The 53,469-nt window shown below is 70.5% G+C and carries 40 protein-coding genes; 23 read left to right on the top strand and 17 right to left on the bottom strand.

What is annotated here, in order from left to right:
- Positions 1–16: 16 nt before the first annotated feature.
- A complete protein-coding gene (locus tag KBI44_11125; GenBank protein MBP9145027.1) occupies positions 17–229 on the bottom strand; it encodes a dodecin domain-containing protein in 213 nt (70 codons plus the stop codon).
- Positions 230–455: 226 nt separating this feature from the next.
- On the opposite strand from KBI44_11125, the gene modA reads away from it, so the two are divergent.
- The 6 genes from modA to KBI44_11095 all read left to right on the top strand — a co-directional run bounded on the left by modA (position 456) and on the right by KBI44_11095 (position 10,243).
- Positions 456–1,247 (top strand): molybdate ABC transporter substrate-binding protein, encoded by a 792-nt coding sequence (gene modA, locus KBI44_11120; GenBank protein MBP9145026.1) that lies wholly within the window; start codon positions 456–458, stop codon positions 1,245–1,247.
- Positions 1,244–1,912 carry a molybdate ABC transporter permease subunit gene (gene modB / locus KBI44_11115; protein ID MBP9145025.1) on the top strand — a complete coding sequence of 223 codons (669 nt, stop codon included), beginning with the start codon at positions 1,244–1,246 and terminating at the stop codon, positions 1,910–1,912. The genes modA and modB overlap by 4 nt, the downstream gene beginning before the upstream one ends.
- Complete coding sequence (modC, locus tag KBI44_11110) at positions 1,909–3,048, top strand: molybdenum ABC transporter ATP-binding protein (protein ID MBP9145024.1); 1,140 nt, start codon at positions 1,909–1,911, stop codon at positions 3,046–3,048. The genes modB and modC overlap by 4 nt, the downstream gene beginning before the upstream one ends.
- Before the next feature lie 345 nt (positions 3,049–3,393).
- The gene (locus KBI44_11105; GenBank protein MBP9145023.1) at positions 3,394–7,323 is read left to right on the top strand and encodes a VCBS repeat-containing protein; all 3,930 of its coding nucleotides are present in this window, start codon (positions 3,394–3,396) and stop codon (positions 7,321–7,323) included.
- Positions 7,324–7,368: 45 nt separating this feature from the next.
- Complete coding sequence (locus KBI44_11100; protein MBP9145022.1) at positions 7,369–7,998, top strand: hypothetical protein; 630 nt, start codon at positions 7,369–7,371, stop codon at positions 7,996–7,998.
- An 88-nt stretch (positions 7,999–8,086) separates the two neighbouring features.
- A complete protein-coding gene (locus KBI44_11095) occupies positions 8,087–10,243 on the top strand; it encodes an amidohydrolase family protein (GenBank protein MBP9145021.1) in 2,157 nt (718 codons plus the stop codon).
- Between the two features lie 40 nt (positions 10,244–10,283).
- Here the strand turns inward: KBI44_11095 and KBI44_11090 are convergent, their stop codons facing one another.
- On the bottom strand, positions 10,284–10,736 hold the full coding sequence (locus KBI44_11090) for a YaiI/YqxD family protein (protein MBP9145020.1): 453 nt from the start codon (positions 10,734–10,736) through the stop codon (positions 10,284–10,286).
- A 46-nt stretch (positions 10,737–10,782) separates the two neighbouring features.
- Positions 10,783–11,907 carry an AmmeMemoRadiSam system radical SAM enzyme gene (gene amrS / locus KBI44_11085; GenBank protein ID MBP9145019.1) on the bottom strand — a complete coding sequence of 375 codons (1,125 nt, stop codon included), beginning with the start codon at positions 11,905–11,907 and terminating at the stop codon, positions 10,783–10,785.
- Positions 11,908–12,029: 122 nt separating this feature from the next.
- On the opposite strand from amrS, the gene KBI44_11080 reads away from it, so the two are divergent.
- The 4 genes from KBI44_11080 (at position 12,030) to KBI44_11065 (ending at position 15,974) form a co-directional block, all read left to right on the top strand.
- Entirely contained in the window at positions 12,030–12,674 is a 645-nt protein-coding gene (locus KBI44_11080; protein MBP9145018.1) for a hypothetical protein, read from the top strand.
- Between the two features lie 63 nt (positions 12,675–12,737).
- The gene (gene amrB, locus KBI44_11075) at positions 12,738–13,532 is read left to right on the top strand and encodes an AmmeMemoRadiSam system protein B (GenBank protein ID MBP9145017.1); all 795 of its coding nucleotides are present in this window, start codon (positions 12,738–12,740) and stop codon (positions 13,530–13,532) included.
- Positions 13,525–14,157 (top strand): AmmeMemoRadiSam system protein A, encoded by a 633-nt coding sequence (gene amrA / locus KBI44_11070; GenBank protein ID MBP9145016.1) that lies wholly within the window; start codon positions 13,525–13,527, stop codon positions 14,155–14,157. Before amrB ends, amrA begins: the two co-directional genes overlap by 8 nt.
- Positions 14,154–15,974, top strand: coding sequence for an AMP-binding protein (locus KBI44_11065; GenBank protein ID MBP9145015.1), 1,821 nt, complete (start codon positions 14,154–14,156; stop codon positions 15,972–15,974). The genes amrA and KBI44_11065 overlap by 4 nt, the downstream gene beginning before the upstream one ends.
- Positions 15,975–16,049: 75 nt before the next feature.
- On the opposite strand, the gene KBI44_11060 is transcribed toward KBI44_11065, so the two are convergent.
- The 4 genes from KBI44_11060 to KBI44_11045 all read right to left on the bottom strand — a co-directional run bounded on the left by KBI44_11060 (position 16,050) and on the right by KBI44_11045 (position 22,373).
- On the bottom strand, positions 16,050–18,587 hold the full coding sequence (locus tag KBI44_11060; GenBank protein ID MBP9145014.1) for a serine/threonine protein kinase: 2,538 nt from the start codon (positions 18,585–18,587) through the stop codon (positions 16,050–16,052).
- Positions 18,584–19,183 carry an RNA polymerase subunit sigma-70 gene (locus tag KBI44_11055; GenBank protein MBP9145013.1) on the bottom strand — a complete coding sequence of 200 codons (600 nt, stop codon included), beginning with the start codon at positions 19,181–19,183 and terminating at the stop codon, positions 18,584–18,586. The genes KBI44_11060 and KBI44_11055 overlap by 4 nt, the downstream gene beginning before the upstream one ends.
- An 80-nt stretch (positions 19,184–19,263) precedes the next feature.
- Positions 19,264–20,541, bottom strand: a complete 1,278-nt coding sequence (locus KBI44_11050) for a hypothetical protein (protein ID MBP9145012.1) — start codon at positions 20,539–20,541, stop codon at positions 19,264–19,266.
- Positions 20,538–22,373 carry a hypothetical protein gene (locus KBI44_11045; GenBank protein MBP9145011.1) on the bottom strand — a complete coding sequence of 612 codons (1,836 nt, stop codon included), beginning with the start codon at positions 22,371–22,373 and terminating at the stop codon, positions 20,538–20,540. The genes KBI44_11050 and KBI44_11045 overlap by 4 nt, the downstream gene beginning before the upstream one ends.
- Before the next feature lie 180 nt (positions 22,374–22,553).
- Here KBI44_11045 and KBI44_11040 point away from each other — a divergent pair, with 180 nt between their 5' ends.
- A complete protein-coding gene (locus KBI44_11040; protein MBP9145010.1) occupies positions 22,554–23,306 on the top strand; it encodes a VTT domain-containing protein in 753 nt (250 codons plus the stop codon).
- Between the two features lie 36 nt (positions 23,307–23,342).
- On the opposite strand, the gene KBI44_11035 is transcribed toward KBI44_11040, so the two are convergent.
- Entirely contained in the window at positions 23,343–24,263 is a 921-nt protein-coding gene (locus KBI44_11035) for a hypothetical protein (GenBank protein ID MBP9145009.1), read from the bottom strand.
- A gap of 364 nt (positions 24,264–24,627) precedes the next feature.
- Here KBI44_11035 and KBI44_11030 point away from each other — a divergent pair, with 364 nt between their 5' ends.
- Complete coding sequence (locus KBI44_11030) at positions 24,628–25,518, top strand: helix-turn-helix transcriptional regulator (GenBank protein ID MBP9145008.1); 891 nt, start codon at positions 24,628–24,630, stop codon at positions 25,516–25,518.
- Between the two features lie 22 nt (positions 25,519–25,540).
- Here the strand turns inward: KBI44_11030 and KBI44_11025 are convergent, their stop codons facing one another.
- Positions 25,541–25,915, bottom strand: coding sequence for a cupin domain-containing protein (locus tag KBI44_11025; GenBank protein ID MBP9145007.1), 375 nt, complete (start codon positions 25,913–25,915; stop codon positions 25,541–25,543).
- A 16-nt stretch (positions 25,916–25,931) separates the two neighbouring features.
- On the opposite strand from KBI44_11025, the gene KBI44_11020 reads away from it, so the two are divergent.
- Positions 25,932–26,411: a MarR family transcriptional regulator gene (locus KBI44_11020; protein MBP9145006.1), complete on the top strand. Its 480-nt coding sequence runs from the start codon at positions 25,932–25,934 to the stop codon at positions 26,409–26,411.
- 12 nt (positions 26,412–26,423) lie between these two features.
- Here KBI44_11020 and KBI44_11015 read toward each other — a convergent pair whose 3' ends face one another.
- Together KBI44_11015 and KBI44_11010 are read right to left on the bottom strand one after the other, a co-directional pair.
- Positions 26,424–29,246 (bottom strand): serine/threonine protein kinase, encoded by a 2,823-nt coding sequence (locus KBI44_11015; protein ID MBP9145005.1) that lies wholly within the window; start codon positions 29,244–29,246, stop codon positions 26,424–26,426.
- Between the two features lie 128 nt (positions 29,247–29,374).
- Positions 29,375–29,956: a sigma-70 family RNA polymerase sigma factor gene (locus KBI44_11010; protein MBP9145004.1), complete on the bottom strand. Its 582-nt coding sequence runs from the start codon at positions 29,954–29,956 to the stop codon at positions 29,375–29,377.
- Positions 29,957–30,072: 116 nt separating this feature from the next.
- On the opposite strand from KBI44_11010, the gene KBI44_11005 reads away from it, so the two are divergent.
- From KBI44_11005 to KBI44_10980, 6 genes are all read left to right on the top strand, one after another.
- Complete coding sequence (locus tag KBI44_11005; protein MBP9145003.1) at positions 30,073–31,728, top strand: FG-GAP repeat protein; 1,656 nt, start codon at positions 30,073–30,075, stop codon at positions 31,726–31,728.
- A gap of 89 nt (positions 31,729–31,817) precedes the next feature.
- Entirely contained in the window at positions 31,818–33,443 is a 1,626-nt protein-coding gene (locus tag KBI44_11000) for an FG-GAP repeat protein (GenBank protein MBP9145002.1), read from the top strand.
- A 14-nt stretch (positions 33,444–33,457) separates the two neighbouring features.
- Positions 33,458–35,098, top strand: a complete 1,641-nt coding sequence (locus tag KBI44_10995) for an FG-GAP repeat protein (protein ID MBP9145001.1) — start codon at positions 33,458–33,460, stop codon at positions 35,096–35,098.
- A 68-nt stretch (positions 35,099–35,166) separates the two neighbouring features.
- Positions 35,167–36,804: an FG-GAP repeat protein gene (locus tag KBI44_10990; protein MBP9145000.1), complete on the top strand. Its 1,638-nt coding sequence runs from the start codon at positions 35,167–35,169 to the stop codon at positions 36,802–36,804.
- Positions 36,801–37,799, top strand: coding sequence for an alpha/beta hydrolase (locus tag KBI44_10985; GenBank protein MBP9144999.1), 999 nt, complete (start codon positions 36,801–36,803; stop codon positions 37,797–37,799). The genes KBI44_10990 and KBI44_10985 overlap by 4 nt, the downstream gene beginning before the upstream one ends.
- Before the next feature lie 131 nt (positions 37,800–37,930).
- Entirely contained in the window at positions 37,931–39,406 is a 1,476-nt protein-coding gene (locus KBI44_10980; GenBank protein ID MBP9144998.1) for a M20/M25/M40 family metallo-hydrolase, read from the top strand.
- Between the two features lie 66 nt (positions 39,407–39,472).
- On the opposite strand, the gene KBI44_10975 is transcribed toward KBI44_10980, so the two are convergent.
- Together KBI44_10975 and KBI44_10970 are read right to left on the bottom strand one after the other, a co-directional pair.
- A complete protein-coding gene (locus KBI44_10975) occupies positions 39,473–41,152 on the bottom strand; it encodes a hypothetical protein (GenBank protein ID MBP9144997.1) in 1,680 nt (559 codons plus the stop codon).
- 56 nt (positions 41,153–41,208) lie between these two features.
- The gene (locus KBI44_10970) at positions 41,209–42,900 is read right to left on the bottom strand and encodes a hypothetical protein (GenBank protein ID MBP9144996.1); all 1,692 of its coding nucleotides are present in this window, start codon (positions 42,898–42,900) and stop codon (positions 41,209–41,211) included.
- 280 nt (positions 42,901–43,180) lie between these two features.
- On the opposite strand from KBI44_10970, the gene KBI44_10965 reads away from it, so the two are divergent.
- Both KBI44_10965 and KBI44_10960 read left to right on the top strand, forming a co-directional pair.
- Positions 43,181–44,116 (top strand): hypothetical protein, encoded by a 936-nt coding sequence (locus KBI44_10965; GenBank protein MBP9144995.1) that lies wholly within the window; start codon positions 43,181–43,183, stop codon positions 44,114–44,116.
- A gap of 28 nt (positions 44,117–44,144) precedes the next feature.
- Complete coding sequence (locus KBI44_10960; GenBank protein MBP9144994.1) at positions 44,145–45,254, top strand: NAD(P)-dependent alcohol dehydrogenase; 1,110 nt, start codon at positions 44,145–44,147, stop codon at positions 45,252–45,254.
- Positions 45,255–45,309: 55 nt separating this feature from the next.
- Here KBI44_10960 and KBI44_10955 read toward each other — a convergent pair whose 3' ends face one another.
- Entirely contained in the window at positions 45,310–46,857 is a 1,548-nt protein-coding gene (locus KBI44_10955) for a transglycosylase SLT domain-containing protein (protein MBP9144993.1), read from the bottom strand.
- Between the two features lie 115 nt (positions 46,858–46,972).
- Positions 46,973–48,913 carry a PAS domain S-box protein gene (locus tag KBI44_10950; protein ID MBP9144992.1) on the bottom strand — a complete coding sequence of 647 codons (1,941 nt, stop codon included), beginning with the start codon at positions 48,911–48,913 and terminating at the stop codon, positions 46,973–46,975.
- 388 nt (positions 48,914–49,301) lie between these two features.
- Between KBI44_10950 and KBI44_10945 the strand changes: the two genes are divergently transcribed.
- Positions 49,302–50,834 carry an amidohydrolase family protein gene (locus KBI44_10945; GenBank protein MBP9144991.1) on the top strand — a complete coding sequence of 511 codons (1,533 nt, stop codon included), beginning with the start codon at positions 49,302–49,304 and terminating at the stop codon, positions 50,832–50,834.
- Between the two features lie 75 nt (positions 50,835–50,909).
- Here KBI44_10945 and KBI44_10940 read toward each other — a convergent pair whose 3' ends face one another.
- Together KBI44_10940 and KBI44_10935 are read right to left on the bottom strand one after the other, a co-directional pair.
- Positions 50,910–51,701, bottom strand: coding sequence for a response regulator transcription factor (locus KBI44_10940; GenBank protein MBP9144990.1), 792 nt, complete (start codon positions 51,699–51,701; stop codon positions 50,910–50,912).
- Complete coding sequence (locus KBI44_10935) at positions 51,701–52,759, bottom strand: histidine kinase (GenBank protein ID MBP9144989.1); 1,059 nt, start codon at positions 52,757–52,759, stop codon at positions 51,701–51,703. The genes KBI44_10940 and KBI44_10935 overlap by 1 nt, the downstream gene beginning before the upstream one ends.
- Positions 52,760–53,021: 262 nt before the next feature.
- Between KBI44_10935 and KBI44_10930 the strand changes: the two genes are divergently transcribed.
- Complete coding sequence (locus KBI44_10930) at positions 53,022–53,432, top strand: hypothetical protein (protein MBP9144988.1); 411 nt, start codon at positions 53,022–53,024, stop codon at positions 53,430–53,432.
- The last annotated feature ends 37 nt before the right edge of the window (positions 53,433–53,469 follow it).

Below are 53,469 nucleotides of genomic sequence, written 5' to 3'. Positions count from 1 at the left end.
CGGCGCGCCAGAACGCCTACTTCTTCTTGGCCTTGAGCAGGAAGGTCACCATCATGATGACGCGGTACTCGACGATCTTGCCCTTCTCGACCTTCACCTTCTGCTCCTTGATCCAGGCGCCCTGAACCTCGTCGAGCGAGGCGTCGGCGCGCGCGATGCCGGTGGCGACGGCGTCTTCGAAGCTCTTGCTGGAGGCGGCGCTGATTTCGATGATCTTGGCTACGGACATGATTGCGGCTCCTTTCGGGGTCGACCTGCGAGTGGCTGGCCTGCGTTGCGGGACCGAAGAAGGAACGGCGCCCTCCTTCTCCAAGTCCATGGTGGCGCACCTTGAGCCCTCCCGCAAGAGCGGAAACTACTCTCCTGGGACGGGCGGGTACGGCGAGGTGTCGGATACGATGGCTCGCCGCGCGGTCGAAGGGTTTGCCCAGGACCGCCGAGGAGTACGCGCGCCCATGCACCTGGCCCGGTCGATTTGCCTGCTCTTCTCTTTTCTGGCGGTCGCTTCGCCGGCGCAGGCATCGGTGACCGCCGGCCCCGGGGCGCCGGTCGAGCTCCGCTTCTACGCGGCGGCAAGTCTGCGCGACGTCCTTCGAGAGCTCACCCCGGCGCTCGAACGGGCGACAGGTACCACGCTGGTCTGGAACCTCGGCGCTTCGAGCGACCTGGCGCGACAGATCGTCGCGGCGGGGAAGGCCGATCTCTTCTTTTCGGCGGATGAGGGTTGGATGGACCACCTCGCTGCCGAAGGCCTCGTCGACGCGGCGTCCCGCCGCTCACCGCTCAGCAACCGCTTGGTCGTGATCGTGCCGGCGGATAGCCCGCTGCGCCTGACGAGTGCCCGGGATCTCGCTTCGCCTGCGGTCCGGCGGCTCTCGCTCGCCCATCCCGAGGCCGTACCGGCAGGAAAGTACGCCCGCGCGTGGCTCGAACAAAGCGGTGTCTGGAGCGCCGTCGCGAAGCGCGTCGTGCCGGCGCTCGACGTCCGGGCGGCGCTCGCGGCGGTCGAATCGGGTGCCATCGAGGCCGGCATCGTCTATCGCACCGACGTCGTGCATGCACCTCGTGTTCGGGTCGCCCTCGAGGTGCCGGAAGGCGAAGGACCGTCGATCTCCTATGCCCTGGCGGCGCTCGCCGACCGGCCGCATCTCGAACGGGCGCGCGCGGTCGTCGCCTGGCTGTGCGGCCCGGAAGCGGTGGAAGTCTTCGCCCGCCACGGCTTCGGGCGCCGCGAGAGCGCCCGATGAACGACGGTGCGCTCGTCGCGCTCGGGCTCTCCGCCCAGGTGGCGCTCTGCGCGACGCTCGCGATCCTGCCGCCGGGGATCGCGCTCGGCTGGCTGCTGGCGCGCCGCGAGGTGCCGGGGCGGGCGCTCCTCGAGACGCTGACCGCGCTGCCGCTGGTCCTGCCGCCGACCGCGATCGGCTATCTGCTGCTTCGCCTCCTGGCGCGCGACGGTCCCCTGGGGGAGCACACCCTCGGCTTCGATCCCGACCTGCTCTTCACCTGGAAGGGGGCCGTCCTCGCTTCCGCGATCATGGCGTTGCCGCTCGTCGTGCGTACGGCACGCCTCGCCTTCGAGGAGGTCGATCCGCGCCTCGAGTCGATGGCGCGCACTCTCGGTCTCGGCCCGCTGCGGGCCTTCGCGGAGGTGACGCTGCCGCTCGCCCGTCGCGGTCTCGCCGCCGCCGCGGTGCTCGGCTTCACCCGCGCCCTCGGTGAGTTCGGCGCCACGGTGATCGTCGCCGGCAACATCCCCGGCGAGACCCAGACCCTGGCGCTCGCGATCTTCAGCGACATGCAGGTCGGACGGGACTCCGAGGCGATGACGCTCGTCGCCATCACCGTCGTCCTCGCCTTCGCGGCGCTCTGGACGGTGGAGGTTCTCTTGCACAGACGGCGGCCCCGTTGACCGCGCAGATGCCCCCCGGGCTTCGCCTGGACCTCGAGGTTCCCTGCGGCAGCTTCGACCTCGCGATCGCCTGGGAGACGGAGCAGAGCGCGCTCGGGCTCTTCGGCGCCTCCGGGGCCGGCAAGAGCTCGGTGCTCGAGGCGCTCGCCGGCATCCGCCGCGGAGCGCGCGGGCGGATCGAGGTCTGCGGACGGACCTGGCTCGACAGCGGCCGTGGCGTGGCGCTCGCGCCCGAGGCGCGTGGCGTCGGCTACGTGCCCCAGGAGGCGGCGCTCTTCCCGCATCGCGACGTCCTCGGGAATCTCCGCTTCGGTGAGCGCCGGGCGCGCCACGCGCCGCGGCCAACGCAGCGGCTGTCCGCGGAGCATGTCCTCGAGCTGCTCGAGCTCGGAGACCTCGCGCACCGGCCGGTAGCGCTGCTCTCGGGCGGTGAACGCCAGCGCGTCGCGCTCGGTCGCGCGCTCTGCTCGGCCCCCGACCTCCTGCTCCTCGATGAGCCGCTCGCCAGTCTCGACCTGCCGCTGCGGCGGCGGATCCTGCCCTACCTGCTGCGCATCCGCGACGAGTTCGGGATCCCGACCGTCCACGTCTCCCACGACCCGTCCGAAATCACCCTGCTCAGTCGCGAAGTCTGCGTGCTCGACGCCGGAAGGGTGGTCGCCTGCGGTCCGCCGCGCGCCATCTTCGGCGCGCACCGGCTCGGGGCCGGATCGGACGGGAGAAGCGGCCAGGAGATGGGCAACGTCCTCGAAGGGCGGGTCGCGGCGGTCGCCGAGTCGCTCGCCATGGTCGAGATTGAACCCGGCCTGTGCATCGCGGTCGCCGACGAAGGGCACTTCGTGTCTGGTCAGCGCGTCGCCTTCGAGGTCCGGGCGAGCGACATCCTCCTCGCTCGGGGTCCGGCGACGGGGCTCTCGGCCCAGAATATTCTGGCCGCGACCGTGGGCGAGGTGCACCTTCCCGAAAGCGGGGACCTGCATGCGGCGGCCGTGGTGAACGCTTCGCTCGGCCGGCAGGCGCAGCCGATCGCCGTCGTCGTGAGCCGCCGCGCCTGCCGCGAGCTCGCGCTCGCGCCGGGTGTGCCCGTCCACCTCGTCTTCAAGGCCCAGGCCTGTCGCCTGCTGGCCGCCTACTGAACGACCCGTTTCCCGTCGCGAAAGGGCCGGCGCTTCGTCAGCCGCCCCCTCCTCCCGGGTGCCCGGCCGGTGACCGAACCGGGGTCGTCCTGCTCTCCGGGGTGGCTCGCGACGGCGGGAACAGGTGTACAAGTGGAGGTTCGAAAGCGGCGGCCGGCGTCCATCTGCCCACCTCCGGAAGGCGACTCGCCGGTCGGGTCGGCACCAACGCCGCGACATGGCCTGTTCCTTTCGACCCCTCTCGACTGTCTCTCCCATCGAGCCGGGTCCGGAACCACCCGGAAAGTTCCGGCTCCCCCTGGGCATGAAGGCCCGGAACGATCGCAGAAAGGCCAGGACTCGACCATGAACGACGCCCCCGTGACGCTTCGTACTGCCGCCGCCGGACCCTCCTTCGCTGCGCACCTGGGGGCGCTCCTCTTGGGTCTGGGTAGCCTGGTTCTGGCTCTCGGGACCCCGGCCCTGGCCCAGTGGAGCACGCAGAGTCCGCTGCCGACCCACCTCGAGGTCCACGGAGTCGCGGCTCCGGCCCCGGGGCGAGTCTTCCTCGCCACCGACGACGACTCGTTCGACGCCAGTGGCGCGCTCTTCGAGTCGAACGACGGCGGCGGCACCTGGATTCAGCGCGACGTGCCGGAAAGCCTCGGCGACGGCCTCAACGGGATCTTCTTCTTCGACGATCAGCGCGGATGGGCGTGGGGAAACAGCAACTACCGCACCACGGACGGGGGCACCACCTGGGAGCCTCTGCCACTTCTCGGCTCGGCCTATTTCATGGAGTTCTACTCCGCGAGCTTCGGCGTCACGACCGGGAACTTCGGCGCCTACGTCAGTCGCGACGGCGGGCTCACCTGGACGCCGTCGCCCGAAGAGATGATCGCCTTCGACTTCGCCGACGCCCTGACGGGGCTGGGAGTCTCCGGCACGGGTCTCTATCGCACCACCGACGGCGGTGACACGTTCGCGCTGGTGCAGGCCGGCGCGGCCGACGCCGTGGCGTTTCTCACGCCGACAGTGGCGGTGGCAATCGTCGACGGGACCCTCCTGCGCTCGGCGGACGGCGGCCTCACCTGGGCAGGGAGCAACGCAGCGGAGGGGCGAAACGCGCTGCTTGCCGTTGCCGCCGATGTCGCGCTGGCCTGGGGGCGCAGCGGCACGCATCCCGACTACGATGACCGGATCTTCCGCTCGGCCGACGGGGGAGAGACCTGGACCGACCTCGGCGAGGTGATCGACCCGGGTCCGTTCGCGGTCGGCGTCGCCTTCGCCCTGCCAGCAGCATCGATCGTGGTCGCATCCGATGGCGCGGGGAATCTCCATCGCTCGACGGACGCCGGCCTCACCTGGACGCAGACCTTCGCCACCCCCGGTCCGGCTCCGGGCTTCCTGGGCAGCGCCGTGCCGGTCTTCACCGACCCGCAGACGGGCTATTTCGGCTACGGCCCCGGCTTCGTCCTGCGCACCACCGATGGCGGTGCGAGCTGGCACCAGATCTCGAGCGGCTCGGGGACGGAGCTGCGCGACCTCGACCGCTTCGCCAACGGCGATCGGATCGCGGTCGGGCAGGCCGGGCAGGTGCTGACCAGCGCCGGCAGCTCCGCGGCCTGGTTGTTGCGCGCCACCTTGACCCCAGCGAGTCTCGAGGCGGTGCAAGTGATCGGGCCGCAGGAGGCCGTGGCGGTCGATGGCACCGGCCGGGTCTATCGCAGCACCGACGGTGGGGCGTCGTGGACCGCGAGCGCTTCCGCGCCCCCCGAGCTCGCAGCGGTCGATCTGCACTTCGCGACCGGTGTCGACGGCTGGGTCATCGGCCAGGGGTTCGCCAGCGCGGCCCTGTTTCACACCGTAGACGCCGGCGCTACCTGGGTGCCGGTGACCGATTTTCTGGGAACCTACGTCGCGGTGGACTTCGCCGGCCCGAGCGGCTGGGCCGCGTCGTACGACGGTACCTTCTACCGCACGACCGACAGTGGTTTGAGCTGGACGCAGGGGTCGCTGCCCGGTTTGGCCCCGCAGGTGAAGGACCTCGACTTCTGGGACTCGGCCATTGGCTACGCCGTCGGTGGAGGCGGTTATGCCGTGCGGAGCACGGACGGCGGCGCGAGCTGGCAGCTCCTGCCGACGCCTTCCGCCGACGACCAGCTCGTCGACATCGCGCTGGTCGGCCCGAGCGAGCTCTGGGTGGCGACGGCGGGAGGCCACGCACTCTATTCGGCCAACGGGGGAGCGAACTGGGCAGTCATGGACGCCGGCCCGGCCGGCTTCGGGGCCTTCGCGGCCATCGCCGCGAATCCGGCCGGGGATGCCTGGATCGCCGGCTGGCAGGGGGCAATCCGTCACTTCTCGGGACCGCCGCCGCCGCCGGTCAACCAGCCGCCGGCCGCCGCCTTCAACTTCTCGACCACCGGGCTGTCGGTCGCCTTCACCGATTCCTCCAGCGACAACGACGGCACCATCGCCTCCTGGCTGTGGAGCTTCGACGACGGCTCGACCTCGACCGAGCGGCACCCGACGCACCTGTTCGCCGCGGCCGGCACCTACATCGTCGCCCTCACGGTGACCGACGACGACGGCGACTCCGACGTCGCGGGCCACGCCGTCGTGGTTCAGCCCGGTCCGGGGGGCACCTTCGGTGATTTCACCGAGGTCACCCCGCTCGATCCGCTCTTCGTGACGCCGCAGGACGAGGACTTCTGGGTGGCCACGACCGCTCCGGCCGACTACGACGGCGACGGCGACCTCGACATCGCCGTCCTCGGGTACTACGTGGTCTACAACACGAGCGTCGAGGAGATGATGGTCCTGCTGCGCAACGATGGTCCGCCGGCGCCGGATGCGGCGACCGAATGGAACTTCTCGTACATCGATGTCCCTCTGGGCACCGTGACCGTGGGTGCTTCGGACCTCGCCTGGGGAGACGTCGATAGCGATGGCGACCAGGATCTCGCGCTCGGCAGCGAAGGCCAGACGGTGATCTACAGGAACGACGCCGGCACGCTCGTGCCGACCGACACGATCCTGCCGGGCTACTGGGAGGACAACGACCAGGCCGACTTCGACCTGAACTCGATCAGCTGGGCGGACTACGACAACGACGGCGATCTCGATCTCCTGCTGCCGTCGATCTGGAACGACGAGACCTTCACGTCACGCACCGCCCTGATGCGCAACGATGGCAGCAACGGCAGCGGCGGGTGGCTGTTCACCGAAGAGGCGACGGACTTCGGCCGCTCCAACCACATGCAGAGCAGCTGGGCGGACTTCGACGGCGATCAGGACCTCGACCTGCTCCTCGTCCATATCGCTCCGCTGACCGAAACCGGTTTCATCCACCGGTTCCGCAACGACGGCAACGGCGTCTTCGTCGGCGAGGAGATCCTCGGCACGCTCACCGTCGAGCACGGCGAGGCGCAGTGGGGCGACTACGACGACGACGGCGATCTCGACATCCTGGTCGCCGGCAACGTCAAGGAGATCGACGACAGCTACAACACGGTGTTGCGCCTCTATCGCAACGATGCCGAGAGTTTCGTGCCGGTCGAGCTCATGGACTGTGTCTTCTGCGAGGGCTGGTTCGACCTGACCGCGGCCTACTGGGCCGACTACGACTCCGACGGCGACGTCGACATCCTCCTCGCGGGGACGTACAACTCCGGCTCGCAGATCGAAGGGCGGGCGAAGGTCCTCGACAACGACGGCGGCGTCTTCTCGGACTCGGGCAACCAGCTGCCGGCCCCGCGCGCGATGGGATTCAGCGGTGGCTCGTTCAGCTGGCTCGACATCGACGGCGAAGGCGATCTCGACTACTTCATCGCCGGCTCCTACTTCGTTCCGGGGGGCAACGGACTCATCGAGACGCAGATGCATCTCTACCTGAACGATTCCGTGGCGGAGAACCTGGCACCCACGGCGCCGAGCCTCCTGGACTCGCAGGTCCTGGGGGACAACTCCGTCGACCTCTGGTGGAGCCCTGCCGAGGACGACCTCACTCCGGCGCAGGCGTTGACCTATGAGCTCCGGCTCTATCGTGACGGCGTTCCGGTCTCGACCGCGCGCCGCTCTCCAGAGCCCGGGAACCTGAGCGTCGCGAGCGAGTGGACCCTCTCGGGCCTCGCCGAGGGCAGCTACACCTGGACCCTCGAGGCCGTCGACAGCGCCTTCAATCCCGGGCCCGCTGCTTCCGCGGCCTTCGTCATCGGCACTCCGCCGGCACCGGTCTTCACCAGCGGTTTCGAGACCGGCGACGCAACGGGTTGGAGCGTGGTGTTGCCGTAGTTCGCCAGCGAGTGCGGCCGGGCCGGCGGTGAGAGAATCCGCGGCATGAGCGCACCCTCGTTCGCCGTCGCCCTGCCGGGTTGGGAGCTCTGCTGGATCCACCTCGAAGCCACCGGCGAGGGCGAGCCCGCGCTTGCCGCGCGGCGGGAGCGGGCCGCGACGCAGTTGCGCGCCGAGTGGACCCCGGCCGAGCTCGGTGAGGATCCGACGGTGACCGCGCTGCGGCGGCTGTTCAAGGCGGCCGGCACCGATCCGGCGCGCTACCGGCCCTCTTCGGAGGCGCTGGTGCGCCGCCTGCTCAAGGGCGAGGCGCTGCCGGGCATCCATCCCCTGGTCGACCTGAACAATCAGCTCTCGATCGAGCTCAAGGTGCCGTCGTGCATGATGCGCGATGGCTCGTTCGACTTTCCGGTCACGCTGCGCTCCGGCCTCCCGGGCGAGATCCTCGATTCGATGCGCGGCCCGCTCGACCTCGCCGGCAAGCCCCTCCTCGCCGACGCCGCGGGGCCGTTCGGCACGCCGATCACCGACGCGCATCGGGTGAAAGTGCTGCCCGAAACCACCTCCGGCTGGCTGGTCGCCTACCTGCCCGCGCAGCGCCTCGCGGGCGGCGACGTCATCACCCGACTCGACGAGATCCTCGCCGAAGCGCCGGTGGCCCGGCGCCTGCCCTAGTCCGGGAGCGGTCGCCCCGGTGGGTGCGATCGCACCGGGCCGGATCCGATTGTGCGAGACTGCGCCGCAAAGAACCCGGAGAACGCGTATGTCCGCAGACCTGCGAACGATGGCAGTCCGTCGGCACCGTTTCGTCCCGCGGCGCGCCGCCGCGCCCGCCTGGACGGCGCTCGCCCTCCTCGGCCATCTGCCCGCGCTCGCCACGGTATGTCCGGCGCCGCCGCCGCCCGCGCCCTCGGGCGTCTGCGCCGCGACCGCGGGCGACGCCGGGCTCCTCATGCGCGGTACCGTGCTCGCGCCCGGCGAAGTGCTCGAGAACGGCCATCTGCTGCTCGATGCGGCGGGCACGATCGTCTGCGCCGCCTGCGACTGCTCGGCATCGCCCGGCTACGCCACGGCGACCCGCATCGACTGCCTCGATGGCGTCATCTCCCCCGGCCTGGTGAACGGCGTCGATTTTCTGAACTATGCGCAGAACCTGCCCGCCGATTGGGGCGACGAGCGCTTCGAGCATCGCCACGACTGGCGGCTGGGTCAGAACGGACACTCCCAGATCGACGTCCTGGGAGCCGCCTCGGTCACCCAGCAGCGCTGGGGGGAGTTGCGCCACCTCATGGCCGGCACGACCGCGATGCGCGGTCAGGTCGGCCCGGCCGGACTCGTGCGCAACCTCGACACTGCGAATCTCGAGGGCCTTTCGAGCCCGTTCTGGGACGATGACGCCTTCCCCTTCAACGACACCGGCGGTACCCGCCTCGACGGCAGCTGCGCCTATGGAGCGCTGCCCGCGCCGGCGCCCGGCCAACCGTTCTGGATGGTCCTCGCCGAGGGCATCGACGCCACTGCGGCGAACGAGTTCGTCTGCGCCTCGGACAGCAGTGGAGTGGCCGGCGGCGTCGACGAGATCGACGGCGCGCTCATCGCGAGGGGCATCGGCATCACGGCGCCGGATGTCGCAGAGATGGCCGCGGCGGGTTCGACTCTCGTCTGGTCGCCGCGCAGCAATCTGGCGCTCTACGGCCGTACCGCGCCGGTGACCGACCTCGCCCGCCGCGGTGTACCGCTCGCCCTCGGCAGCGACTGGATCGTCACCGGATCGGCGACCCTGCTGCGCGAGCTGCGCTGCGCGGACGCCTACAACCGGCGCCACCTGGCGGGGCGGCTCTCCGACCGCGATCTGTTCGAGGCGGCGACGCTCAACGCCGCGGTGGCCGGCGCGATGGACGACGAGATCGGCCAGCTCGCCGTCGGCCGCAAGGGCGACGTCGTCGTCTTCGACCGCGCCGGGCGCGAGCCCTACCGCGCCGTGATCGAGGCCGGCTCGAGCCAGGTGGCCCTGGTGCTGCGCGCCGGCAAGGCTCTCCTCGGCGAGGAGGCGGTTCTCGCCGTATGGACGGGAGCGGCTTGCGCAGACGCCGCGATCCAGGTGTGCGGGCGTGACCTGCGGCTCTGCCTGACGAGCGAGATCAGCAGCGACTACGCCACCCTCCAGCTCGCGAACTCGGCCTCCTACCCGGCGTTCTTCTGTTCCGACGTGCTCGCCGGCGAACCGACCTGCCGGCCGGCGCGCCTCGCCGTGAGCGGCGGCTTCCCGGTGCACGATGGCCTGCCCAAGGACGCCGACTTCGACGGTGACGGCTACGCCAACGGCGCCGACAACTGCCCGGTGATCTTCAATCCGCCCAACGTCTCGCCGCTCGCCCAACCCGATGCCGACAGCGACGGCGCCGGCGACGCCTGCGACTTCTGCTCCACATCTGCCGCCGCCACCGGCTGCGGCGAGTCGGGGTCGTCGGACCTCGTCGCCACGCTTGCCCTGCCGGCCGAGATCCCCGAGCAGGCGCCTTTCGCGGCGACGCTCGCGGTCGCGAACGCCGGCGGAACACTGGCCGGGGCGCGCGCGGTGCTGCCGAGCCTGCGCGACCTCCAGGACGTCAGCTGGACCTGCGGCGGGACTGGCGGCGGAGTCTGCCCGGCGAGCGGCGCCGGGGGCCTCGATGCCGCGATCGCACTGCCGCCCGGGGCGGCGGTCACGTTTGCCATCGTCGCGACGCATCCGGGCCCGGTCAGCGCTCCGGGTGCCGGTTTCGTCGCCGTCGCCGCGGCGCTTCCGGCCGCCGGCTTCGGCGAAGCGACGTCGCTCGACAACTACGCCGCGACGTCGAGCCAGGTCGTGGAGGGGCCGCTCTTCAACGACGGCTTCGGCACCGGCGACACGAGCGCCTGGTCGAGCGCGGTGCCCTGAGCGGGGCGACGGCCGTCGGGATTCTGCGAACCGGGCTGCCCTAACGCCGGCGAGCTTCTCGGACGGCCTCGTCGAGGGCGTGCAGGAAGCGCGACCGATCCTGCGGCGCGAACGGCTTTGGACCGCCGGAGATCGTCCCCAGCTCGCGCAGCCCGGCCATCAACTCGCGGGTCGCGAGCGCCGAGCCGATGCCCTCTTCGGTGAACGCCCGGCCGTCGGGCCCGAGCACCTGCGCGCCGGCCGCGAGACAGCGGGCGGCGAGCCGGATGTCGGCGGAGACGACGATGTCGTCCGGGCCGGCGCGTTCGGCGATCCAGTCGTCGACATCGTCGAGCTGGCCGCTCGCCACGACCTTCAACTCGATCGCCGCGGCGAGAGGTACCTGCATCCGGCTGTTCGCCACGACGACGACCGGCACGCCCAGCCGCCGCGCGACGCGATAAACCTCCTCCTTCACCGGACAGGCATCGGCATCGACCAGGATTCGCGGCATGGTAGGGCGAGAGTATCGCTCTGCGGACCCCGTGGCCGGGAGACTTCTACGTCGCGAAGGTCGAGAGGCGCACCGGTTGCCGGCGCGCGCCCCAGGTTCCGGGGCGCGCTTCGAACCTGCCCGGGATCTTCGTGCCGCAGGCGGCGCAGGCGCCCGAGTCGAGAGGACTCGCGAGGTTCCAGGCAGTGATCTCGTAGCCGTCGCGGCCGATGACGCGCGCGCCGCAGCCCGGGCACCAGGTCGAGCCGCCGGTCGCGTCGCGGACGTTGCCGGTGTAGACGTAGTGCAGTCCGTTCGCCAGCGCGATCTGCCGCGCCCGGGTGAGTGTCGCGGGCGGCGTGGGCCGGTGGTCGAGCATCCGGTAGTCGGGATGGAAGGCGGTGAAGTGGAGCGGCACGTCGGGGCCGAGTGCCTCCACGATCCAGCGCGACATGGCGTCGAGCTCGCCGTCGGAGTCGTTCTCGCCCGGAATGAGGAGGGTGGTGATCTCGAACCAGACGGAGGTCTCGTGCGCGAGGTAGACGAGCGTCTCCTTCACCGGCTCGAGATGCCCGTGGCAGATCTTCCTGTAGAACTCCTCGGTGAAGGCCTTCAAGTCGACGTTCGCCGCGTCGAGGTGGGCGTAGAGCTCGCGGCGCGGTTCGGGGCAGATGTAGCCGGCGGTCACCGCCACGGCCGCGATCCCCACGGCGTGACAGGCGTCGGCGACATCGATGGCGTACTCGAGAAAGACCGTCGGATCGTTGTAGGTGAACGCCATCGCGCGGCAGCCGAGCTCCTTCGCGGCGCGCGCGATCGTCTCCGGTGTCGCGGCGTCGGCGAGGGTGTCGGTCTCGCGTGACTTCGAGATGTCCCAGTTCTGGCAGAAATCGCAGGCCAGATTGCAGCCCGCGGTGCCGAACGAGAGGATCGGCGTGCCGGGCAGATAGTGGGCGAGCGGCTTCTTCTCGATCGGGTCGACGCAGAATCCCGACGAACGCCCCCAGCTCGCGAGCACGATCTCGCCGTTCGCGGCGGCGCGCACGAAGCAGAGCCCGCGCTGGCCGTCGCGCAACTTGCAGAAGCGCGGACAGACGTCGCACTGCGCGCGTCCGTCGTCCAGCCGGTGCCAGTATCGCGTGGGATGGCTGAAGGGGTTGGGAAACGAAGCCGCGAGGGGAGCGTCGGCCATGCCTCGAGGATACTCCTCTCCCCGGCATCTTTCCCGTACCGGCACTGCGCGGCCGATCGCGCTGCCGGGCGGCTCGCGAGCGAGCCTGCGCAAGCGGGGCGGCATCCGATAGATTGTGCGGCGTGCGCTACGGCCCCCATCGCTCGGCCCCTCGGTTCGCGTTTCTTCCCCTGCTCGGCGTTCTCCCCGCTCTGATCCTCGCCTGCGGCGCCGGGTCGGACGGGGCCCCCTTCACCGGTCCGCGGGGCCCGGAGACGTTCGACGCCTGCGCCCTCTTTCCGCCTTCGGAGGCTGCGGACGAGCTGCCCGATCGCGAAATCGGCCAGTTGAGCGGGCCGCTCGACGCGAGCTCGGGAGCGGAGTTCGCGCGCTGCGCCTACGGTCACGGACCCGGCGCGATCCTCGACGCGGCGCTCGAAGTCCGCCGGTTCGCGAGCCCAGCGACGGTGCGACGCAAGCTCGAGGCCGCGCTGCCGATGCTGCGGCGACTGTCCACCGGCGACCTCTCCGCAGTCTCCGGCGTGGGCGACATCGCCTGGTGGGCGGGCGGTGAGCTGCGGATGCTCAAAGTCGGCTGGCGCGATCTCGAGCTGACCGTGACTCTCCAGCCGGGTGGCGGGCCCGGGACTCCCCGCGCCGCCGCGGAACGGATCGCGAGTCGAGCCCTCTATCGTCTCGCCGGGGAGCCCGTCCCGGGAGCTCTCCTCCCGGCTCCACGAACGGTGACTCTCGGCGCTGCCAGGGAGGCGACGGCAGGGGAGCCCTGATCGTCGCAACGGTGCCCGAGGCTCAGCCTCTCTCGCCGGCTTCGGGAGGAGTATCCTCCAGACATGAAGGTCCGTCCTGCGGCCGTGGCCGGCAGTTTCTATCCGGCCGATCCACGCCGCCTCGAAGCCGAGGTCCGTGGCCATCTTGCGGCAGCCGCTCCGCCGCTCGGGTGGCGCCCGAAGGCGCTCATCGCGCCGCACGCCGGCTACGTCTACTCCGGCCCGGTGGCGGGCAGCGCCTTTCATCAGCTCGCGTCGGGGCGCGGCGAGATCGACCGCGTCGTGCTGCTCGGACCGTCGCATTTCGTGCCGTTCGCCGGCCTGGCGCTGCCGGTGGCCGAAGCGTTCGAGACGCCGCTGGGCGACGTGCCGGTCGCGGCCGACGCCGCGGTCCATCTCGCCTCTCTGCCGCAGGTCGTCGTTTCCGACCTGCCGCACGAACGCGAGCATGCGCTCGAGGTCGAGCTGCCGTTTCTCCAGGTCGCGCTCGAGCGCTTCGAGCTCGTGCCGCTCGTCGTCGGCGACGCCACCCCGGAAGAGGTGGCTGCGGTCCTCGATCGGCTCTGGGGCGGCGAGGAGACGCTGATCGTCGTCTCGACGGATCTGTCGCACTTCCTCGACGCTGCGACCGCCGCCGCGCGCGACCGGGCGACGGCCGACGCCATCGTCGCGCTCGACGTGGACGGCATTGCGGCCGGTGACGCCTGCGGAAGGAATCCGCTGCGCGGTCTGCTGCTCGCCGCGCGACGCCGCGGACTCACCGTCTCCGAGCTCGACCTGCGCAGCTCGGGCGACACCGCCGGCGGCCTGGCCGGAAAAGACCGGGTGGTCGGCTACGGAGCGTTCGCCCTTGCCTGAGTGGGACCTTTCGCCCGAGTCGCGCACCGCCCTCGCGACGATCGCCCGGCAGTCGGTGGTGGCGGCGGCGAGCGGCTGTCGCTACACCCCGCCGCGGGAGTGGATGGTGGGGCCACTCGCCGAGCCCGGCGCGAGCTTCGTCACGCTGCGCGCCGCAGGCGAGCTACGCGGCTGCATCGGTTCGATCCGGGCGCGGCGGGGGCTCGGGCTCGACGTCGCCGAGAACGGCCGCGCGGCCGCCCTGCGCGACCCGCGCTTCGATCCCGTCGAAGCCCACGAGCTCGCAGAGCTTTCGGTCGAGTTGACGCTCCTCCATCCGCCCGAGCCGCTCGCGGTCGGCGGACGCGCCGAACTGCTGGCGGCGCTCGTGCCCGGAGTCGACGGACTGGTGCTCGAGGAGGACGGGCATGGCGCGACCTTCCTGCCGGCGGTGTGGCAGCAGCTCCCCGATCCCGAATCGTTCGTCGCCCAGCTCGAGCGCAAGGCCGGACTCCGGCCAGGGAGCTGGTCGCCGGCCCGGCGCCTCTTCCGCTACCGCGCCGAGTCGATCGCGGTGGGGCCTGCTCTGGGAGGCGGCGAGGCGGCAGCGCCGCTTCCGGGCCGGGGTCGTCGCGGCTCGAGATGACGACCGAGCGGCAGGATTTCCCTCGACTCGAGCCTCGCCGTTTCGCGGCGCGCACGCTGCCGGCGCTTCTCGTGGCGACAGCGAGCCGCCAGCCGGAGCGGCGTTTTCTGCGTTTTCTCGAGCCGCCGGCCGGCGACGGCGGTGCGCTCGGCGCGCCGTGCACGCTGTCGCGCGGCGCGTTCGCGGCCGGAGTGGGACGGGCGGCCCGGCTTCTGCGCTCGGTCGGTGTCGGGCCGGGCTTGCGCGTCCTCCTGCTGGCCGAGAACTCACCGGAGTGGCAGATGGTGGCGCTGGGCACGCAGTTGCTGCGCGCCGAGCCGGCGGCGGTCTTCTCGAGCCTGGGGGCGGAGACCGTGGCCGGGATCGCGCGCCGGGTCGCGCCGCGGGTGATCTTCGTCTCGACCGCAGCGCAGTGGGAGAAGCTTCAGCCGGCCGCGCCGGAGCTCATCGCCGCCGGGCTTGCGGCGGTCATTACCGGCGCCCGCCTCGCGCCGGACTCGGTGCCGGCCGGTCTCCCGGTCGTTGCGCTCGCCTCTGCCGTCGGCGACGAGGCGCCCGGCCTCGCGCCGGAGGAGATGGCGGCGCTCGCCGCGGCGGTCGGGGAGGAGGACCCGTTTCTGCTCCTCTTCACCAGCGGCACCACCGGGCGGTCGAAGGGCGTGCGTCTTGCGCAGCGCGCGATGGTGCACGCGCTCGACGCCGGTCAGGCCTCCGTGGCGACCACCGGGGACGATGTCGGTCTCCACTTCCTGCCCTTCGGGCATATCGCCGGGCACGCCCAGTTCACCCTCGCCCTGGCGCAGGGGCATGAGTTGATCATGGTGGCCCGGCGGGAAGAGCTCGAGCCCGGCCTCGCTCTCGCCCCGACCTACTTCTTCTCCGTGCCCCTGGTCTACGAGCGCATGCGCGACGGGGTCGAGGCGAAGATCGCCGCGCTCCCGCCCCCCTTGCGGTGGGCGGTGCGCCGGGCGCTCGCAGCCGCCGCGCGCCGGCGTCTCGACGGCTCGCGGCGGATCGGGGACGCTCTCGGCACGCGTCTCGCCGACCGGCTCGTCGGTCGCGCCCTGCGCGCCCGGCTGGGTGGCCGGGTACGCGGCCTGTTTGCCGGCGGCGCGCCGGCCCCGCCGGCGCTCTTCCGGTTCTTCGAGAGTCTCGGCATCCCCCTGGTCGAGCTCTACGGGATGAGCGAGACGGCGGGGATGATCTCCTCGAACCTGCTCGCCGGTCCGCGGCGGCAGGGTTGCGCCGGCCGGATCACAGCCGATCACGAGGTGCACTTCGGCGCCGACGGCGAGCTTGAGGTGCGTGGTCCGCTGTTGCTCTCCGGTTTCCTCGAGCCAGAGGACGGAGCGGAGGTCTGGACCGCGGATGGCTTCTTCCGCACCGGCGACCTCGGACGGGTCGACGAAGCGGGTTTCCTCTACATCGAGGGACGCTGCAAGAGCCTGATCATGCTCTCCACAGGCAAGAAGCTCTCGCCGGAGCCGATCGAGCTGGCGCTCGCCTCGACGGCGCCGTTCCATGGCGCCGTGCTGTTCGGAGAGGGCCGGCCGTTCGTGGCCGCGGCGGTCTTCGTGGATCGCGCCGAGCTCGCCCGGATCGCCGCGGCCGGCGAGGACGCGGCCACGGCGCTCCTGCCGCGGGCCCGCGCCGGGCTCGCCGCCTTCTCCGACTTCGAGAAGCCGAAGAAGCTCCTCGTTCTCCCCGGCACGCCGCAGGACTACCCGGAGCTGCTCACCCCGACCCTCAAGATCAAACGCGCCGCCCTGCTCGCCGCCCACGCTGCCGCGGTCGCCGCGCTCTTCGGGCAGCCCTAGACCTCAACCGATGCTGGCGCGTCCGTCCGGCGCGTGGCCGCCGACAGACGGGAAAGAAGCTCACGACGCCTCCGGCTAGGGTGGGCGCGGGGCGGTGGATCGGCTCGACTCGAGAGCCAGGAGTGCGGACCGGTTGCCGGCGAAGTCGGGGCTCGAGCGCGCGAGCTCGCGGCGCAGGGCGAGCGCTTCGTCGAACGCTCGCGCCGCCGCAGCGGGATTGCCGCGGCTCTGCTCGATCTCGGCCAGGGTCGCGAGGCTCGCCGCGAGCGAATCCTGCCAGCGTGCGTTGCCCGGATCGAGGCGGACGAGAGCCCGGCGGCGCTCGATCGCGAGGGCGATCTCGCCCACCGCTTCTTGAGGTCGCCCGAGCGCCTGCAGCGTCCTGCCGGTTTCGAACCGCGATTCGGCGGCGTCCTCGAGCGCCCGTGCGTCGTCCGGCTCCTCAGCGAGCAGCGCCTCGCGGAGCTCGGTCGCACCGCGGTGCTGGGCGAGCGCGGCCGGCGCGCGTCCGAGAGCGGCGAAGTCGACGCCCAGGCGCGAGAGATCCGTGCCCAGGTCGCGGCGAACTTCGGCGTCGGCGGGGGAGCGGCCGGCGAGCTCCTGGTCGATCGCCAGCGACGCTTTGTGGTGAGCGAGAGCGAGCGGCCACTCCTGGCGTTCGGCCGCAGCGTCGCCGAGCCTCTGCTCGACGACGCCGGACTGGCGGATCGCGAGCGTCGAGCCCGGGTCGGCAGCGCGAATCGCGACCACCTCGCCGCGCGCCTCGCGATACTCGCCCGCGGCGGCGGCGATGTCGCCGAGCTCCCAGAGGTCGTCGCCGATCGCGATCCGCGCCTGAACCCGCTCGAGCCGCTCTTCGGTGCCAGGCGGGTCGGCGGCGAGATAGAGCGCCAGCGCCTCCCGATGGTGCGCGAGCGCCGCGGCGCTCGCGCCGCGGGCTGCGAGCACGGTGCCCAGGCGGACGCTCAGTCGGGCGAAGGCGAGATCGGCGGCGCCCGGCGCCGCCGCCCGGCGCGCGCGCCGCCGCAGCTCGAGGGCCCGTTCGAGGCTGGCGAGCGCATCGCCGGTTCGTCCCTCGCTCGGCCAGCCGGGCATCCCCTGGATCTCCGCCGTGCGCTCGTAGGCAGTGGCCAGCTCGACCAGCAGCTCCGGCTCGTCGCCCGCTTCGCGCGCCAGGTCATCGAGGTACTCGAGCGCCGTAGCGACCAGGAGGCGCCGGGTCGCCATGCCGCCCGCGACATTCTCGAGCGTCGCGTGAACTTCGAAGAGGGCGGTGTTCGCCAGCCGGCGCACGTCGGCGAAGCGGCGCTCGGCGCGCGCGCGCTCCGCCTCCGCGATCTGCGCCTGGCGCCAGGTGGCGGCCACCCCGGCAGCGAGGGTGAGTGCGATCAGACCGGCGGCAGCGACCGCCGCGCGGTGCCGACGCGCGAACTTCGCGAGGCGATAGGCGCGCGCCCCTTCGCGGGCGACGACGGGGCGGTTCTCGAGAAAGCGGACGAGATCGTCGCCGAGCGCCATCGCGCCTGGATAGCGCCGATCGGGCTCGCGACGCAGTGCGCGAAGCACCACCTTGTCGAGATCGCCTGCCACCCGCCGCGCGAGTCGGCGGCGGGCGCGCGGCGACCCGTCCTCGAGCGGCGCGCGCCGCGGATCGGCCGCGGCGAGCCGCGCGCTCGGTGGCGTGCGCGTCTCGCGCTCGAGCTCGACGACGGAGAGCGCCGAGTCGGAAGCGGCGCTCCGGGTCGGCTCCCCGGTAACCAGCTCCCAGATCAGGAGACCGAGCGCATGGACGTCGGTCGCGGTGGTTACCGGCTCGCCGGCGAGCTGCTCGGGTGCGGCGTAGCGCCGGGTCAGCATCCTCGCGCCGGTCCGCGTCGCATCGTCGTCGTCGCTGCCGAGGAGCTTGGCAATCCCGAAATCGAGGAGCTTCGCCTGCCCGGCCGCGGTGACGAGGATGTTCGACGGCTTGAGGTCGCGATGGACCACCAGATTGCGGTGGGCGAAATCGACCGCCGTGACGACCTCGAGCACCAGTCGCAGGCGATCCTCGAGCGCGAGGCGGCGCTCGGCGCACCATTCGGTGATGGGTTGGCCGAGGACGAGCTCGAGGGCGAAGTAGGGGCGTCCGTCCGGCGCCAGACCACCATCGACCAGTTGCGCGATGCCGGGGTGATCGAGGCGCGCCAGGATCCGCCGCTCGGCGAGGAAACGCGCCACGATCTCGTCGCTGTCGAGCCCGCGCTTGAGGAGCTTCAGCGCGACCCGGCGCTCGAAAGCGCCGTCGGCGCGCTCGGCGAGGAAGACCTCGCCCATGCCGCCGCGACCGAGCGGCGAGAGAATCCGCCACGGGCCGATCCGCTCGCCGTGGCGATCGCTCGGCAACCCGGACTCGCGCTCCTCCTCGGCCAGCCAGGCGGCGGCGGCAGCGAGCGGGTCGCCAAGCGTGGCGTCGGGCAGGCGGTCGGCGGCGAGCAGGCGGCGGACGCGTGTCGCGAGCGCGGCATCCGCGAGCGCGGCGAGTCGCACGTTGCGCTCGCGCTCGTCGAGCTCGACCAGCAGGTCGAAGAGCTCCCGGGCGGCGCGCAACTGGTCGAGCTCGCTGTCGTCGATCACGCGCCGGGCCCGGCAGGCGGCCCCGGGCCGAGCTCCTCGAGGAGGAGAGCACGGGCGGCGCGGAAGCGCCGCTTGAGAGTGCGCTCGGGGGTGCCGGTCAACTCGCGGATCTCCTCGAGCGAGAGACCGGCGAAGAATCGGAGCTCGACGATCTGCTCGAGCTCCGGATCGATCCGGGCGAGGCGCGAGATCGCCTGGTCGAGGGCGAGGACCTCTTCGGGAGTCGCGGTCCGTGCCGACTCGAGGCCGGAGAGCGCCACGACGGGGGCGCCGCCGCCGCGCTTGTCGGCACCGCGGGCACGCGCCGCGTCGACCACGATCTGGCGCATGGCGCGCGCCGAGATCGACAGGAAGTGCTCGCGATCGCGCGCCGACCACTCGTGGTCGCGCGAGAGCTTGAGATACGCCTCGTGCACCAGGGCCGTGGTCGAGAGCGTCGGATTGCGCACATGGGCCGCGAGGAGTCGATGCGACATCCCGCGGAGCTTCTCGTAGAGCAGGGCGAACAGCGCATCGAGCGCCTCCTTGCTGCCGCCGTCGGCTTCGCGCAGGAGCCGCGTGACGGCCCCCCGGTCCCGTCCTTCGACCTCTTCCATGATCGCCGCGCATGTTACGGCCGAATGGGACCGCGGGGCGAACGGCGGCTGGGGGGGGGCGCGATCTCGGAGGGCGGCGATCAGGGAAGGGTCGCGGTCCAGTGCGTTGTGAGACCGCTCTCGAAGCCGTCGGCGAAGAGGCTCGGGCCGCAGAGGAGCTCGACGTCGTCGATCTGCGCGAAGCCGCCGTCTGAAGTCCCGGCAGTGGTCGTGTGGTGCCAGAAAGTGAGCTCGAGCGGCAAGTTGTTGGTGAAAAGCGAGAGGTCGAGGTCGACCGAGCTCCCGGGCCCGCCCGGAGCGCCGTGACTCGTCTGCCAGAGGAGCATCGAGAAGAACGGAATCTGTTCGTACCGGGCACCGAAGGCGAGGAAGTCGCCGGACGCGCCGGACTGGAAGTTGGCGCGCAGGCGCACTGTCACCGAACCCTGTCCGGCGAGCGCGAGCGGCAGGCGCAGCAACGCTTCGGCCTCCGCCGAGAGGTAGTGCACGTTCGTGACGCAGCCGGAGGCTCCCGCGCCCCCGGTGACGTTCATGCCGCAGTAGAACTGGTCGCCGTCGACCGCGGACTGAACCCAGACCTCGCCGCTGCCGGCGCCCAGATCGCTGCTCCAGTCGAGCGGCAGATCGGGTTGCGTCTGTCCGCTGCCGAAGCCCTGCGGACCCGTGTTGCAGCCGCCCGAAGCCAGCACCAGGTTGCGGAAGTCGGCCACGTCGACGGTCGAACAGGCCGGCAGGCAGCCGGCCTGGGCACCGTCGCGGTAGAGCAGCAGGAAGAGGGCGAAGCGCTCGCCCGCGCCGGCCCTGAGCGGCGACGTGCCGTCGAGCGGAATCGCCGCCTCCCAGGTCACCCCTTCGGGCCGCGCGGTGGAACTTGAGCTCACCCGGTCGTCCAACGCCTGCGCTGGACAGTACGTCCCCGCCGCATACTCCCGGAAGGTGATCGACGGGCTCGACGGCCCCGATGGCGCGTCGACGATCTGCAGCATCCCCTCGCCGTACTCCGCCGCCTGGTGGCACGCGAGACCGGCCCAGCTGCCGTCGTCGAGCACCGGCGCCGTTCCTCCTTCGTCGTCGAACAGGAGAACGAGCCCATCGTCCTCTCCGAGCTCGACGTCTCCGGCATCGAGCACCGCGAGGTAGAGCGTCCGGGAATCGTTGCCGATCCGCACCGAGACGCCGTTGCCGAGCTCGACGAGCCGCGCCTCGTTCCACTCCGCCGCCGCGATCTCGCCGTCGATCGCGGGCGCCCGGCTCATCCACTGCGAAACCAGCCGCCCGGTGCCGGCCGTGGCGGACGCGGGAAGCGCCGGAAGAGCCGCCAGCCCGAGAGCGAGGATTGCCGCACCCCGCGAGGTCACTGCGGACACTCCGGATTCGCCGGGCAGACCGCGGGCAGGGGAGGTTTCGGCAGGACCTGATTGCAGAACAACACGTCGTCGAAGGTGTTGCCGGTCATGAAGTCGACCTGGGCTCCGGTCCAGGCGCGAAAGACGCCGTGCGTGCTCGAGCGCGAGATCGTCGAGTGGGTCAGGAACGAGCTTCCGGGCGGACTGAAGATCTTGAGCGCGCCCGAAGTCTCCGGAAACGCCGCCGGCGGACAGCCGAACCCGGCATCGCCGCCGTTGTCCCCCGCGGCATCGATCTGCACGTGGTCGAGGACGTTGCCGGCTGCGAGCGCACCGAAGAAGGTGATCCCCTCCCAGCTCCCCGCGACCGGCGCGCCGCCGGCGCCAGTGAACAGGATCGGCGCTGCCGCAGTACCCGCTGCGACGAGGCGGCCGGTGGCGACCGGGCTGCCGCTCGTCCCGACGAACAGGCCGCCGATGTTCGACCCGGCGCTGTAGAAGCGGATCTCGACGCCGGGGTCGATGGTGAGCGTCGCAAGAGCCGGGTTGCCATCGACGACGATCAGACCGAAGGCGCCGGCCGGGCCACCGACCTGATAGGGAACTCCCCGCGCGTGAAAAGCGTCGTCGACCGCAACCGCGGAGTCGCCCTCGCCGATGACCTGGATCTGGTCGCTGGCGTTGCCGGTGTAGCTTCCGACCGGCAGCGACCCGACGGTGTTGAGCGACATGCGAACCGGGAACGGGGCGGTCGGGTCCGTCGCTCCCGCGCCCAGGACCACGAGGTCGCGCGACCCGTCGGCGAAGGCGGCGCGGCGGATGAGCCGGACGCCGTAGCTGGTCGAGCCGATGACCTTGACGTGGTCGACGAAGAGCGGTTGCGCGGCGGGAAGGGTATCGACGCCTTCGGCGACGATCGAGGCGCCGGCGGCGCCGCCCCCGGAGAGGTCGAGAAAGGAGAGCGTCGCCGTCCCCGGGCTCTTCACCCAGATCGAATCCCAGGGCGATGCGGCGACGTCACGCAGGAACCGGATGCGCTGCAGGGGGGTTCCGACAGCCGTCAGGGTCCCCTGGACCGTGAGGTCGAATCCCGGACGAACGCGCACCTCGGCGCACGGCGCGATGGTGAGCGTGACACCCGGCGGCACCAGGACGTTCGAGGTCAGGACGTGCGGACTGGCGTTGGCCGTCCAGGTCTCGTTCGAGAGGATCGAGCTGGCGTGCAGCGTCGGTCCGCCCGTGGGCGTCGGACAGGGGTTCGCCGTCGTGTCGCTCCATCCCGCGGAGTCGCCGCTTTCGAAGCCGTTCGAGAAGATCTCTTCGAAGAGCGCGAAGACCTGGGCTCGATCTCCTCGGCCGACGAAGCCGAGCGCCAGCGAGTCCGGCCGGAAGGCGAAGCGCGCGCCGCCGTCGGACGGCCCGAGGTCGCTGCTGACGAGGCGCGGCGCGCCGCCGGCGGCCGGAGTCCAGAAGAGCCGGCGCGGCCCGCCGTCCGCCAGCACGGTGAAGGCGAGCGCGCGCGCGTCGGGGCTGAGCGCGAACTCCCCGACGCGCTCGCCAGGTGCGAGTGACCCCGACAGACGGCGGGCGGTCCCGCCCGAGCGCGGGAGGCTCCAGAGTTCCTCCGGACCGCCGTGCTCGTCGGCGGCGAGGAAGAAGAGCACCTCGGCAGCGTCGCTCTTGGCCTGTGCATCCGGCGAAAGGGCGAGCGCCAGCCATGGCTCCCAGGGTGCCAATGGCTCCGGGGAGTCGGCAGTAGGGGCGGCGGCGCGCGCCGTCGCGGTCGGTCCCGGAACGAGGAAGAGGGCGAGTGCCGGCAGTGCAGCGAGCGAAGAGAAGCGCATGGTGGGACTCCTTGTGCCCACCGCTACGTATCGATCACCCCCCAGGGGCCACTTCGAGCGCGCTGAGGAAACCCTGGGTTGGTCCGCGAGCCGATCTCTTGGTACTTTCGCCCGGCGATGCGCCGATTCCCCCACCTCTCGCGCCGCCGGCCTCTCGGGTCCGGTGACGGGGCGCGCGCCTTGCCGGTAGCGCCAGTCCCTGCCGCTGTCGGGAACGCGCCGCGCGGCCGGCGGGGCTTGCGGCTCGTCGTGCTCATGGCGCTCGCCGCGGGGATCGGTTTCGGACTCGAGCGGGCGGGACTCCTCGACTGGCGCGCCGGCGTCGCTCTGGCTCAGGGGCATGTCGACAGCTGGTGGCTCGCCCCGCTGGTCGCCCTGGTGACCGCGGTGCTCTTCGCGGCCGGTCTGCCCGGCTCGGCGATGGTCTTCGTCGCCGGGATTCTCTTTGCGCCTTTGATCGCCGCCCCGACGTTCGTCGTCGGAGGCGTCGTCGGCGCGATGGGCGCCTACTCGTTGGCGCGTGCTGCTGGCCGGAGCGGCGAGCGTGAGGCAGGTGACGGCCGCCTGCTGCGGCTGCTCGCCCGGCGGAGCGACTTCGCGACGCTCCTCGCCGTGCGGGTGGCGCCGAGCTTCCCGCACACGGCGATCAACTTCGCCTCGGGGCTCCTGGGGATCCCGCGCGGCAGGTTCCTGGCCAGCACCGCGCTCGGTCTGGCGATCAAGGGGACCCTCTACGTCAACGTCATCCATCAGGCGGCCGGGGCGGCGACGATGGCGGAGGTGATCACCTGGCGTACCCTGGCGCCGCTCGCCGGTCTGGCCCTTCTCCTGCTCCTCGCACCCCCGCTGCTGCGCCGGCTTCGCGGCGGTCTGGAAACGCCGGAAACGCAGCCGCCGCCCGTGCCGGTCGCTGTCCCGGTCGAGCCGGCCTGAGGCGGGTTCCCCGCGCCTGCCTCCCGCGCCGGCCGCTCAGGCCCAGACGTAGCCGGCTTCGAGGCGGTAGGCGATCGTCACCATCGGGACGTCGCGAGGATCCTCGGGCCTCGCACCCGGGTCCATGAGGCCGCCGTTCGGCGAGCTTCCGATGGCGCCCCAGCTGGTGAGGACTTCGTGCCCGGCGACCTCCCGGAGCCGCGAGCCCTGGAGGCCGGGGCGAAAGGTCGTCGAAGAGCCCGAGATGACGCTGGTGTTCGCCTTCACCAGGGTCACCGCATCTTCTGCTATCGAACTGGCGAGCCGGAACTTGAACAGCCCGTCTTCGGGTGTATCGAGTACCGGACCTTCGCGGACCGCGATCGAACCCAGATCCAGGCCGCCAGCGGTGAACTCGCTCGCGCGGCCGAGATACTCGAGGACGGCCTCCCGGTAGGTTTCGGGAAGGTCCGGAGCGAACAGGACGGTCATCGTGCGGCTGCGCTCGCCGGCGGTGAGATTGCGGCTCGACAGCCGCACCAGCCCGCTGCTGGAACCGAGGAAGACCCCGCGCACCCGGTCGTACAGGAACGGGTCCCGGCGGGGGATCAGGAAGAGCTCCGGGCCGATGACATCGATCGGCGTCGCCGTGCGCGTCCCGTAGCCGTCCGCGATCACCCGGATGGTGCTGCCCCGAACGGTCTCGAAGGCGAACCGCCCTTCGCCGTCGACGCCGGTCCAGGCCGGGAGGAAACGGCCGTCGGTGTAGGCGATGATGACGCCGCCATGGACGGCTTCGCGGTCGACGGCGCCGAGCAGCCGGCTGGCGATCCGCACCGGTTCCGGCTCGACCGGCCCCCGGCCGTCGCAGCCCGAGACGCAGCCGGTCGCCATGGCGCCGGCGGCGAAGCCCAGCAGCCGGAGGCACTCACGTCGGTCACAGCGCAGCCCGACGGCCGATTGGCGACGGTTTCGCATGCGGTCCGTCCTTCGCCCGGTCAACCTTGCCGGGGTGACTCCTGAGTACCACGCCGGCCCGCCGCCGAGGCCGCCCGTTCGGAGGGGCCGGCCCGCAGAAACGAACGGCGACCCCAAGACGAGGCGGTCGAGCGCTTGCGGGACTGAGTTGCACTGCCGTCGATCGCGGCGAAGACCGTCGGGCTCTGCTTCATGTACGACGTCAAGCAGTCCGATCCCGCCGAGTGGACGTCGCCGCCGCTCGAAGCGCGGATGGTGGAGAAGCCCGGGCTCGGGCGGTCGGTCGCCGCTGGCGCTTTCTTGCTAGATTGCGGGCTCGGCGTCGCCGCCGCGTCGGCGGACCGTTGCCGGAGGATCTCGCTACGTGAACCTCGTCCATTCCATCGGCCGCACCCCGGCGATCGCGCTCGAACGGTTCGGGCACGATCCCCTGACGCCCCATCGCGATCCGGAGCGCGAGCGGGCCGAAGGCCATGCGGTCAATTTCGTCTGTTCGGGCTCGTTTCGCGTGCGGATCGGCCAAGCCTGGCAAACGGTCACCCCCGACCGCCTTTTCGTGACGCGTCCTGGACTCGAGTTCTCTTGCGCCCACGACGAGGAGTATCCCGAAGACGAGTGCCTGAGCGTGCTCTACCGCGATTCGACGATCGAGAGCCTGCGCTCGGCGGGTGCCGCCGCCATCACCGCCACGCCTGCCGGGATCGCCCCGGTCCTCGAGTTGACCAACCGCCGCGCGTACCTGCGGCACAGTCTCGCGGTGAGTCCGCCAGGTGAGGCGGCGCGGCTCGAAGCGCTCGCGGGCGCACTCTGGTGGACCCTCGGCGCGGCTCCCGGCCGCCGCCCCCTCTACCGCGCGCATCAACTCTCCTGGTACGCGGCGCGGATCGACCGCGCCAAGGAGATGATGCGGACGGCCTTCGCCGAGCCGCTGTCGCTCTCGCATCTGGCGCGCGAGGTCGGGATGAGCCTCTATCCGTTTGCGCGTGTCTTCGCCGAGCTCGAAGGCGAGACGCCGCACCGATTCCTCGTCGGCGTGCGCCTGCGCGAGGCCGCCCGGCGGCTGCGCGAGGGCGGCCAGGTGACGCAGGTCTGCTTCGCGGTCGGATTCGGCTCGCTGAGCCACTTCTCGACGACTTTTCGCAGCGAGTTCGGAGTCTCCCCATCAGAGTTTCGAACGGCACCGGCGAGGCCGCCGGCCTTCGTACTCGCCAAGGCTGAGCTGCCGTCGCCCGCAGGCAACGGGCGCCGCAGCTAGGCCGTCGCGTCCGGACCGGAGATCAGGTCGTCCAGGGCGGCAGGAACGCTTCGCCCCCCGGCATGGCGGCTTTGCCGCCGACCGGCAGCGCCGCGATCGCCTCGAACGGTTCGTCGCCGTGGTTGGCGAGCGAGAAAGTCTCGCCGGCGGCGACCACCAGAGCATCGCCGGCGGAGAAACTATGCTCGACGCCGCCCAGGACGACGGTCGCGTGTCCGGCCAGGGCGACGAAGATCTCCTCGCGGTCGACCGAGTGCAGTGCACCAGGAGCGCCCGGAGCCAGTGTCAGGCGCCAGACGCTCGTTTCACGGGCGCCGCGGCTGGGAGCGGCGAGACCCGTGACGTCGAGGCCCGGCAAGTTGAAGCGCGGAGCGGAGGAAGCGCGAATGATCGTCATGGAGTTATACTAAACCATGGTTGCACAAAAGCTCAAGCCCGAAAGCCGTGCCGATTTCGGAATCCTCCTGGGCCTCGCCTACCAGGCCTTCGTCGATCAGCTGCGCGCCGATCTGGAGCGCCGCGGCTTCGCCGACCTGACGCCCACGGTGGGCTACGTCGTGCGCGCGATCGCCGCGAGCGCGGAGCCGCCGAGCCAGCGCGACCTCGCTGCACACCTGGGCATCACCGACCAGGGTGCGGGCAAGATCGTCAACGATCTGGTAGCGCGGGGTTTCGTCACCCGACGGCCGAGCCCTCGCGATACCCGAGCCAACGCCATCCAACTGGCAGCGCGCGGCCGGAAACTGCTCGCGGCCGCTCGCCGCTTCCACGCCCGGTTCGAGACCGCCCTCGCCAGCGAGGTCGGCGCCGACGCCGACGTGACGCGACGAGTGCTCACCGCCATCGCGGCCGCCGCCGACGACAGCGCGGCCGGCCGCCTGCGGGCCACCTGAAGCCAGTTCGGACTAGCGGGCCCTGAGGAGTGCCAACACGGCCTCGATCGACCGGGCGCGAGACTCGACTCCGCCGAGACCGAGCCGCCGGGCCTCGACGGCGACGTCCTGGGCAGTGGCCGCAGCGCGCTGCGGACCGTCGGCGGCAAGCTGGAGCGCAGCGAGCTCGAGTCGAGCGTCGAGCTCCTCGAGCTTTCGTCCAGCGGCCCGGGCTTCCCGGATGACCTGCTCGAAATCGCGGCGGCTGTCGTCGAACTGCCGCGCGGCCGCAGCGAGGCCTCCGCGGGCGAGCAGATAAGCCGATCGCACATCGACGGCGGGGGAACGGCTGTCGTCGGGCAACGTCGCGAAGAGCTCCCACGCCTCCGCTGCGCGCCCCTCGCCGAGCGCCGCCCGCACCCTTATGGCTCGCGCGAGGACGACCATCCGGCTGCCTTCCGCTCCCGCCGACAGGCGCTCGGGAGAGCCCAGCGAAGCGCTCTCGGCGGCGGTGAAGTTCGCCCCGCGTACCTCCGCTGCCGCTTCGGCTGCGCCGCACTCTGCAGCGGCGTCGAGCTCGCCCCCCTCCGTGAACAGCCGTCGAGCTTCGGCGAAGCGCTCTCTCGCCTCGACAAACTGCCCGCGCGCCGCGTGAGCGCGGGCCTCGAGCTCGATCGCCAGGGCGAGCGCGAGCGCCTCACCAGCGCTCTCGGAGGCGCTCCGCAGGAGACCCACGAGAGGTTCGACGGCCTCCAGATTGCCGCGTTCGAGCTCCAGCTCGCCCGAGAGGTGAAGCAGATACTTCAGCTGGCCGCTGCCACTGGCCGGCTGCAGAAGGGCGAGCGCCTCCTCGCGCAGCGGCTCGGCCTCGCCGCCACGGCCCTGCTGCGCCAGTGCGCGCGCCAGCTGGGCGAGCGCCTCGCCGAGCTGGCGTCGGTTCGGGCCCGCGCGGCGAGCTTCCACCAACCCGCGCAGGCGGATCTCAGCGAGGTCGGGTCGGCCCCGCACCATCTGTACGCACGCCAGGTTGAAGATCATGGTTCCGGGAAAGTTGTCGGCAGTTTGCGCTTCGGCGATCGCGCGCTCGAGGAGTTGCTCGCCGCGATCGAGCTCGCCGCGCTGCAACTGCTCGATCGCGAGGTCGTTCAGCACGCGCGACTGCGAGGCATGATCGGAGGTGGTCTCGAAGTCGCGCAAGGCCATCTCCATCTCGCGCCCGGCTTCGGAGCGCCGTCCGAGAGTCGCGAGCAGCCGGCCGCGAGAGGCGCGGATCTGTCCCAGAAGGTCGCCGCGCCCGGCGAGCAAGGCTCGGTCTCGCGCGCGCGTCAGATGGACCAGCGCGCGATGCGGTTCGTTCTGGTTGGAGGCGAGTTGCGCCTCCACGTAGTCGATCAGCGGATGCTGCTCCTGTCCCGGAATCTGGCGCAGGCTGGCGAGCACCAGACGGGCCTGTTCGAAACTCTGGTCGCGCAGCAGCCGCAGGGAGAGGGCCGATCCGGTCTCCACGTCCTCAGGGGTCTCGGCGAACCGGCGACGGAGGTCCTCGACCTCGAGGGACCCGAGCTCGGAGAAGGGAAACGGGCGAGGCGACGGAGGCTCGGCGGGCGCGCCGCCGCGGGACAGGGCGAAGGCGACGGCGACGGAGGCGACGAGAAGTGCCGCGCCCACGGCCAGTTGGTGGCGATGGCGTCGCGCGAATCGGGTCAGACGATAGCGCCAACCACCGCGCCGCGCCGCCACGGGTCGCCCGTCGAGGAAGCGGCGCAGGTCGCTCGCCAGCTCGTTGGCGTCGCGGTAGCGCTCGGTCGGCACTTTGCGCAGTGCCTTGAGGCAGATCGCGTCGAGGTCGCGCGCGAGTTCGCCCGACCAGGCCGTTGCGGAGTCGGTCGTGGCGTCGAGCCCTCCGGACATCGCAAACCGACGCGCGACGCTCGACGGCGCCTCGGGATCGGTTTCGAGCACCGCGCGCTCGAAGCGCGAGCGCTCGGACTCGATCTCGGCGAACGGGCGCCGGCCGACGAGGAGCTCATAGAGGATCGCTCCCAGCGAGTAGACGTCCGAGGCGGGCGTCGCCGATTCGCCGCGGAACTGCTCAGGGCTGGCGTAGGCGGGCGTCAAGGCGCGAGCGTCCGTGCGTGTCGCCGCTCGACCCCCTCCCGGCTCAGGGTCGACGAGCTTCGAGATGCCGAAGTCGAGCAGCCGCGGTCGCCCGGCGCGGTCGATGAGGAGATGATCCGGCTTGAGGTCGCGATGGACGATGCCGCGGTCATGGGCGAAGCTGATCGCGTCGAGCGCTTCGACAAAGCTCTCGACGCGCGCCCGGACGGAAAGCGAATGCGCGCGACACCAGGAGAGGAGATCGTCGCCGTCGACGTGCTCGAGCGCCAGGAACCAGACGCCGTCGTCCGTTCTGCCACCGTGGAGGAATCGGGCGATTCCCGGATGCTCGAGCGAGGAGAGGATCCGTACCTCGTCGCGGAAGCGGCGGATCGCGCCATCGTCGAAAGGCGCGCGGTCGAGGACCTTGACGGCAAGGGTGCGTGCGAAGAGATCGGTTCTCTCCTCGGCGAGGTAGACGCGTGCCATGCCGCCGCGACCGAGCTCGCGAACGATGCTGTAGGGGCCGATCCGCGCCGGAATTGCGCCGGCGCCTTCACCGCTCTCATCGAGCTCGCGCCAGGGAGATCGATCGATCGGTGAGGCCTGCTCGGTCAGATTCTCGAGCAGACGCGCGAGACCTTCGCCGAGCTCCCGGTTCTCCCCCAGGGTCCGTTCGAGCAGCGCGCGGCGCGCCACCTCGTCGAGATCGAGCGCGCGAGCGAAAAGGTCGGGAAGGGATTCTGGAGGCGCCAACATGATCTTCCGGATCACCCACGGTGCGCTGCCACCGTGGCGCTCTCCGGTCCATCAAGCTAGCTGATCCAGAGGGATCGGTGCTTGCGGAATCTTGCTCATCTCGAGCCTCGCCCCTGCTGTGGGGCGGCTCAGGTCGCGGGCGGCCCGCCCGCGAGCTCGGCCCGCAGCCAGACACGGGCGAACTGCCAATCGCGCTTGACCGTGGCCGGGGAGATCTCGAGGACGTCGGCGATCTCCTCGATCTCCAGATCCGCGAAATAGCGCATCTCGACCACCCGCGCCTGCCGGGGATGGTCCTCCGCAAGGCGGGAAAGCGCGCGATCCAGATCGAGCAGATCCAGGTCGGGCAGATGCACGGAAGTGATCGAGAGGGCTGCGTGCTCGCCCGGAAGCTGGCGTTTCTGGGCGTTCCGGGCGCGGGCGTAGTCGACCAGGATCCGCCGCATCATCGTCGCCGCGAGGCCGAAGAAGTGGGCGCGATCCCGCCAATCGACGCGCTGCTGGTCGAGCAGGCGGAGAAAGGCCTCGTTGACCAGCGCTGTGGTCTGCAGGGTGTGGGCGGCGCGCTCCCGGCGCAGCTGCGAAGCGGCGATCTTCTTCAACGCGCCGTAGATCTTCGCCAGCAGCTCTTCGGAGGCGTCGGCGCCGCCGGCGCGCCAGGCGCGCAGCAGGTCCGTGATGTCGACGGCGGAGCGCGCCGGGCGGTTCATGGAGGCGGATTCTACTCTCGAAGGAGAGGGGCGTCTCTCGCCTGCCGCCGGGCCTTGCGCCGAGCCGCGCTCGCGCGCGGTGAGCCGCGGCGGTGGACCGCTGCGCGTAACCGGTCATGAACAAGAACTCCATGCACCCGCGATTCGTCCGACTTCTAGCCCCAGCGATCGCCGGCTCCATCGCGATCCTGGCGCTCTCTCCGGCCCTCGCGCAGGGTCGGCACACCATCGGTCTTCAAGCCAAGTACGCGCAGCTCTGGCTCGAAGAGGGGGTCGATCCGCACAATCCAGGGAACTCCGACAGGTTCGGCAGCGCGCTCGCGGCCGGCGATTTCAACGGCGACGGTTTCGCCGATCTCGCTTCGGGGGCGCCGGGGAACGCCTGCGACCCGCAGGAGATTCGCTGTGGCGCGGTGCAGGTGCGCATGGGCGCGGCGTCGGCCGCGCTCACGAGCCGGATCGTGCTGTCTCCCGTGCCCAACAGCAATGACCCCGCAAACCAGGACGAAGGCTATGGGTCGGCGCTCGCCGCGGGCGATTTCAACGGCGATGGGCGCGACGATCTCGCCGTCGGCGTTCCCCGGAACCTCGTCCACGCAGGCGTCTCCCTGGTGCCGGCAGGGGGCCTGCAGCTGCACTTCGGTCTGCCGTCGGCGCTCCAACCGCTGCAAGCGATCGCCACGTACTCCTTCGCGGAGGGTGCGCTCGGCGTTCTCCCTGGAACTCCCTCGGCGTCGGAGGGGTTCGGCCACGCCGTCGCCTTCGGTGACTTCAACGGCGACCTCAAGGACGATCTCGCGGTCGGCATCCCTTACGACCGCAATCTCTGCGGCGCGACGCCGTGCGCGGCCGGCGCGGTGATGGTGATCGATCTCGACGACAACCTGAGTCTCGGCGGGTACCCGATGAGCCTCGGCCGGCAGGGGCTCCCGGGGCTCCCGGCGGCAAACGACGAATACGGCTATGCGGTGGCGGCCGGCGACTTCGATGGCGACGGCTACGCCGACCTCGCGACCGGCATCCCGCAGCGCGACGGTGTGGGCGCCGTGCTGGTGGTCTATGGGAGTGAGTTCTCGCTCCTCTTCGGCGACCACCAGTTGCTGGATCAGGGGAGCTTCGGCGAGTTGCCGGAGGTGGGCGACGGCTTCGGCCGGACGCTGTCCGCAGGAGACTTCAATCACGATGGGTACGCCGACCTGGCGATGGGTGCCCCGGGCGAAGACCTCGCCGGCGCCGGCCAGTTCAACGTCGGTCTGGTGATCGTGAGCTACGGCTCCGCCGGCGGTCTCCGCCTCGATGGGGCGCCGTGGCTCTCCGAAGACGGGATCTTCGGCAGCGGCTCGGAGAGCGAGGATCGCTTCGGTTCGGCGCTCACCGCTGGTGACTGGAACGGCGACGGGAAGACGGACCTCGCCATCGGCGCGGCTGGCGAGAGCGGTATGGCCGGCGCCGGGAGCGGCGCCGTGACGGTGATCCTGGGGCGTGAGTCCGGGCTCGCGGGGAGCCCCTCGCGGCAACTCTCGCCCGGCAACTCCCCCATCGGCATGATCGCCGAGCGCCCGGGGGAGACGGACGTGTTCGCGAGCTTCGGCGCGGAGCTCGCCGCCGGCGACTTCGACGGCAACGGCTTCGCTGACCTGGCCATCGGCGCGCCCGAACGACAGCTCGCGCCGAGCATCTCGGTCGGCGCGGTCGGCGTCGTCTACGGCCAGTTCTTCCTCGATGGCTTCGACAGCGGCGACGCGCTCGAGTGGTCGGGGGTGACCCAGTGAACGCGCGGTGGAAGGACGTGCGATCCGGATGGAGTGGGGCTCGGAGGACGGCTCGTGCGCGGCGGGCCTTCCGCCTTCGCCACTTGGTGGTGCCGATTGCGGCTGGGCTCGCGATACTTCTGTGCGTCCTCGGCGCCTCCTCGGCGCTGGCCCAGGGCCGCCACTCGATCGGCCTCTCGGCCAAGGGCGCTCAGCTCTGGCTCGAAGAGGGGAGCTATCCCCACAGTCCGGGGAGCTCCGACGGTCTCGGTGCCTCTCTCGCCGTCGGTGACTTCAACGGCGACGGCTTCGACGACCTCGCTGCGGGTATCCCGGCCAACCCTTGCGATCCGGTGAACTTGCGCTGCGGTTCGGCGCAGGTCCGCCTCGGGTCGCCCGCCACGCCGCTCGCGAACCGGGTGGTGCTCTCGCCGGTGGCCAACCCGCTCGATCTCGCGCAGGCGGAGGAGCGCTATGGCCACGCTCTCGCCGCCGGCGACTGGAACGGCGACGGGTTCGACGACCTTGCCGTGGGCGTCCCCTTCAACTTCGTGCCGACGACCGGCTCCTTGGTCCAGGCGGGAGCGGTACAGCTCCACTTGGGGAGGCCGGCGGGCAGCGGGACGCTCCAACCCATCGCCGAACACTCGTTCTCGAAGGCTCCGGGCTCGGGACTTCCCGGTTTTCCCTCTGCGTTCGAGCTGTTCGGTTTCGCGGTCGCCTTCGGCGACTTCAACGGCGACCAGAAGGACGACCTCGCTGTCGGCATTCCCTACAGTCGAGGTGGATGCGGTCCAGCTCCCTGCCGATCCGGGTCGGTGATGGTGATCGACCTCAACGATGCGGGCGAGGTCGGAGGCTACTCGATGTTCCTCGGCGCCCCGGGGCTTCCCGGCGCGCAGGCCGACCAGGACCAGGTCGGCTGGGCAGTGGCCACCGGCGACTTCAACGGCGACGGCTACGACGACCTCGCGACCGGCATTCCTCACCGTGACGGATGGGGTGCAGTTCTGGTGGTCTACGGCAGCCCGTTCTCCCTGCTCTTCGCCGAGCACCAGTTCTTTTTCCAGGGCAGCTTCGGCGAGACGGCGGAGGCCGGAGACGAGTTCGGCAAGACCCTCGCCGCCGGTGATTTCAACCACGACGGTTACGACGATCTGGCGATGGGGGCTCCGGGAGAGGATGGCGCCGGCCCGGATCGAATCGACTCCGGCGAGGTCATCGTCAGCTACGGCTCCACCGCGGGCCTGCTGACCGAGCAAGCGCCATGGCTGACCGAAGACGGCATCTTCGGCAGCGGCTCGGAGGCGGGCGATCGCTTCGGCTCGGCGCTCACCGCCGGCGACTTCGACGCCGACGGCTACGACGATCTCGTCGTCGGAATGGCCGGCGAGGACACTGCCTCTGCGGGAGAATCGAGCGGCGCAGCGGTGCTCATTCGCGGCGCCTTCCTCGGACTGGTGGGAAGTCCGGCGCGGCATCTCTTGCCCCACCTCTACCCCTGGGGGCTCATCGCCGAGCGTCCGGGCGAGTCGGACGAGCACGCCGGATTCGGCGCAGCGCTCGCGACGGGAGACTTCGACGGCAACGGCTTCGACGACCTGGCATTAGGAGCCCCGGGTCGCGATCTCCTGCCGGCTACCGCCGTGGGCGCCGTCGCCGTGGTCTACGGTCAGCTCTTCGTCGACGGTTTCGAGAGCGCGGACGCGCTCGAGTGGTCGGCGGTGGCGCCGTGACGGCTCGGGCTCGAGTGCGCGCGATCGCTGCAATCGGCGCGGTCGCCGCGATCGCCGAGCTCGGGGCGCTCAGCTCCGCGGCGTACGCGGGCGTCGAAGCCCGCCCTGCGGTCGGTCTCTGCGCGGCGGGCGCGCAGCTCTTTCTCGAAGAGGGGGACTCTCCGGTCGGTCCGGAGGCGGGAGCGCTCTTCGGCTTCGGGATGGCGGCCGGCGACTTCAATGCCGACGGCTACGACGACCTCGCGGTGGGGGCGCCCCACGACGACTGGCTGCCGGGAATCCCCGACGCCGGCTCCGTGCAGGTGCGGTTCGGGGCGCCCGTCGGCGCGCTCGATTCGGTGCTGCCGCTGGTGCCTTGGGACAACGCGGTCGATCCCGCGCAGGCGCTCGATCGCTACGGCTACGCTCTCGCCGCGGGCGACTTCGACGGCGACGGGCGCGACGATCTCGCCGTCGGGCTTCCCGGCAACGACTCCTTCGACGGCGCGAGCGTCCGCAGCATGGGCGGCGTGCAGCTGCACCTCGGTCGACACAACGCCGACGGGCGGATCCAGCGCGTGGCGCAGTACTCGTTCTCGCAAGTCGCGGGAGGCGGTCTGCCGGGCCCGGGATTCGCGGACGAGAACTTCGGCGCGGCGGTAGCCTTCGGCGACTTCAACGGCGACGGCAGGGACGACCTTGTGGTCGGCATCCCCCAGGACGTCGCACTTTGCGGCCTGACGCCCTGTCGCGGCGGCTCGGCGATGGTGATCAACCTCGACGCCGGCGGGAGCATCGGCGGCTACCTCCTTTCGCCGGGTCTCGACGGCCTGCCCGAAAGTCCATCGGTGGATGGCATGTTCGGCCACGCGCTGGCGACGGGCGACTTCGACCACGACGGCTTCGACGATCTCGCAGTCGGCGTCCCGGGCGAAGTCGGGGGCGCCGGCGCGGTGCTCGTGGTCTACGGCAGCCCTCTCTCACTGATCTTCAGCGACCATCAGTGGCTCGAGCAGGACGATTTCGGTGAATCGGGCGAGGTGACGGATCTCTTCGGCTTCGCGCTCGCCGCGGGCGACTGGAACGGCGACGGCTTCGATGATCTCGCCATGGGCATCGTCGGCGAAGATGTCCTCCCCGACCAAGGGAACGAGGGGGCCGTGGTCGTGGCCTACGGGTCTGCAGAAGGGATCTCGTTCGGTGGATCGAGCCTTCTCTTCGACGAACAGGGGGGAGCTTTGGAGCCCTTCGACCATTTCGGCGTCGCCCTGGCGTCGGCGGATTTCAACGGCGATGGCTTCGCGGACTTGGCCGTCGGCGCTAGTGGCGAGGACTACGCCTTGGGGTTGACGAACGCCGGGGGCGTGACGGTCTTCAGCGGCCGACCTGCCGGATTGTCGGAGGGCGTCATCGCTCGCGGGCTCTCTCCCGCGAGCTACCCTCTCGGCATGATCGCCGAGCGGCCAGGGGAGTCCGAGCTCGACGCCGCATTCGGCCGCACCCTGGCGGTGGGCGATTTCGACGGCAACGGCTTCGGCGACCTCGTGATCGGCGCGCCGGCGCGCTCACTCGGCGCGAGCGAAGCGGTCGGCGCTGCGGCGGTCGTCTACGGCCAACTCTTCGTCGATGGCTTCGAGAGCGACGACGCACTCGAGTGGTCGACGCTCCTTCCCTGACGCGGCGGTCGGACTGAGCCGCCGCGACACGCGCGACCGCGTAACCCAGTATGAACAGAAACTCGAAGATGTCTCGCTCGCTCCTCGCCCTGTCTCTCGCCGTACCCGTGAGCCTCGCGATCGTCCACGGCGCTCCGGTCGGCGCACAACGCCCGGCCATCGGGCTCTCCGCTGCCCATGCGCAGCTCTGGCTCGAGACGGGAACCGGCCCGGAGAGTCCCGGTCAGGACGACTACTTCGGCTTCGCGCTCGCCGTCGGAGACTTCAATCACGACGGCTACGACGACCTCGCTATGGGCGTTCCGGGGAATGACTGGCTCCCCGAGATTGCGGATGTGGGCTCGGTGCAGGTGCGCTTCGGCGCGCCGGCCGGCGCCCTTGGCCTTCTCCTCCCGGTGCTGCCGTGGAACAACGCGGTCGATCCCGCCGAGGCGCTCGATGCCTACGGCCGGGCTCTCGCGGCGGGCGACTTCGACGGCGACGGCTACGACGATCTCGCCGTCGGCATCCCGAGCAACGACTATGTCGTCGGCTCGACCGTCATCAGCATGGGCGGGGTGCATCTGCACTACGGCCTGCCCAACGAGCTCGGACGGCTTCAGCCGGTCGCGGAGTATTCGTTCTCGCAGGCCCCCGGCGGGCTTCTCCCGGGTTCGCCGGCCGCCGGCGAGCGCTTCGGCGAGGCGCTGGCCTTCGGTGACTTCAACGGCGACGGCAAGGACGACCTCGCGATCGGCATCCCGGGAGACGCGGCGAACTGCCCGGCAGGGCTCTGTCGCGCTGGCGCGGTCATGGTCGTCGATCAGAACGCAGAGGGATCGGCTGGCGGTTACCTGATGCGCTTCGGGCTCGAGGGTCTCCCCGGTGTGCCCGGCGCGCTGGACCAGTTCGGCGGCGCGGTCGCGACCGGCGACTTCAACGGCGACGGCTTCGACGACCTGGCGATCGGCATCCCGCAGGTGGCCCAGGTCGGCGCGGTGCTCGTCGTCTACGGCAGTCCGTTCTCCCTGATCTTCGTCCACCACCAACTCTTCGACCAGGGGGCGTTCGGCGAGCTTCCCGAGACGGGCGATCAGTTCGGCACCGCGCTCGCGGCCGGCGATTTCAATGGCGACGGCTTCGCCGACCTCGCGATGGGTGCTCCGTTCGAGGATGGAGCCGGGCCGGAGAAGGTCGACTCCGGGCAGGTGATCGTGAGTTACGGCACAGCGGGAGGGCTGTCGACCGTCGCGGCCCCCTGGCTCTCGGAGGACGGCATCTGGGGCAGCGGCTCCGAGATCAACGACCAGTTCGGCTCGGCGCTCGCGGCCGGCGACTTCGACGGCGACGGTTTCGACGAGCTCGTGATCGGCGCCGCGCACGAGAGCGTCTCCGGAACGGACGGCTATGGCGCCGTCACCGTGATTCGCGGACGCGCGGCGGGGCTTGCGGGAAGTGCGACCCGCTGGCTCTGGCCGGGCGCCTTTCCGATCGGGATGATTCCCGGAGAGACGAATGTGGGCTCCCACTACGGCTCCGCCCTCGTCTCCGGAGACTTCGATGGCAACGGCCTCGCTGATCTCGCGATCGGCGGACCGGAGCGCTCGCTGTTCTCGTCGGACACCGCCGCCTCCCAAGCGGGCTCCGTCGCAGTCCTTTTCGGCCAGCTCTTCATCGACGGTTTCGAGAGCCACGACGCGCTCGAGTGGTCGGCGGTGGCGCCGTGAGGCCGCGCGAGGCGGTGGTCCATTCGCTGACGCAGGATGGCGATCTTCGGGAGAGGATTCCGCTGGCGCGGGACCCCTCGGGCACGCAACGCACGGCTGCGCGCCCGGTCGGCGGCTGGCGGCGAGCTCTCGAAGGAGTGGCGCTGCGTGCTCTCGCCGGATTCTCTCGTGAAGCCGCGGTCCGGCGCGGCGCTCGACTCCTGCTCGAGCCGCCGCGCCGGCCGCTCACGGAGGCCGAGCGCGCCGTTTTCGCGCTCGCCCGGCGCGAAAGTGCGCCGACGGCGGCCGGGGAGTTCCCGATCTGGGTCTGGCAGGGGGCCTCGTATCGGCCACCGACGGTGCTGCTGGTTCACGACTGGGGCGGGCGCGCTGCGGACCTCGCGGCCTTCGTCGCACCGCTGCGCCGCGAAGGTGCGCGGGTGGTGGCGTTCGATGCCCCGGCGCACGGCGAGGCGTCCGGGCACCAGCTCGACGTGATCGAGCTCGCCGCGATGGTGGCCGCCCTGTTGCGCCGCCATTCGGAGTGGGCGCCGCCGCGCGGCATCGTCGCGCACGGTTTCGGTGCGCTGGCCGCGACCCTCGCGGTGGCGACCGGCGGTCGCGCGGAGCGTCTCGTCTACCTCGCCGCGGCGGAGAATTTCGATCCCTACCTCGACTCGTTCCGTCGCGAGACCGGACTCGACGAAGAGCTGCTCGAGAGCGTGCGCCAATGTGTCGAGCGGCGGGTCGGGCGGACGCTCGAGTCGGTCCGCGGGGCCAGGCTGGCCCGCGAGCTGGAGCGACCGCTCCTCGCCTTTCACGACGCCGACGACGCCGAGGTCGACTGGGAGCACTCGCGAAGGTTGGTGGACCGGTGGACCGGCGCACGTCTCGTGCGGACTTTCGGCCTGGGCCACCGCGGTCTGCTGCAGCGCGACGCGGTTGTGGCGGCAACGGTTGAGCACCTCATGGCCGAGCCCACCGCGAGCGGTGGAGCTGCCAGGGGAGGGGGCTGAGCCCGGAGGCGGGCCGCTGCCGGCGGTGGTAGGGTCCGGCGCAAATGAGAATCCGCGCCGATCGGCCCACGTCCCGCCGCCGTCCGTCTCCACGGCTCCGCACCGCGCTCCTCCTTCGGCGAACCGTTGCCATGGCGGCGTTCGCCTCCCTGGCTCCCGCGAGCGGCGCCTACGCCAGGCCGGCCGATCCTGCGGACTTCGCCGCCATCCGGCGCGAGGTCGCGGCACGGCACGACGAGAACGTCCAACGCTTGCGGGACTGGATCGCGCTGCCGTCGATCGCGGCCGAGAGCCTGAACTTTCCCGCCGGCGCGGAGCACATGGCGAAGCTCGCGCGGGAGGCCGAATTCCAGCAGGTGACGGTTCTCGAGACCGATGGCAAGCCGGGCGTCTTCGCGACGCTCGACGCCGGTGCGGCGAAGACCGTCGGGCTCTACTTCATGTACGACGTCAAGCAGTACGATCCCGCCGAGTGGACGTCGCCGCCGCTCGAAGCGCGGATGGTGGAGAAGCCCGGGCTCGGGCGGGCGATGGTCGGACGCGGTGCGGTCAATCAGAAGGGTCCCCAGGCGGCGCTCCTCGCAGCGCTGCACGCGATTCGCGGCGCCGGCCGCAAGCTCCCGGTGAACCTCGTGCTGGTCGCCGAGGGCGAGGAGGAGATCGGCTCGCCGCACATCGGCCAGCTGGTCCTGCGTCCCGAGGTGCAGGCTGCCTTTGCCAAGTGCTCGGGCGTCTTCATGCCCGGAGCGGGGCAGGACCCCGACGGCAACGTGACGGTGAGCCTCGGCGCCAAGGGCGTGGTCGAGCTCGAGTTGGTGGCGAGCGGCGAGACCTGGGGGCGCGGTCCGTCGAAGGACGTCCACTCCTCGCTCAAGGCGATGGTGGACAGCCCGGCCTGGCGGCTGGTCAAGGCGCTCGACACACTGGTCTCCGCGGACGGCAACACGATCACCATCGACGGCTATCCGCAGCCGCGGCCGATCAGCGCCGAGGAGCGCGCGATGGTCGCCGCAGCCACCGAGCGGCGCAGCGAGGAGAAGGCGAAGAAGCTCCTCGGCGTGCAGCACTGGATCGACGATCTGCCCTGGCGCGAGGCCAACGAGCGCCTGGTGTCGCAGCCGACGGTGAACATCCAGGGGCTGGTGGGGGGCTACACCGGGCCGGGTGGCAAGACCATCCTGCCGCACCGCGCAGTGGCGAAGATCGACCTGCGACTGGTGCCCGACATGACGAAGGCCGGCGCGGTGGCGGCGCTCCAGGCGCATCTCGCGAAGCGCGGCTTCGGGGACATCGAAGTGAACGTGACCGGCGGCTACGACCCGACGAGCACGGCGGCCGCAGCGCCGCTCATCCAGGCGCAGATCGCCGTGCTGAAGCGCGCCGGAATCGACCCGCTCGTCTGGCCCAGGAACGCCGGCTCCTACCCCGGCTTCGTCTTCACCGACGCGCCGCTCGCGCTCCCCTCGGGCCACTTCGGCCTGGGCCACGGCAGCGGCGCCCACGCCCCGGACGAGTACTTCCTCATCGACTCCACGAACCCGAAGGTGCAGGGCTTCGACGGCGCGACGATGTCGTACGTCGAGTACCTCTACGAGCTGGCGAAGTAAGGCGCTGCGGAGTCGTCGCGAGCGGGGAGTGCCGCGTAACGTCCCAGCGCGGAGCGCGACGGCCGTTCAGTCCCAGCGCCCGGAGTCGCCGGCCTCGAAGCCGTCGCACAGGAGACAGAGATCGCCGACGAACAGGTCCTTCTGCTCGTCGACCTCCTGGTCGGCCCCGTAGACCACCTGGAGGCCGTCCAGGAGAACTGCCCAGGAGTTCTGGCCGACCTCTCCCCCGGAAACCATGGGGCCGCTCAATCGGTCGTCCGCGCCGGAGATGCCGGCGATCCTCCCCCTGAAGAGCTCGTGGACGCCGTCGGTCAGGAGGTCTGCGCGGTAGAAGACGAAGTCGCTCCCCGGAGCGATCTCGAACTCCGCGACATCGCCCCCGAAGACGGGATCGTCGCTCACCCGGCTCGACGCCCCGCCAGCGAGCGGTACGCTGAAGAGTTCCTGTACATCATTCTGACGCTGATCGGCCAGGTAGACGACGCGCGAGCTATCCGGGGCGATCGCCAGCGGCGCCAGGTGGAAGATATTGCCTCCGGTGGGCAACGGCGGGCTGAGCTTCGTCACCGCGCCGCCGGCGAGGGGCACGCTGTAAAGCTCGGTAAAGTCCTCTGTGTCCTGGTTGGCACTGTAGACGACACGCGAGCCGTCGGGGCTGATTGCGTAGTTCTGCACACCGGAAAAAAAGGGCATCACGCCGTTGAGCTTCGTCGCCCCGCCGCCGGCGATCGGCACGCTGTAGAGCTCGTTGACGCCGGCAGTCTGCTGGGCGGCGAAATAGACGACGCGCGTGCTGTCCGGGCTGAACGTGTAGTTCCAGACGCTGCCACCGGGAGTCAGCGCTCCATTGAGCTTCACCGCGCTGCCGCCGGTGATCGGTACGCTATAGAGATCCTTGATCAGGTTGTCGCTGAGATATCGGAAATAGAGGACGCGACTGCTGTCGGGGCTGATTCCAGGAACGATCACAGAGGTGAGGTCGGCCGTCGTATCCGTGAGCTGCACGATCCCGCCGGTGCCGTCGACGCGGGCGCTCCACAGGTCGAAATAGGCGAGATTCGAGAAGTTGGCGTAGAACAGGACGCGCTCGCTGTCCGGACTGATCAGGGGCGTTTCCTGGCCGTGCAGGACCCGCGAACCGTTCAGGGTGACGAACGGCCGCAGGCGGATGGATGTGCCGCCGTCGATCGGTACGGTCCAGGCGTCGAAGACGTCGTCGGCCTGTTGGTCGGCGTAGTAGATGACGCGGGTGCTATCGGGGCTGATCCGCAGGTGGCTGACATCGCCACCCGCGGGTAGCTCCCCGTTGAGTTTGATCCAGGCCCCCTCGGGGCCGGCGATGGGGGTGCTGTAGAGCTCGACCTGGCCGGCGGTCTGCTGGGCGACGCGGTAGACGACGCGCTGGCTGTCGGGGCTGATCTCGAACGGGTCCTCGATGCTGACGCCGCCGGGCAGAGGGTTCGACAGCCGGACCGGAGCGCCGCCCGTGACGCGCACGCTCCAGAGCTCCCGGGCGTCGTCGAGCTCGGCGTCGTGGACATAGACGGCGAACTGGCCATCGGGGCTCACCTCCCACCAACTCACGTCGCTGAACGGCAGCCCCTGGCTCAGGCGGTGGGAAGCGGCTGTCGCCGGCGGCGTGGCAAGAGCGAGAGACGCCAAGATGGCAAGAGCGGCGACGGCGAGCGGCGCCCGTCGGTCTCGAATGCGAGGGGGAACAGTCGTGAGCGGGCGCGGGCGATCCATGGAGTCTCTCCTGTCAGGGAGAACGGAGGCTAGCATCGGAAGGCGACAGCAACGCCTCAGTTCCAGCGCGAGGAGTCGCCGGCCTCGAAGCCGTCGCACAGGAGACAGACGTCGCCGAGGTAGAGGTCGTTCTGCAGGTCGACCTCCTGGTCGGCGTTGTAGATCGCCTGGCGGCCGTCCGGGAGGACCGCCCACGACGACGCGCCGCCGACGGAGCCGCCCGCCACCATCGGACCGCTCACCCGGACGGCCGCGCTGGAAATACCAGCGATCGTCCCCCGGAAGAGCTCGTGGACGCCGTCGGTCAGGATGTCTCCGCGGTAGAAGACGAAGTCGCTTGCCGGAGCGATCTTGAAGTCCGCGATATCGCCCCCGAAGACGGGCTCGTCGCTCACCCGCACCGACGTCCCGCCTGCCAGAGGCACGCTGAAGAGTTCTTGCACCTCGTCGTCATTCTGATCGGCCCGGTAGACGACGCGCGCGCTATCCGGGGCGATTGCCAGGGATAGAACGCTTCCCCCGGCGGGAAGTGCGGGGTTCAACTTCACCGCGCTGCCGCCGGCGAGCGGCACGCTGAAGATCTCGAAGACCTCGTCGGTGTCCTCGTCGCCGCGGTAGACGACGCGAGCGCTGTCGGGGCTGATCGTGGCCTCGAAGATCTCTCCGTTGGGGGTCAGCGCGCCATTGAGCTTTGCCACCCCGCCGCCGGCGAGTGGCACGCTGTAGAGCTCGTCGACGCCGGCGGTCTGCTGGGCGGCGAGATAGACGACGCGAGTGCTGTCCGGGCTGAAGACGTAGCTCCAGACGTTGCCACCGGGCGTCAATAGGCCGTTGAGCTTCACCGCGCTTCCGCCGGCGCTCGGTACGCCGTAGAGCTCCGTGGTGACGTTGTCCTGCTGGTAGCCGAAATAGAGGACGCGAGAGCTGTCGGGGCTGAAGCGGTTGCCGAAGACGTTGTGGCTGGCGGCCGTCGCTTCCGTCAGCTGCACGATCCCGCCGGTGCCATCGACGCGGGCGCTCCACAGCTCCCAGTAGTCGAGATCGGAGAAGTTGGCGTGGAAGACGACTCTCTCGCTGTCGGGACTGATCGAGGGTCCGCTCGGAGTGTCGAGGACGCCCGAGCCGGCCAGGGTGACGAAGGGCCGGAGGCGAATCGGCGTGCCGCCGGCGATCGGCACGGTCCAGGCGTCGAAAACGTCGTTCGCCTGTTGGTCGGCGACATAGACGACCCGAGTGCTGTCCGGACTGATCTTCAGGCTCAGGACATCGCCGCCTGCCGGCAGCTCCCCGTTGAGCTGGGTCCAGGACCCTTCGGGGCCGGCGATGGGGATGCTGTAGAGCTCGACCTGGCCGGCGGTCTCCTGGGCGACGGTGTAGACGACGCGCTGGCTGTCGGCGCTGATTGCGAAGGAGTCGACGGTGACGCTGCCGGGCAGGGGGCCGGACAGGCGCACCGGCGCGCCGCCGGCGACGCGCACACTCCAGAGCTCCCGGGCTTCGTCGACCGTCGCGTCGTGGATATAGACGGCGAAGTGGCCATCTGGGCTCAGTTGCGCGCTGGCGGCAGGGACATCGCTGAACGGCAGACCCTGGCTCAGGCGGTGCGAAGCGGCGGTCGCCGCCGGCGGGGAGGCGGCGAGAGTCGCCAGGAGCGCGAGGGTGGCAACAGCACAAGAGCGCCGTTCGCGCTCCCGCCGAACAGGTCGGGGGCGATCTCGATCGGTGGTGAGCGGGCGCTGGCAGTCCATGGAGTGCCTCCTTTCAGGGAGAACGCAGGATCGAGGCCGATGGCGACAGACGCGGGCCGCTGTCGCGGGGCGGAATGCAAGGCTTCTGGCGCCTCTTGGGCCCTTCCGGGAAAGGCGGACCGGAACGCCGCCGTAGAATGGGGCAGCGATGACGCTCCGCGCGAGGCCTGCCGTTCGAGCCGTCGCGCTCCTTGCTGCGCTGGCGGCAGCGGGCTGCGACGGGCGGCCTGGCGTTACACCACCAGCGGCAGCGCCTGCCGCACCTGCCGCTGCCAGTCCGATGCGACCGCCGTTCCCGGCGGGGCGGGGGGTGCCGGACGGCGAACCCGAAGCGGTCGCCGAGCTCGAGCGCTTCCTGCAGCCGCCGGCGCGCCGCCGCCCGTGCGGACCGTACCGGCTCCTCTCCGATCTCCCAGCTTCCCGGCTCGACGGGATCGAACGGTTCTGCGCGACCCTCGCCGGCACGCTCGAAGCGGAGGTGGCGGCCCGCTTCGGGGTCACTCCCGCTCATCCGCCGCGCGGCACGATCGTGCTCTTCGCCAGCCGGCGCGGGTATCGCGACGCGGTGACGGCGACGAGCGACCTGCCGCAGGGCTACGCCGCATGGAGCGACGCCCGGGCGGGGATCGTCGCTCTTGCGGCCGGCGATGTTTCGGACGACGAGCTCGCGGCCACTCTCGCGCACGAGCTCGCGCACTTGGCCGAGCGCCGGCTGTTCGGCTTCCCGCGCGCGCGGTGGCTCTCCGAAGGGCTGGCCGATGCGATCGGCGACTCGGCGACCGCCGCCGGGTTCCGCAAGCTCGAAGGCTTCGTCGGCGTCGAAGCGCAGCGCCGGCGCTGGCTCGCCATGGGCCTGGGGCGCACCGGCGCCCTGGAGCGGCTCGTCGCTGGCGGGCCGGAGCCGTTCGATCACGGTCCGGCGAGTCTCGACTACGAGCTCGCGGCGCTCTTTGTCCGCTTCCTGCTGCTCGACCCGGAGCTCGCGCCGCGCTTCCGCTCCTGGCTCGGCGACCAGACCGTGCAGCGCCCGACGATCCCCGAGCTCTTCCCGGCGCTCGGAGTCGACGCTCCGACGCTCGAGCGCCGGTTCGCCGCCTGGGTCAGCGGGGAGGCGACATCGCTGCGCGCGAGGCCCCCGCCAGCCGGGTCCGCGGTGGCGCACTTGGTAACCGCATTGGCGCATTCGTCGGATGACCAGGGAGCGCCGACGGACTAGACTGCCCGTGAACAGGAGGAGCATCGAAATGAGCGAGACCGTTCGAGAGACGCAGCCGGAATCCGCAGGAGTGGCAGCGAAGAGTTACGAGGCCCGCGCCTACGCGGCGGCGAGCGCGAGCTCGACGCTCGCGCCCACCACCATCCGGCGCCGCACCCCGGGACCGAAAGACGTGCAGATCGACGTCCTCTATTGCGGCGTCTGCCACTCGGATCTGCATCAGGTCCGCGACGAATGGCACAACTCGATGCCGACTACCTACCCGTGCGTCCCGGGTCACGAGATCGTCGGCCGCGTCGTCGCGGTGGGCAGCGACGTCCGCAACTTCAGGGAGGGCGACGTCGCGGCGGTGGGCTGCCTGGTCGACTCCTGTCGCACCTGCCCCGCCTGTCTCGATCACGAGGAGCAGTTCTGCGCCGGGCCCGCGACCTTTACCTACAACTCTTCCGACCCCCACATCGGCGGAGTCACCTACGGCGGCTACTCGAACAGCCTGGTGGTCGATGAGGCGTTCACGCTCAAAGTTCCGAACGGGCTCGACCTTGCCGGAGCCGCGCCGCTTCTCTGCGCCGGCATCACGACCTACTCACCGCTCAAGCACTGGAACGTTCGCGAAGGCCAGAAGGTCGGCGTGGTGGGCCTCGGTGGACTCGGGCACATGGCAGTCAAGATCGCCCGTGCGCTCGGCGCCCGGGTCGTCGTATTCACCACCTCGCCGGGCAAGGCCGAGGACGCCGTCCGCCTCGGCGCCCACGACGTCGTGATCTCGACCCGTGCTGGCGAACTGGAGAAGCATGCCGGCAGCTTCGACTTCATCCTCGACACCGTCTCGGCGCTGCACGACCTGAATCCCTACTTCGGCCTGCTGAAGCGCAACGGGACGCTGACGATGGTCGGGGCTCCGGAAACTCCGCTCGGAGTCGGCGTGATCCACCTCATTTTCGGGCGCAAGCGCTTCGCTGGCTCGCTCATCGGCGGCATCCGCGAGACGCAGGAGATGCTCGAGTTCTGCGGCGAGCATGGGATCACCGCCGACATCGAGCTCACTCCCATCGCGAAGATCAACGACGCTTTCGACCGGCTGCTGAGGAGCGACGTCAAGTACCGCTTCGTCATCGACATGGCGAGCCTGAAGTAGGCGGCAGCCTCTTGGGGCGGTTCGGCCCATCCACTACCCGCAGAGGGGTAGCGGCCTATTTCGATCGGGCCTCGACCGCCCGCTTCGACGCCTCCCGGCGCGTGCGGTCCTCCAGGATCAGCGTGTAGGCGACGTAGTACTTGTAGATGTTGGCGACGTAGGTGACCGTCTCCCGGCCGATGCGCTCGGAAGCGATCTGTTCGACGTTGCCGAACCAGACGTTGGGGTCGAGACCGCGTTTGCCCGCCTCCTGGCGCAGTTGGCGGACCCGGGCCGGCCCGGCGTTGTAGGAGGCGAAGGCGAACAGCCCCTTGTTCAGCTGGTCCATCGGTTCGTCCTTGTAGTAGCGGTCGATCATGAACCGCATGTACTTGACGCCGGCATGGATGTTGTTCTCGGTCACGCGGATGTCGCCGACCGCGAGCTCCTTGCCGGTGGCCGGCATCACCTGCATGACGCCGATCGCGCCGACCTGGCTCTTGGCGTTTGGATCGAGCCGCGACTCTTGATAGCCCTGCGCCGCCATGAGGATGTAGTCCATCTGGTACTGGTCGCTGTACTTCTTGAAGAACTGAGCCAGCTCCAGGAACTTCTGGCGCTCGGCCTCGGAGGTCGCCGACTTTGCGAACGTCGTGTTGACGAGGTAGCGCTTCGCGATCACGTTGCCGAATGCCGTGCCCAGGCCGTTCCCGGCCACGAAGGCGTTCAGCTCGGCGGCCAGTTTCGGGCTGTTCTTCCGCAACGGCACCGCGATGGTGGCGCCGGTACGCACAGCAACCGCCGCATGGACGGTGATCTGGGTGAAGACCTTCTGCCAGAACTCCGCCAGGTAGTCGTGGGTGATCACAAGCGGGATGATGCCCGCGTTGGCCATCTCGAGCAGGTCGTCGTCCTCGAGGTTGCCTGGAACCTCGCGGAGGACGACGGGAGGGAGTCCCTTCGCCGCGAATTGCTCGTTCAGCTCTTCGACTGCCTTCCAGGCGCTGCTCAGGCGGCGCGCGTAGATCTCCTTGCCGGAGAGATCGTCGACGGTGGCGATCGCCGGCGCGCCCGGGCCGGCGACGACCACTTCGCTGACGTTCGTGCGGACAGGATCCGAGAAATCGACCATCGCCTGGAGCTCCGGCCGGACGATGACCTGGGCGAGGACCAGGTCGACCTTGCCATCGATCAGCGCGGTGCCCATCTGGTCACGCGGCAGAGGCACGAAGACCACGTTGACCTTGGTCGCGGGTTTCGTCCCGAGCCTCTTGTTCAGGTAGTCCTCGAAAGCCACGCCCATTTCGAAGGCGGCGCCGCGCTGCGTCCCTCTGTCCACGAAATAGAAGGTCCGGTTGGCGGCGACCCCGACGCGGACGAGGCGGCGCGCCACCATCTGATCCAGATCGCCGGTGAACGGCTCGGCGAGGTGTTCCCGCACCCCTTCGGGCAGGGCGGACTCGTAGGCCGGCGTCGGCAGCGGTGCGTCGGCGGCAGGATCGGACGACGTCAGTGCCGGGGCGTCTGCGGGCTTGCCGCATCCGGTCGTCGTGGCGGCCAGGCACGCGACGGCGAGAGCGGCCAGCAACAGGCTCTCGCAGGGTTGGATCGGCTGGTTCGCCATGGCGGCACTCCTCTGGTCTCGTGAAGACCTGACTATGGAGGAGGAGCCTAGCAGGCGGGATCGGCGGTTCGTCGAGGGCTGGGCGGTACCGCTCTTGCGTAGCCGGGCGCGCGGGTCAGGCCGCGTCCAGGAGGTCCCGCACCCTGCGCAGAAGGGTATCGAGGCGGAAAGGCTTGCTCAGAAAGGCCCTGCCCGGACCGGACATGCCGTTCTTCGCCACGGCCTCCTGGCTGTGCCCGGAGATGTAGACCACCTTGAGCCCCGGCCGATCCTCCACCAGGCACTCGGCGATCCTGGATCCGGACAGCCCGGGGAGGATCATGTCGGTGAGCAGCAGCTCGATCGTGCCGCCATGCGCTGCGGCGAGCGCCAGGGCTTCGCGGCCGTCCACCGCGACCAGGACGGTATAGCCGTTGGACTCCAGAACGCGCCGCAACAGCTCCCGGAAGGGCGTCTCGTCCTCCACCAGGAGAACGGTCTCCCGGCCGCTCCGGAGCGGCGCCGGCGCCTCCTCGTCGGACAGGGCACTCGTCTCGTCGAGGCGCGGCAGGAGGATCTCGAACGTCGTTCCCTTTCCGGGCTCGCTCTGGACTCGGATCGCGCCGCCGCTCTGCACGACGATGCCGTGCACGGTGGCGAGACCGAGGCCCGTTCCTTTGCCCGGCTCCTTGGTGGTGAAGTAGGGCTCGAAGATCCGCGACAGGGTCGCTGCGTCCATGCCCACGCCGGTGTCGCTGACTGCAATCTGCACGCAGGCACCCGAGAGCGCGAGCGAGCCGCCGGGCCACGTCCCCGATTCGAGCTCCACGTTCCCGGTCGCGATGGTGATTCGCCCGCCCTCCGGCATGGCATCGCGCGCATTGAGGACGAGGTTCATCAGCACCTGCTCGATCTGCCCGGGGTCGGCCTGGACGCGTCCCAGATCGGGCGTGAGCGCCGTCGTGAGCTCGATGCTCTCGCCGAGGAGCCGCGAGAGCATGCGCTCGAGATCGGAGATGGTGGCGTTCAAGTCGAGGTTGCGCGGTTGCAGAACCTGCTTGCGGCCGAAAGCGAGCAGCTGCCGGGTGAGGCCGGAAGCGCGCTCGGTGGCCTTGAGGATCTGACCCACGTCCTCCAGCAACGGGTCGTCGCCGGACAGCCGGCTGTGGGCGATCTCGCCGTAGCCCGAAATGACTCCGAGGAGGTTGTTGAAGTCGTGCGCGACGCCGCCGGCGAGATGGCCGATCGCCTCCAGGCGCTGGGATTGGCGCAGATTCTCTTCCAGTTGCTTGCGCTCGGTGATGTCCTCGAAGACGACGAGGACGCCGACGATCTCTCCCGCCTCGTCCCGGTAGGGGACCTTCACGGTATGCACCCAGCCCGTGCTCGAGGCGGTCGAGTACGGCTCCTCCAGGTCCCTCATGATCCCGAGCTCCATCACCGCCTCGTCGTCTGCGCGGTAGGCCGCGGCGAGCTGCGGTGGGTGAAAGTCGGAGGCGGTCTTGCCGACGATCTCGGCGGGAGTGAGCCCGAGGTCCGCGGCATAGCGCGCATTGCAGAAGGTCATGACGGAGTCGCGGTTCTTGACCAGGATCCGGTGGGGCAGGTGCTCGAGCAGGTTGCGCGTCAGCCGCTCGCTCTTGCGCAGCGATTCCTCGGCCTCCTTGCGCTCCGTGATGTCGCGGGTGACGTTGGCGAATCCGACATGCTGGCCGAACGAGTCGTGGATGCTGGTGATCGTCACGATCGCCCAGAAGGGCTCACCGTTCTTGCGCAGGCAGAGCGTCTCTTCCTCGAATCGTCCCTCCGCCAGCGCGACCTCGAGGCCGTGCGCGGGCTTTCCGGCCGCGATGTCCTCAGCGGTGTAGAAACAGGAGACGTGCCGACCGAGGATCTCGGCGGACGGATAGCCGTTGCTCTTCTCGGCGCCCGGGTTCCAGCTCGTGACATTTCCGGCCGGGTCCAGCATGAAGATGCCGTAGTCCTTGACCGCTTCGACCAGCAGGCGGAACGGATCGGCAGCGGCGTGGCTGAGGGTGGTCACGAAGGCGGGTTCGACGAGGGCACTGTCTTCCATGGGGCTCTCCATCGCCAGAGGACTGCCTCGAGGTCGCGGATCAGCTCCGGAAGCGCTCTTCCGCCAGGAAGTCGATGAGCGCACGGCCAGACAGATGGGATCGCTGTCCTCCGCGAGGACAAGCAACACTGTGGCAGTGTCCAGCCTAGTGCCTCCTCCCGCCCCGAGGTAGCGTAGTTTCTACGCGGTTCGCGCCTTCCCGGCGCTCGCCTCCTCGCCGGCGGTGCGCGCGTTCTCCGCGCCATGAAGAAGGTGGCGCGGAGAACACCGGCTCGGCCGATTCGTACAAGACCCTGGAGGCTCGGGAACGGTAGCCTTGTCCTCGAGTCGCGCCGAAGTCCGGGGAGGTCCATGAGATCCCTGGGCGGCCCGGAGCTGGAGGAGCCAGATGAGAAGAGGGCTACTGATTCCGTCGCTGATGTTCGCGTCCGCCTGCGCGCTCGGAGCCGGCGCCCCGGTCGGTGCTGCGAACCCGACTCCCGACGAAACCGAGCTGCGCGAGATCAAGGAGGTCCTCTGGCCGCGCGCCTATCGCGAGGGGGACGCCGCACTTCTCGACCGGCTCCTGGCCGAGGAGTTCCGGCTGATCGACCCCAACGGTGAGTGGTCCGACAAGGCGACCGAGCTCGCCCACGTGGCGCGGAGCAAGTGGATCAACCGTTCCTTCCGCTTCGAGATCCGGCGCCTCGAAGTGTTCGAGAACGGCACTGCGGTCGTCGCCGGGCGCGGCGTGGTCGTCGGGCCCGAGTCCGATCCCGACGGCGGCTATCAGTATCAGTCGTCGAATGTCCTGATCCGCCGCGCCGGCCGCTGGCAGGCGATCGCTTCACATGTCTCCGGTTTCCGGACGCTCTCCCCCGAAGAGCTCGCGGCCGAAGGCGTCGCGGTCGGAGCTCCTCCCGGCACCGCCCCGGTGCCGCCCCCCGCGCCCGCGAGGTCCGCACCACGCGCCGGCAGCGCAACGAGCCCGGAGAAAACGTCGGCATTGTTCGACCACCACGTCCACCTGCTCGGTCCCGATCTGCTGCGCGACTGGAAGTCGCTCGGCGTCCCCTTCTCGCGCCCCGACGAGGTTTACCTGTCGGCGAGGACGTTGCTCGCAGAGGGGGGTGCCGAACCGGCCGTGGTCGAGGGGGTCGCCCTCGTCTCGATGGCACACATGTACGGTCGCTCGGGATTTCGCGCCGAGATGGGGCTCTCGCTCGAGGAGGAGCGGACCCGTGCGGCACGCGAGAACGACCATGTGGTCCGCGAGGCGGCGCGCACGCCCGGAAGGGCGGTCGCCTTCTGCTCGGTGGCGGTGCTGCGCCCCTATGCCGAGGCGGAGCTCGATCGCTGCCACGCCGAGCTCCACGCCGCCGGCGTCAAACTCCACCTCGCCGCCTCCGACGTCGACCTCGCGGACGCCAACCACCTCGAGGTGGTCGGCCGCATTCTCGCGCGCGCCGAGGAGCGCGGCCAGCCCGTGCTGCTCCACGTCGACCCGCAGCGGCGTGGCCTGGTGGCGGCAGACATCGCGCACTTCGCGCGCACGGTGCTCGCGCCGCGGCGCGAGCTGACGCTCCTCGTGGCCCACCTCGGTGGCAGCGGCGGCTACGGGCCGTGGACCCGGCAGGTCTTTGGGACCCTCGTCGACTGGCTCGAGGAGCGCCGCGCCGCCGGAGATCCGCGGCCGCGGGTCTTCTTCGACACCTCGGCGGTGATCCTCGAGAAGGAGTCCGAAGGAGTGCCACCGACGACAACGGAAGAGGCTTCCGCGCTCGGCGCGGACCTGCGTCGCGCCGGTCTCGGGCGGATCGTCCTCGGCAGTGACCACCCCGTTTTCGATCCGCGCCGCACTCTCGCCCTGCTCACCGAACGCGCCGGACTCACCCCCGGCGAGCTCGCGACGATCGCCGCCAACCGCCCGCTCGACCCCTGAGGTCGAGACCGCCGGCGCCAGCGGCGGCGGGCAGCCATCCGGGTCGCCTAGGCCACCGACTGCCGGCGGCGCCGTTCACATCTGATGAAACAGGTGCAGGCAGCTGCGGCTCACGGGCAGGATCTCCCTGCGCCCCTTGAGGTGGATCTCCGCCGTGTCGTTGTCGCGCCGCGCGACATGGCTGATGGATCGCAGGTTCACGACGACGGAGCGATGGACCTGGACGAACTGCTGCGGGTCGAGCTGCGTGACGAGCTCCTTGAGCGCCAGCCGGACGACCGCTTCAGCAGGCTGCCCGGCCTCGTTGCGCCAGGCCACCATGGTGTATTTGGCGTCGGAACGAAAGTAGTCGACCTCGTCCACCGGGATCAGGCGAAGGGTCTGGCGCACTTGCGCGCGAATCCAGCGCAGCGGAGTGGGGGCTGCCGCGCGCTGCAATCCGGCGAGCTGCGTCGTGAGCTGCGCCAGCAGCTCCTCGGTGTTCACCGCAGGCCGCGCGGCCCGCAGGCGCTCCTTGAGGCGAACGACGGTTTCCGCGAGACGCTCGGGCTCGACCGGCTTCAGCAGGTAGTCGAGCGCACCTTCCGCGAAGGCCTGGACTGCATAGTGGTCATACGCCGTAACGAATACCAGGTGCGCGCGCCGGCCGATCTGGTTGGCCGCGTCCAGGCCGGACATGCCGGGCATGTGGACGTCGAGGAAACAGACGTCGGGCTGCTCTGCTTCGAACAGGTCGAGAGCCTCGCGGCCGTTGCGTGCCTGCGCGACGACCTCGAGCTCGGGCCAAGCCTTCGCCAGCTGCAGCGTGAGGGCCTCGCGCAACAGCGGCTCGTCGTCGGCGACGAGTGCCGTCGGGCGCTCGACCATCAACGCGCCTCCTCGCGCGCCGGCAGTTCGAGCTCGGCACGGACGCCGCGCGGCTCGAGCGCGCGCACACGCAACGAAGCGTCGTCGCCGAACAGGAGCTGCAGACCCTCGCGCAGGGTGGCGAGGCCCGTCCCCAGTCCCTGGTCCGTCTGCCGCAGGCCGACGCCGCTGTCGCTGACGCGGATGAGACAACGCTCGCCCCGCCGTTGCACTTCGATGGTGATCGAGCCGCCCTCCTCACTTGGGTCGATGCCGTGGCGCACGGCGTTCTCCACCAATGTCAGGAGCGTCGCCGGCGGGCACCGCAGCCGGACTGCCGACTCGTCGACGTGAAGCTCGAAGCGCAGACGATCGGGCATGCGCATGTGCATCAGCGCAAGGTACGCCTCGACGAGCTGTACTTCCCGGCCGAGCGTCGTCGTGGGCTCGTGGAGCAACGGGACGGCGGCGCGCAGATAGGCGATGAGACTTCGCAGTACGATCGCTGCGCGCGGCGATCCCGCATCGACCAGCGCCTGCACGTTGGCGAGGGTGTTGAACAGGAAGTGTGGCGCGACCTGCGCCTGGAGGAGGTGGAGTCGCGCGTCCAGCGCCTGGCGCTCGAGCTTGCTCCTCTCGAGCTCGAAGGCGAGTGCCTGATGCCGGGCGAACGCCTCTTTCTGGCGCAGCAGCGCGCCGAGTGCCATCCACGGCGCCAGCAGGATGCTGAGAAAGGTGAGCATCATCCAGCCGTCCATCCGGCCCGGGTCGAGCCAGAAAGCCGGTGCGCCGGTCCGCGTCGAGAGGAGGTAGACCGTGACGGTCGTCGTCGGCATCGCCACGCCGACGCCGACGACCTGCAGCACCCAGCGCGACAGCCAGCGCGGCAGCCGCCTCGGCCAGCGCTCGAAAAGCCCAAACACCCAGACGCCCACCAGTCCGAGCAGCACTGTGCGCAGGAGAAGCGGCGACGGGCCCGGCGTCCACTCCGAACTCAGCAGCAGGGCGACGCCGAGCGCCATGGTGAGCGCGCACCCGAGGCGTCGCCATGCGGGAGCTCGAGGGAACGCCGTGCGCATTGCGGGAGCCTCAGGAGCCGTGGGCGCCGACGGTACGACCATGTTCGTCATCTTACGATCGATGGGTCGGCGCCTCCCTGGACAATGGGCCTCCGGGATCGCGAGCGGCGGCGGTTCGTCGGCGTGGGCGGCATCTCGAGGGGTGGGGACCGCCGTTCGTCGCATGCGTCTTGTCGTGCTGCCGCCCCGGCTCGATACTCGGCGAGCTCGCTGGCGCGGCCACCGCTTCCACGTCGGAACCCGGTGAACACGGAGTTCGAAAATGTCCGAGGTATCGACCTTTCGCCTCTATCTGCTTCGGGGAACGTACCTGCTCATCGTGGTGGGGCTGGGGCTCGTCATCTGGCCGACACTGCTTCACCCAGTGAAGGCCTGGACTCTCTGGCACAGCGTCGGCCGCAGCTTGCTCGCGGCGGTGACGGTGCTCGCGGCACTGGGTATCCGCTATCCGTTGCGCCTCCTGCCGTTGCTGCTCTTCGAGTTGGTCTGGAAGTCGATCTGGTTGAGCGCGATCGCCCTGCCGCTCTGGCTCTCCGGCAACCCGATCGACCCCGCCATGCAGGAGACGATCCGCGACTGTCTTCTGGGCCTCGTCATCTTCCCGGCAGTGATTCCCTGGCCCTATGTCCTCGCCGAGTTCGTGCGGAAGCCGGGCGATCGGTGGAGAGCATGAGCGAGCCTGACCCCGACCGAGTGCGATCCCTGGAGGA

The organism is Thermoanaerobaculia bacterium (assembly GCA_018057705.1).
In the GTDB taxonomy this organism is placed as follows: domain Bacteria; phylum Acidobacteriota; class Thermoanaerobaculia; order Multivoradales; family JAGPDF01; genus JAGPDF01.
The sequence above is the reverse complement of the archived record's forward strand: the minus strand, read 5'-3'. Positions and strand labels throughout refer to the sequence as shown.

Bases quoted from the DNA above. Each gene is read 5' to 3' on its own strand.
- KBI44_11125 (MBP9145027.1), bottom strand. From the start codon at position 229: ATGTCCGTAGCCAAGATCATCGAAATCAGCGCCGCCTCCAGCAAGAGC.
- modA (MBP9145026.1), top strand. From the start codon at position 456: ATGCACCTGGCCCGGTCGATTTGCCTGCTCTTCTCTTTTCTGGCGGTC.
- modB (MBP9145025.1), top strand. From the start codon at position 1,244: ATGAACGACGGTGCGCTCGTCGCGCTCGGGCTCTCCGCCCAGGTGGCG.
- KBI44_11105 (MBP9145023.1), top strand. From the start codon at position 3,394: ATGAACGACGCCCCCGTGACGCTTCGTACTGCCGCCGCCGGACCCTCC.
- KBI44_11100 (MBP9145022.1), top strand. From the start codon at position 7,369: ATGAGCGCACCCTCGTTCGCCGTCGCCCTGCCGGGTTGGGAGCTCTGC.
- KBI44_11095 (MBP9145021.1), top strand. From the start codon at position 8,087: ATGTCCGCAGACCTGCGAACGATGGCAGTCCGTCGGCACCGTTTCGTC.
- KBI44_11090 (MBP9145020.1), bottom strand. From the start codon at position 10,736: ATGCCGCGAATCCTGGTCGATGCCGATGCCTGTCCGGTGAAGGAGGAG.
- amrS (MBP9145019.1), bottom strand. From the start codon at position 11,907: ATGGCCGACGCTCCCCTCGCGGCTTCGTTTCCCAACCCCTTCAGCCAT.
- amrB (MBP9145017.1), top strand. From the start codon at position 12,738: ATGAAGGTCCGTCCTGCGGCCGTGGCCGGCAGTTTCTATCCGGCCGAT.
- KBI44_11065 (MBP9145015.1), top strand. From the start codon at position 14,154: ATGACGACCGAGCGGCAGGATTTCCCTCGACTCGAGCCTCGCCGTTTC.
- KBI44_11055 (MBP9145013.1), bottom strand. From the start codon at position 19,183: ATGGAAGAGGTCGAAGGACGGGACCGGGGGGCCGTCACGCGGCTCCTG.
- KBI44_11045 (MBP9145011.1), bottom strand. From the start codon at position 22,373: ATGCGCTTCTCTTCGCTCGCTGCACTGCCGGCACTCGCCCTCTTCCTC.
- KBI44_11035 (MBP9145009.1), bottom strand. From the start codon at position 24,263: ATGCGAAACCGTCGCCAATCGGCCGTCGGGCTGCGCTGTGACCGACGT.
- KBI44_11025 (MBP9145007.1), bottom strand. From the start codon at position 25,915: ATGACGATCATTCGCGCTTCCTCCGCTCCGCGCTTCAACTTGCCGGGC.
- KBI44_11020 (MBP9145006.1), top strand. From the start codon at position 25,932: ATGGTTGCACAAAAGCTCAAGCCCGAAAGCCGTGCCGATTTCGGAATC.
- KBI44_11015 (MBP9145005.1), bottom strand. From the start codon at position 29,246: ATGTTGGCGCCTCCAGAATCCCTTCCCGACCTTTTCGCTCGCGCGCTC.
- KBI44_11010 (MBP9145004.1), bottom strand. From the start codon at position 29,956: ATGAACCGCCCGGCGCGCTCCGCCGTCGACATCACGGACCTGCTGCGC.
- KBI44_11005 (MBP9145003.1), top strand. From the start codon at position 30,073: ATGAACAAGAACTCCATGCACCCGCGATTCGTCCGACTTCTAGCCCCA.
- KBI44_10990 (MBP9145000.1), top strand. From the start codon at position 35,167: ATGTCTCGCTCGCTCCTCGCCCTGTCTCTCGCCGTACCCGTGAGCCTC.
- KBI44_10980 (MBP9144998.1), top strand. From the start codon at position 37,931: ATGGCGGCGTTCGCCTCCCTGGCTCCCGCGAGCGGCGCCTACGCCAGG.
- KBI44_10975 (MBP9144997.1), bottom strand. From the start codon at position 41,152: ATGGATCGCCCGCGCCCGCTCACGACTGTTCCCCCTCGCATTCGAGAC.
- KBI44_10970 (MBP9144996.1), bottom strand. From the start codon at position 42,900: ATGGACTGCCAGCGCCCGCTCACCACCGATCGAGATCGCCCCCGACCT.
- KBI44_10965 (MBP9144995.1), top strand. From the start codon at position 43,181: ATGCGACCGCCGTTCCCGGCGGGGCGGGGGGTGCCGGACGGCGAACCC.
- KBI44_10960 (MBP9144994.1), top strand. From the start codon at position 44,145: ATGAGCGAGACCGTTCGAGAGACGCAGCCGGAATCCGCAGGAGTGGCA.
- KBI44_10955 (MBP9144993.1), bottom strand. From the start codon at position 46,857: ATGGCGAACCAGCCGATCCAACCCTGCGAGAGCCTGTTGCTGGCCGCT.
- KBI44_10950 (MBP9144992.1), bottom strand. From the start codon at position 48,913: ATGGAAGACAGTGCCCTCGTCGAACCCGCCTTCGTGACCACCCTCAGC.
- KBI44_10945 (MBP9144991.1), top strand. From the start codon at position 49,302: ATGAGAAGAGGGCTACTGATTCCGTCGCTGATGTTCGCGTCCGCCTGC.
- KBI44_10940 (MBP9144990.1), bottom strand. From the start codon at position 51,701: ATGGTCGAGCGCCCGACGGCACTCGTCGCCGACGACGAGCCGCTGTTG.
- KBI44_10935 (MBP9144989.1), bottom strand. From the start codon at position 52,759: ATGCGCACGGCGTTCCCTCGAGCTCCCGCATGGCGACGCCTCGGGTGC.
- KBI44_10930 (MBP9144988.1), top strand. From the start codon at position 53,022: ATGTCCGAGGTATCGACCTTTCGCCTCTATCTGCTTCGGGGAACGTAC.